Here is a 53,490-nt window from a genome sequence, read left to right as displayed (position 1 = left end):
CGGCAGCCGTCCCGTGGGTGCGGTGGGACGGGTTCGACCTTAGGAGCCGCCTGTTTCGGCGCATTATCGAGGGGCTTTCCGGGGGCCTTGAACGTCCCGGGCCGTGGTCGGCCCGACGCGGCGGTCCAGGTCACGCGCGAGCTGAGTCCCGTCGACAGGACAGCGAAAAATCACCGACCCGCGCGGGCGGTTTCCGAGAGGACGGCCGTGTCCGTCAGCAGGCCACGGCCACGTCGTGGCGCGTGGTGGCCTGGATGTCGCGGACCAGCGAGTCGGTGTCGCTCCAGAGGTGGAAGTGGCCGCCGGGGCGGATGTGGGCGCTGTACGGCCCGGTGGTGAGCGCTGCNNCCGGCCAGCGGGTCGCCCGGTGTGTAGTAGCAGCGCACCGGGCAGGACAGCGGCTCCGCGCCCGGCACCGGTCGCCAACTGCGGAGGGTGCGTACGTCGGCGCGGAGCGGGGGCAGCATCAGCCGGCGCAGCCCGGGGTTTCCGGCGATCGCCGGGTCGACCTGGCCGAGTTCGCACAGGGCCGACCAGAGCTGGGCGTCGTCCACGGGCAGGTCCCGGGCGAGGCTGTTCGGCGTGGAGACGACCGGGGCGCCGGACACGAACAGGGCGGCGGGCGGACGGCCGTTCCGTTCGAGTGCCCGCGTGGTCTCGTAGGCGAGCAGCGCTCCGAGGCCGTGCCCGAACAGGGCGAGGTCGGCCGCGAACGGGGCCGGGTGATCCTGCGTCAGCTCTTCGGCGATGCGGGCGCCGTCAGCGGCGAGGCGCAGGGCCAGTTCCGCCGGCTCCATGCGGCCGGGCCGCAGGTACTGCACGGTCAGCAGTTCGGTGTCGGTCGGCAGGGCGGCGCCCAGGGCGTTGAAGCTGTCCACCGATCCGCCGGAGTGCGGGAGGCAGACCAGTCGGGTCGTGGGGCGGGGTACCGGCCGCACACTCTGTATCCACTGGGTGTCGCGGCTGTGTGTCATCTCGCCCCCTCGCGTGTGGGCCCACAACGCTGCGGGACATCGCGTAGGTTCTCACGGGGCCGTCGGGGTGGGCCGACGTCCTGTCAGTTTTCCTTCACGGGCAGCTCAGGCCGCCTCGCGGACGGCTCGCAGCCTGGGCCGCCGGTCGGGGGCCGGCCACAGGACCTCGGGGTTCTGTTCGGACTGCTGTTCCTTGAGGTAGTGCAGGACGGCGAGCACCCGACGGTTGTCCTCCGGGCCGCTGGGGACGGCGAGCTTGTCGAAGACGGACGCGAGCCGCTTCTCGACAGTGCCCGAGGAGATGAACAGGCGGGCGGCGATGGCGCTGTTCGAGCGTCCCTGTGCCACGAGCGCCAGGACCTCCCGCTCGCGTTCGGTCAGCGCGGCCAGCGCTCCCCCGCCGGCCTGCTGACCCGACGGGACCGCTCGGACGGCCAGGGCGCCGACCATGCGCGGGTCGACGACCGTGCCGCCCTTGGCCACCTGGGCCAGCGAGTCCACGAGCTGGTCGGCGTCGGCCATCCGGTCCTGCAGAAGGTAGCCCAGCCCGGACGTGCCAGTGGCGAAGAGCCGGGCGACGTGCGCCGGATCAGGGGTCGCCGCGAAGAGCAGGACCCCCAGTCCGGCCCGGTCGCGGCGGGCGTCGAGGGCGGCCCCCACGCCCTCGTCACGCCAATCGGGTGCGAGCCTGACGTTGGCGATGAGGGCGTCGGGCCGCTCCTCACGGACCAGGGCGGGGAGGGCCCGCGCGTCGTGGACCGCGGCGACGAGCTCGTGGCCGCGGTCGGCGAGAACGTGGGCCAGGCCCGCCCTGAGTATCGAGGAACCTTCGGCGATGACGAGACGCATCGTCGGTCACTTCCTTCGGTGGGAGACGGGAGCACCGCAGCCGTTCGGCGCGTCGGTGCCCGGGTGGAGCAGGTGATGGTGGTGTGCCGTGGTCACCCGGCGATGGCCAGCAGTTCGCTCTTGGCGCGCCGGTGCACGACGGAGTCCGCTATCTCGCCGCTGCGCACCGCGATGTTCGACAGCAGGGCCGAGGTGAGCCCGTGCGTGTGCTCGGTGCCGCCCTGCAGGTAGATGCCGAAGGGCAGGTCGTCGGTGGTGACCAGGCGGTAGTCGCGGGTGACCTGGTGACGTCCGGAGGCGTCGCGCAGGCAGTGGCGGTCCAGGTCGCCGAGGAGGGTGGAGGGGTCGAGCTGGGCGTAGCCGGTGGCGAAGACGATCGCGTCGACGTCGAGCTCGTAGGGTGCCGGCCGGTTCAGGGACTTCAGCAGCGCCCGGCCCCGGCCGTCGCGCTCCTCGACGCCCTGGACGCGGGTCAGCGGGTGGTAGTGCAGCCGCTTGACGCCGGATACGGCCTCGTCGTACTGGATCTGGTAGAGGCCTCGGATGTCGGCGACGTCCACCACTCCGTAGTTGGTGTTGCGGTGGTAGCGCCAGAACGCGTCGCGGGTGGACTGGCCGCCGTAGTAGTAGTCCTCGATCGCCTCGGTGTCGAAGATCTGGTTGGCGAAGGGGGTGTCGTCGGCGACGCTGTAGCCGTAGGAGGGCAGGATCGCGTGGACCTGTGCGTCCGGCAGGTTGTCGTGGAAGAACCGGGTGATCTCCGCCGCGCTCTGGCCGGCCCCGACGACCGCCACGCTCTTGAGCTCGCGCAGGTCGGCCTGGCCGTAGCGGTAGAGGAACTCCGAACTGTGCCAGACGTGTTCGTTGCGGCTCGCGCCGTCGGGCAGGGTGGCCACCAGGCCGGTGGAGATCACGATGTTGCGGGCGCCGACGCGGCGCACCTGCTCGGTCGCCGCGTCGCGGACCTCGACCTCCAGGTGGTCGGCCTCCTGGCCGGACCGGCCCTCGGGCAGCCGTACGGCTGTCACCGACGACCCGTAGGACACCGTGCCGACCATCTGCTCGGCGGCCCACTCCAGGTACTGGTGGAACTCCTGGCGGGTCGGATAGAAGTCCTTGCGGTTGACGAACTGGGCGAGGCGGCCCTGCGCGTGAAGGAACGCGACGAAGCTGAACCGCGAGGTCGGGTTGCGGAAGGTGACGAGGTCCTTCAGGAACGAGATCTGCATGGTCGCGGCGGGCAGCAGCATGCCCCGGTGCCAACCGAACCTCGGCTGCCGCTCGAAGAACACGGACGTGATCGGGTCCGTCACGATGTTGGCGTGGTGTTCCTCCAGGGAGATGGAGAGCGCCAGATTGGACGGACCGAATCCGATGCCCACCACGTCGTACGTTGTTGGCTGACGTGCACTCATGACTGTCTCCACTTGGTAGCTGTGCTGGTGGCAGGGCCCTTTGCGCCCGTCATCCGACGGCGAGGGCGGTCCGGCTGAGAGCGGGGTGCCGGATCTCGAGCGTGCAGCACTTGACGCTGCCGCCGGCTTTGAGCAGTTCGGAGAGGTCGACCCCGACGGGTTCGAAGCCGTGCTCCCACAACTGCCGGGCGAAGCCTTCCGCCGTGTCGGGCAGGAAGACGTGGTGGCCGTCGGAGACGGCGTTCAGGCCGAAGGAGAGCGCGTCCTGCTCGTCGACGAGGATCGCGTCGGGGTAGAGGATCCGCAGGGCCTCGAGGCTGCCCTCGGAGAAGGCCCCCGGGTAGTAGGCGACCTCGGTGTCGGACAGCGCGGCGAGCGCGGTGTCCAGGTGGTAGAAGCGGGGGTCGACGAGGGTGAGGGTGACCACCGGACGGCGAAGGGCCCGCCGGAGCTCCCCGTGGGCCTCGGGGTCGGTTCGGAAGCCGGTGCCTGCCAGGACCGTGTCGCCCACGACGATGTAGTCGCCCTCGGCCTCGTTGATGTACCGGGCGGTGTGGACCTCCGGGTAGCCCTGGGCGGTGAACCACTCCTGGTAGTGGGCGGCCTCCGGGGCGCGCTCCTCGTGGCGGAACCGGGCGATGAGGACGCGGTCCTCCACGACGGTGGCGCCGTTGGCCGAGAACACCATGTCCGGCAGGCCGGGGACGGGGTCGAGCAGGTCGACGGTGTGTCCGTACTGCTGGTACAGCTCACGCAGCTGTTCCCACTGCTTGACGGCCAATTCGGGGTCGACCGGCGCGGTCGGGTCCATCCACGGGTTGATCGCGTAGTTGACGTCGAAGTGGGTCGGACGGCACATCAGGTAGTGGCGCGGTGTGGCGTGGCGCGGGGTGTTGGGCATGGCGGTGTCCTCTCGTGTGGTGGTTGTGCGGGGCAGCGGGTTTCAGGCGGCGTCGCGTTCGATGGGGCAGCTCATGCAGCGGGGTCCGCCGCGTCCTCGGCCCAGCTGGTCGCCCTGGAGGCGCAGCACCTCGATGCCGTTCTCCTCGAGCATCCGGTTGCTGTGGTCGTTGATCTCGTAGGCGATGACGGTTCCGGGGGCGAGGGCCAGCAGGTTGCAGCCGTCGTTCCACTGCTCGCGGTGGGCGCTGTAGGAGTCCTTGCCCGACTGCAGGACGCGGACCGAGCTCAGGCCCAGTGCGGTACCGATCTCCGCGAAGAGGTCCTTGTTCTCGGTGATGGTCGGCTCCCAGCGGCTTCCGGGGGTCAGCGTCCAGGACCGCAGCGTGGCGCGGTCGAGCTCCGAGAAGAGGACGAAGGCGTCGGTGTCCACCATGGTCAGCACCGTGTCCAGGTGCATGACCGCACGGGACTTCGGCAGTTCCGCGACGATGACGCGGTTCGCGGCGCCGGCTGCGAACAGACGCATGGCCAGGTGTTCGATGCCGGCGGGGGTGGTGCGTTCGCCGAGCCCGACCAGGACGGTGCCGTTGCCGAGGACGGCCACGTCGCCTCCCTCGATCGCGGCCGGCGCCATCGCCTCCCCGTCGGTCCAGCGATCGGCGGCGCGGTCGGCGAACTGCGGGTGGAAGTCGTAGATGGCCTCGTAGGCGACGGTCTCCCGGGAGCGTCCGGTCATCATCATCGGGTTCACCGAGACGCCGTCGTAGATCCAGCAGCTGGTGTCGCGGGTGAAGAGAGCGTTGGGCAGCGGCGTCAGCACGAACTCGTCGTCGGCCAGCACATCGAGACCCAGGGAGCGGGCGCCGGACGGTCGCTCCCCCAGGATCTCCCTGAGCTCGCGCTTGTTGAGTCCGCCGATCAGGTGAGCGGCCAGGTCTCCGGGGCCCAGTGCGGTCAGCGCCCGACGGGTCTCGGCGGCGAGCACGGCACCCATGTGGGCCTGTCGGCCGTCGAGCACGCGGCCGAGCATGAAGGAGACGGCCTCGTCGCTCTTGAGCGTCTCGGTGAGCAGGTCCTGCAGCAGGTGCACGGTGACACCGCGGTTGCGGAAGATCTGCTGGAACGCCTGGTGCTCCTGCTGCGCGCGCTCCACCCAGACGACGTCGTCGAAGAGCAGTGCGTCCTTGTTGTCGGGTGTCAGCCGCTCGAATTCCAGACCCGGCTCGTGCAGGATTACCTGCCGTAGCACACCCACCTCAGAATTGACCTGGTACATTCTCTCTCCCCTGGCGTCGGCACTGGGTGACTACCAATCACCCTCCGAAGCTATCGCGGGGGCCTTCCTTTTCGTTATCGAAACACTTTCCGGATCGCGGACACCGCCCCGCCGATCCGTTATCCCGCCGTCGGAAACGGCTCGATAGCGACTCGAAAATGCCGGTGGCTAGCCTCGCCTTGACGACGGAACCACCGACTTCGAAAGGCGGTCGAGATGTACGTTCCCCAGCCCTATCGGGAGCCGGAAGGCTCCTGGATGTCCGAACTGGTCCGGGGCAACCCGCTGGCGCTCATGGTGTCCAACGGGGCCGAGGGCTCCGCCCCCTTCGCGACCCATCTGCCCGTCATCCCGTCCCCGCAGACCGGCGGGAACTGGCCGCACGGCCTGGCCGGGGTGACGCTGATCGGGCACATGAACCGGAGCAACCCGCACTGGTCCGCGCTGACGGACACGCAGACCGTGCTGCTCACCTTCACCGGGCCGCACGGGTACGTGTCGCCGACGGTCTACGGCTTCACCCCGGCCGCCCCCACGTGGGACTTCACCTCGGTCCACGTACGCGGGACGGTCGAGAAGATCGAATCCGAGGACGAGACGCTCGAGGTGGTCTCCGCCACGGTCCGGGCCTTCGAGCGGGACTTCGGCGCCGACTGGGACATGACTGAATCCGTCTGCTATTTCCAGAAGATTCTTCCCGGCGTCGGCGCTTTTCGGTTCCACGTGACCGGGGCGGACGGGATGTTCAAACTCAGCCAGGAGCAGTCGCCGGAAACCAGGGACCGCGTCAGAGAATCGTTCGGTGCCAGCCCGTGTACTCGCCACCAGGCCACCGCCGATCTCATGGAAAGGCTTCGGTGAGCATGTACCGACTGTGCTCGGAAAGAGTCCCCTTCTTCCCCGACCTCGGAATGGGAGAAATATCACTCGCTGCTGTCAGGATACTTTCAGTCGCGGCGCGCCGGTTGGCGCGCCGTCGCTCTAATAACAGAACGCCTGCCCGACTTGGAGGCGCGGCGGACCCGCTTTGCAGATGACCCCGGCCCGAGCCCGAGTCGCACGGTCCGCCCAGGGAGGAGTTGCCATGTCGGCCCACCGAGCCTGGAGTTCGCGAGGACACGGCACAGCAGCGGCGATCGTGGTGGAGGTCTGGGCATGAGTTCGGCCGCCTACGCGGTCGCCGACACGGTGGCCCTGCTACGCCGTGCCATCAAGAATCTGGTGCGTTATCCCACCACTTTGGTGGTGGTCATCGGCATCCCGGTGCTGTTCCTGCTGCTCTTCGTCTACGTCTTCGGCCACGCCATGGACGTCGGCGTGGCCGGCGTCCTCCCTGCGGCGGGTCAACCCGACCTGGCCGCAGGGAAGTACGTCGACTACGTGGTGCCCGGGCTGCTCATCATGACCGCCGCCACCGGTTCGCTGAGCACGGCGGCCTCCACCAACATCGACATGACCGAGGGGATCATCGCTCGCTTCAGGACCATGGCGATCTTCCGCCCGGCGCTTGTGATCTCCCGTGTCGTCGCCGCGGTGCTGCAGACCATGGTCTCCATGGCTGCCGTGCTGGGCGTGGCCCTGCTCCTGGGCTTCACCTCCACGGCCGGCCCCGTGCGGTGGCTGGCCGTCGTGGGGTTGCTCACCACCGTGGCGCTGACCCTGACCTGGCTCGGTGTCGCCTTCGGCCTGGCCGCAAAGACCCTGGACGCAGCCTCCAACGCGCCGCTCCCCCTGATCATGCTGCCTTTCGTCGGCTCGGGCATCGTGCCCGCGGCCTCGATGCCCGGCGGGTTGCGTCAGTTCGCGGAGTACCAGCCCTTCACACCCATGATCGAGACCCTGCGCGGCCTGCTCACCGGCGCCGCGATCGGCGACAACGCGATCATCGCCGTCGCCTGGTGCGCCGGGCTGAGCGCCCTCGGTCTCAGCTGGGCCATGCGCAATTTCAGCAAGGACCGCACCTGCTGATCCCTTCAACAGTGACGAGGCAATGGTGATCACACGTCTACCGGCCACGGACGAGCGCGCTGCTCGCCTCAGCGGCCCCTCCGCTCCATCGAAGATCGTCGCCCTGGAAGGTCACCGGGCGCAGCACCACTCGGGGACCTGGCAGATCGCCCTGGTCGACAACCTGGCCAACGCGGCCATCGCTGTCGCCTGCTGCGCCGGGCTGAGCGTCCTGGGCTCCGTCTGGGCCATGAGCAACCCCAACGAAGACAACACCCGCTGATCCCTTCAACAGTGATGAGGTACCGGTGATGACACGTCAGCCAGCCACGGGCGAGCGAGCTGCGCACCGCAGCAGCTCCGAGGGCCAGCAGGCGGCCCTGCTGCGGATCGGCATCGGCGCGCTCCAGGAAGCCGACCCCGAGCTCGCGCAGATCCTCGACGCCGAGGTGCAACTGCAGAACTCCACCCTCGCGATGATCGCGTCGGCGAGCATCGCGGCCCCCTCGGTGCTCGCCGCCGGTGGCGCCGCGCTGTCGAACGTCACCGCCGAGGGCTATCCGGGCGCCCGATACCACCCCGGCGCCCAGCAGTTCGACCAGGTCGAGAGACTCGCCGTGGAACGGGCCAAGCTTCTGTTCGGCGCGAAGTACGCCAATGTGCAGCCGCACTCGTGCTCCTCCGCCAACCTCGCGGTCTTCGCGGCGTTGATGAAGCCGGGCGACGTGCTCATGGGGCTGGACCTGGACGCCGGCGGCCATCTCACGCACGGCTCCCGGGCATCGGTGAGCGGTCGTCACTACCGGCCCGTGCCCTACGGCCTGGACTCCTCCGGACGCATCGACTTCGCCCAGTTGACGGACCTGGTCGCCGAGCACCGCCCTCGGGTGCTCGTCGCCGGGGCCAGCGCCTACCCGCGCACGGTCGACTTCGCCCGGTTCCGCGAGATCGCCGACTCGGTGGGGGCCTACCTGCTCGCGGACATCTCCCACATCGCGGGTCTGGTGGCCGCGGGCCGGCACCCGAACCCGATCGACCTCGCCCACGTGACCACCACCAGCACCTACAAGCAGCTCGGCGGCCCCCGCGGCGGACTGATCCTGAGCGGCCGAGAGTTCGAGACGCCCGGTCCCGACGGGCGCACCCCGCTGCACCAGCTGATGCAGCGGGCCGTGTTCCCGCAGTCGCAGGGCACCCCGAGCCCGGCCACCATCGCCGCCAAGGCCCGTGCGTTCGCCAACGCCTCGGAGCCGGCGTTCCGTGAGACGGCCCGTCTGATCGTCCGCAACGCCCGCGCGCTGGCGAACGAGCTGTCCGCCCTGGGCTACCGGATCCTCACGGGCGGCACGGACAACCACATGGTGCTGATCGACGTCACCAGTGTCGGTCTGACCGGGGTGACGGCGGAGCGCGCCCTGGAGGAGTGCGGCATCCTCGCCAACCGCAACCGCATCCCCGGCGACACCAAGCCGCCCCTGATCACCAGCGGCCTGCGGCTGGGCACCAACATCCTCGCCCAGCGCGGTATGGGGCCCGACGAGATGAGCACGTGCGCACGACTGCTGCACACCGTCCTGTCGGCCACGTCGACCGTGTCGGACACCGACTACCGCATCGACCCGTCGCTCGTGGCCGAGGTGCGCGACGAGGTGCGGTGGGTGTGCGCGCGCCACCCGCTGCCGATCGTCGTGCCGGGTCCGCCCGTTCCGGCGCCGCTCACCGGAGTCGGCGCATGACGACGGGGATCTGGCCGCCTACGCTCGTCCCGTCCGACCGGCCGCGCCGGCCCGGGGGCGCCGCCGGCCCGACGGCCGTGGAGACCACGGGCCTGCCCGGGGTGGACACCGCGGACGAGCTGGTTCTCGCCGCCGCCTTCGCGGCTCTGCTGTACCGGTACACCGGTCAGGAGCGCATCGCGCTCGCCGTGCCGGACGGGGAGCTGCGCTTCACCGTTAGTGGCGACTCCTCCGTGCGGCTGGCGGCGACGACCAGCACCGCTGCGGACGCCCGTGCCGAGTCCGTTGCGGTGGGCTTCGCTCTGGCCGACGAGTCGGACGGGGACGATCCCGGCCCGGTCGAGCTCCGCCTGGTCGTGCGCGGCGGGACCGCGGAACTGCTCTACGACACAGAGCTGTTCGATCGCGACACGGCCCGGCGCATGCTGGAGCACTACCGCATCCTGGTCGCCGACGCGTCCGAGCGGCCGGACTGCCCCGTGCGCGAGCTGCGGCTCCTGAGCGCGCAGGAGCTGGAAACCTCCCTCGTCGAGTGGAACCGGACCGGGACCGACCTGCCGAACAGCGGCTGCCTGCACGAGGCCTTCGAAGCCAGGGTGGAGCAGTCCCCCGAGGCGATCGCCGTCGTGCACGGCGGCAGGCGGCTGACGTACCGGCAGATCAACACCGAGGCCAATCGACTGGCGCACCACCTGCGCTCCTTCGGCGTGGGCCCGGACGTGCGGGTCGGACTGTGTCTGGACCGCTCCGCGGAGCTGCTCGTAGCGGAGCTGGCCGTGCTCAAGGCGGGCGGTGCCTACGTGCCGCTGGACCCGGACTATCCGGCCGAGCGGATCGCCGTCATGGCCGCCGGCACCTCCTGCGCGGTGATGGTCAGCCGCGAGGACCTGACCGGGAACCTGCCTGTCTCCGACGGTGCGAGCCCGCCGCTGGTCCTGCTCGACCGCGACGCGGCGCTGCTCGCCAAGGCACCGGGGCACAACCCGGCGCACGTCGCCTCGCCCGAGCACCTCTGCTACATCATCCACACCTCCGGCTCGACGGGTGCGCCCAAGCCCATCGCGCTGCGCCACCGCGGGGTGCTGAACAACATCGCCGACCTCAACACCCGCTACGAGGTGGGTGCGGGCGACTCGGTGCTCGCGTTGTCCTCGCCCAGTTTCGACATGTCCGTCTATGAGTTCCTCGGGCTGACCCTCGCGGGCGGCACGGTGGTCGTCCCGGACGCCGGGCGCACCAAGGACCCCGCGCACTGGGCCGAGCTCTTGGTCCGGGAGAACGTCACCGTCTGGAACTCGGCCCCCGCGTTGCTCGGTCTGCTCACCGAGCACCTCGAACTGAGCGGCGCGGAGCCGCTTCCGCTGCTGCGGCTCGCGCTGCTCGGCGGCGACTGGGTTCCGGTCACTCTGCCGGACCGGGTGCGCGCGCTGGCCCCGGCCCTCAGGTTCGTCGTCATGGGCGGCGCGACCGAGTCGTCGATCCACTCGACCCTCTTTGAGGTGGACAAGGTCGACCCCGAGTGGACGAGCATCCCCTACGGCCGCCCGATGGCCAATCAGCGCACCTACATCCTCGACGACCACCTGCAGCCGGTGCCGGTGGGCGTGCCGGGTGAGCTGTACCTGGCCGGGACCGGCCTGGCCCGCGGCTATCTGGACCAGCCGGAGCGCACCGCGGAGCGGTTCACGCACTGGAGCTACGGCGACCTCGTGCGCGACGAGCGGCTCTACCGCACCGGCGACGTCGCACGGTACCGCCTGGACGGCATGATCGAGCTCGTCGGCCGCAAGGACTTCCAGGTCAAGATCCACGGCCTGCGGGTGGAGCTCGGCGAGGTCGAGACGGTGCTGCGGGTTCACCCGCAGGTACGCCAGAGCGTGGTGGTCGCCCGGGACAACCGGCTGATCGCCTACGTGGTGCCCGAGCAGGACGCGGGGGTCCTCGATCCGGAGGAGCTGCTGGCGCACGCCGCTCTGCGGCTGCCGGAGTACATGGTGCCCGCGGCGGTCGTGGTCCTGGAGCGGCTGCCGTTGACGCCCAACGGCAAGCTGGACCGGATGGGGCTGCCCGATCCGTCGCCGGCCCCCGGGACGCTCACGCCGTACCGCGAGCCGGACTCGGAGCAGGAGCGGGTCCTGGCCGAGGTGTGGGCCGAGGTCCTGGGGGTCGAACGGGTCGGCGCCGATGACGATTTCCTGGGGCTCGGCGGCGGTTCGATCCGTGCCATCATGATCGCCACCCGGGCCAGGGCGCGGGGCCTGGAGATCACTCCGGCTCAGGTGTTCAAGTGCCGCACCGTCGCCGCGCTGGCCACGGCGGCCGTGGCGGCATCGCCCTCGACGGCGTCCGTCCACCGGGGGCCGCTGACCGATCCGTCCTCCGCCCGGTTCCTGGCGTTCAAGGAGCAGTGGCCGGGCCTGGAGGACGTGTGGCCGCTGACCGCGCTGCAGTCGGGGATCCTCTTCGAGTCGGCCCGTGCCGACGGCGACCACGACGCCTACCAGATGCAGAACGTGTTCCGCGTTTCCGGGACGGTCGACCCGGCCAGGATGCGGGTGGCCGGTCAGGCCCTGCTGGCACGGCACGCGAGCCTGCGGACGGCCTTCGTGCCGGACGATCAGGACGGCCTGGCGCAGCTCGTCCTGGCGGACGTCGCGCTGCCGTGGCGGGAGCTCGACCTCTCGGCCTCGGCTCCGGCCGAGCGCGACGACGCGCTGCAGCGCTTCCTCGCCGAGGACTACGCGGCGCGTTTCGACCGCGCCGCTCCCCCGATGTTGCGCCTGACCCTGGTGCGGCTGGGCGAGCGCGAGCACGTCCTGGTCCTCACCACCCACCACGTGCTGATCGACGGCTGGTCGGAGCCGATCCTGCTACTGGAGCTGCTGCAGCTCTACGCCGCTGACGGGGACGCCGGCGCGCTCCCCGCGGCCGGGTCCTTCGGCGGGTTCCTGGCCTGGCTGCGGGACCAGGACCGGGAGGCGGCCGCCCGCGCCTGGGCGGAGGAGCTCGACGGTGTCCTCGATCCGACTCTGCTCGCGCCCGAGCAGGCGGTGCCGGTCGAGGGCCAGGGCGCCGGGACCGTGGCCGTGGACCTGTCCGATGAGGAGTCGCAGCTGCTTTCCCGCTGTGCCCGCGAACTCGGTGTCACCCCCAGCACGGTGGTGCAGGGTTGCTGGGGTGTGCTGCTCGGCGCGCTCACCGGGCGCGAGGACGTGACGTTCGGCGCGGCAGTCTCCGGCCGGCCGGCCGCGCTGACTGGGGTGGAGTCGACCGTCGGCCTGTTCATCAACACCGTGCCCGTGCGGGTGCGCTGCGGCCCGGAGGAGACCTTCGCGTCCGTGCTGACCCGGCTGCAGGAGCGGCAGTCCGTGCTGATGGACCATCACCACCACAGCCTGCCGGAGATTCAGGAGTCCCTCGGACTCGACGCCCTGTTCGACACTCTGGTGGCCTTCCAGTCCTACCCGGTCGACCGCGCCGGCATCGCCCGGGCGAGCGCCGCCGCGGGTCTCGAGGTGGCGCAGGTGCGCGCCGAGGGGGCCGCCAACTATCCGCTGGCGCTCCTCGTGGAGACCGATCCGGAGCGTGTGGGAGCACCCGGTTCCGGGACCGGATCCGGGCTGCGCCTGACCCTCCAGTACCACCGGGACGTCTACCGGCACGAGGCCGTGGTCACTCTCGCTGAACGGCTGCAGCAGGTGCTGCTCCGCCTGCTGGCGAGCCCCGGCGGGCGTCTGGCCGCGCTCGACCTGCTGCTGGAACGAGAGCACGGGCCGTCCGGCGCCACCGGCGCCGGTACCGCTGCCGACGTCGACCGGACCACGGACGAGCTGGTGGAGTGGCATGCGGCCAGGACGCCGGGCGCTCCGGCCGTGAACAGCGGGGGGAGGGCGCTGACCTACGCCGAACTGACGGCCTGGGCGGCTCGGTTGGCCGAGCGTCTGATGTCGGCTGGCGTCGGTCCCGGCTCGGTGGTCGCCCTGACCATGGCGCGGTCCCCTCAGCTGGCCGTGGCACTGCTGGCGGTGCTCAGGACCGGCGCTGCCTTCGTCCGCCCGGCCGCGGACGGCAGCATCGCCGATACCGCCGTGCAGCGGATCTCGGCCGAGGACGTGGACCGGTATGCCGAGCACCTCGGCACGGCGGCGGGCCGCGACGGCACCGCCGCGTTCGACCCGGGGCATGCCGCCTGGGTGCGCCCCGGTCAGGACGGTGACACCGGGGCGGGCACGCTCGCGGTCAGCCACCATGCCCTCGCCACCACCGTGCAGGCCTTCGCCGCCGCTGCCGGGCTCACCCCGGGCTACCGGTTGCTCGCGGCCTCTCCGGACGACGACGGCATGCTGGTCGATCTGCTGGCCGGGCTGAGCTCGGGGGCGACGGTCGACCTCCCGGCGAACCCCGCGGACGCCGTCCGGGACTGGACCGGTGACGTGGTCAGTACGACCACGGCGTGCGCCGCGGTCCTACCGGGCCACCGTGGCAGCGCTCTGCGCGCTCATACGGTGGTCCTGTCGGGGGCCTCGGTGCCCCAGTCGCTGGTCCACCTCGTGCGGGACGCGGCGGGGGGCGCCCGGGTGGTGGTGGTCCACCGGCAGTTGGAGGCGGCCTTCGTGTCCTGGGTCACCGCCGGCGCGTTGTCCGGGCCCTTGGTCGGTCTGCTTCCGCTCGGCACTCCGGCTGCGGGCATGCGGGCCCAGGTGCTGGACGGGGCGCTGCGCCCGGTGCCGCCCGGCACTCTCGGCGAGCTGTATCTCGCCGGGACGCCGTCGCACGGCTTCCTCGGGCAGCCGGGTCGGACGGCCGGGTGCTTCGTCGCCGATCCGTCCGGACCGCCGGGGTCGCGGATGTACCGGACCGGAAGCATGGCCCGCCGCTCCGAGGACGGTGGCCTGGAGTTCGCCGGACCGGCGGGTCCGCGGCCGCGGGTGCGCGGTCGGGAGCTCCCCGCCGGTCATCTGGAGCGGGTCGGGGCGGTTCTGGCCGGGCACCCGGGTGTGGCCCGGGCCGCAGCGGTGGTCCTGTCCGACAGCGGCCCGCACGAGGCGCGGATCGTCGGATACGCGGCGCCGCTGGGCGACGCCCTGCCATCCGTGGCGGAGCTGACGGCCTTCGCGGCCCGGCACCTGCCGGAGCATCTGGCGCCGGCATGCGTGGTGGTCCTGCCTGAGCTCCCGTGCGGTGCCGACGGACGGGTGGACCACGCCGCCCTCCCCGCGCCGGAGGCGGTCTCCGGCGGCGGCTCCCGCAGGCCGCGTACACCCCAGGAGGAGGCCGTCTGCGCCCTGGTCGCCGATGTCCTCGGGGTTGAGGAGATCGGCATCGACGACAACTTCTTCGGCCGCGGGTGCAACTCGATGAAGGCCACCCGGATCACCGGCCGGATGCGGCGCTCTCTCGGGATCGACGTCTCGATACGCGTCCTGTTCGAGCACCCGACCGTCGCGGAGATGTCCGAGCACTTCGCACCGGCGACGGCCAGGAGCCGCCCCGGCCTCGGCGCCATGCTCAAGGCCAGGGCAGGACTCGATCCCGACCGTCCGACAACCGAGCGTCAACGAATCCGTACCGAAATGAAGGAGCAGGTGACTCGCATGCGCAGGGAAGCCAAGGCACAGGCCAAGGAGCTCAAGGAGCAGCTCACCGCGGAGGCCCGCGAGGAGTGGTCCCCCGAGAACGTCGCGGCGCAGACCCAGGAGAGGATCCGCAGGAGCATGGAGAAGCACTCCACGACGCCGCCGAAGGCAGGCAAGAAGGACGGCAAGGAGTAGACGTCCTGCCGCGGTCAGGTAGCAGTGACCGCGGACGCAGACGAGGAGCGGCCCCGGAATCCGGGGCCGCTCCTCGTGCGTCGGTGCGCTTGTGCGAAGGCTGCGGTCAGTCGACGCGCACCCACATGCCGCCGGACCGCACACCGGTGAAGTCGGGCGAGTTGAAGAAGAGCGGGGTGATGTCCGGGTCGACCCGCAGCTTGGGGAACCGCTCCAGGAGGACCTCGAAGACGACCCGGGTCTCGACCCGGACCATCTGGCTGCCGACGCAGTAGTGCGCGCCGCGCCCGAATCCGAGGTGGGCGTTCGGCTTGCGGGTGACGTCGTACACGTCGGGGTTCGGGAACTGGTTGGGGTCGCGGTTGGCGGCGCCGAGGTAGACCCGCAGCAGGCTGTCCGCGGGAATCCGGTGGCCGCCGAGGTCGACCTCGGTGAGGGTGGCGCGGTAGGAGACCGCACCCGGCGTCAGGAAGCGCATGCTCTCCTCGAGCATGCCCGGGATGAGCGAGTGGTCGGCCTTGATCTTGTCGAACTCCGCCGGGAACGACTCGAGGCACAGGAGGGTGTTGGCGGTCAGCAGCGGGGTGGCCAGGTGGCCGGCGCCCAGGATGCCGATGATGAAGTTGATGATCTGGTCCCGCGTCATCTGGTTGCCGTCGAGCTTCTCGACCTGGCAGAGCAGACTGATGAGGTCTTCCTTCGGGTCCGCGAGCTTGGCGTCCACGTGCTTGCCGAGCATCTCGCGCAGGGGCTGCAGCGGCTTGGTGAGCGCCTCGAAGTAGTCGTTCTCGGTGCCCTCGTTGACCGTCGTCATCGCGGCCTGCTGGTCCATGTTCTGGTCGACCACGCGGAACATCCGGCGGTCGTCGGCCGGGATGCCCAGCAGCTCACTGAAGACGATGCCCGCGACGTGGTCGACGAAGTCGCTCAGCAGGTTGAACTTGCGCATGTCCTTCAGCTCGGTGGCGTACTGCTCCGCCAGTTCCCGGGCCCGCAGCTGCAGGTGGTCGATGAACGTCGGGCTGAAGGCGTGGCTGACCTGCTTGCGGATGTTCGTGTGCTCGGGACCGCTCATCTGAGCGAGGTCACCGTCGAAGTACTTGGCGGTCTCCTCGTCGATGTTGAAGAGCTTCGCGGAGTCAGCCGTGTACGAGTCGTTGTTGCTGAGCGCCTCGTTGACCTCGTCGTAGCCGTAGACCTCCCAGCGCTTGAGCTCCTCGCTCCACTCGACGGGCTCCTTCGGACGCTCGCCACGCAGCCAGAACTTGTCCTCCGGGAATCCCCACCGGTCAGCGAAATCGGTTGCCATGACTTTCCCTCCATCGCGAATGCGCACCAGCGTTCCAGGCGCATGCTATGGAAGAAATCGGCGTGGAATTGGATTTCTTTCGGCAACCTTTCCGGCGGGTGGCAGACCGACTTCGGATCTTGACACAGCGGCATTCGGCGCCCATCCTGCGGGCGCCGGACGGCCCTGCGGATCTAGGGATCGCGCGAGGTGAGACGGACCACGATGTCGCCGAGAATGGAGCGGGCCTGCACGCGGACGACGTCGTCGGGGGGACCTGTCGGCACGTCGGCAGAGGCCGGCTCGTCGAGCAGTTCGATCGACTGGTAGACGGTCCCGACGTGGGAGTCGAGGTCCAGGCTGACCGCGGTGCCGGGGACGACGCCGATCTCCAGCCGTCCGGACGCGTTCTCCAGCACCAGGGGCCCCTTGACGGTCTCGTCGACCAGCATGTCGCCCTGCGAGGCCCTTGCCTCCAGGGCGCCGTGCGCCCGGCCGATGCTGAGGTCGCCGCTGTCGGCGTACACGTAGACGTCGCCCTTGGCCTCCCCGATGCAGACGCTGCCCCGGGTCCTGCTCAGGTGCACCGACCCGTCGGCGCACTGGATCTGGACGTCGCCGCACTCCGCGTGCGCCTCCAGGTCGCCGCCCACGTGGTCGACGGAGGTGTTGCCGAGGACCTGGGCGAGGCGCAGCGGCCCGGTCTCCTCCAGCATGACGTGGCCGCAGTCGGTGGAGATACGGCACTCGCCGAGGCGGCCTTGGGCGTTGATGTCCGCGGCGCGTGCCTGTGCGCGCACCCGGGATCCGGAGGGCAGCCGGATGTTCAGGGACACGGCGCCGGCGCCGTGGGGGTAACCACGCGCCCTGGGCGCGGACACCACGAGCTCCCCGGCTTCGTATTCGACGCGGGCCAGCCGGACCGTCGCGGCGTCGCACGGGTCGAGGCGATCACTGGGACGAAGTTCGACGAACGTCTTCTTGTGGTCGCCCGCCACGATATTGACCCTGCCGATATCAAGAGAGATGTCGGCGCTGATGGGTTCAAGGGTATCGAACGAAAATACCGGCATGGCGATCCCTCAGGCGATGTCAGCGCGCACGACCCCAGGTCGCGTGCCGCAACGGACGGTGGCCGCCAGGGATCTGGCTACCAGCCGCGGTCTGTGTGTGCGAGCGGGCCGTCCGGTTTCCGGCCGGACGACCCGCCCCGGGCCCGGTCTCCTGCGTATCCGGCGTGCGGAATGCGGGGGTTCCGGACTTCCACCATCGAGGCCTCCCTTCAGATCGGCTCGGGCTGCCTTGGGGCTATGGCACGACGATACGAAGGGCGCATATCGGACGGACATCGCGGTGTTATCGGCCGGCGCCGGGCATGCCGAAATCCCCACCGGGCCGGCCCGGCAGGGAGTTCGGTTGCGGCGGACGCCGACGGCAGGCCGGCGTGGGCCGATATGGGGATCCCCGCCCGGTCAGGACCGGACGGGGATCACTGGCAGCAGGAGGGCGAGGCGCGCACCTCAGTCCAGCAGGGCGTGCATCGAGCGCACGCCGACCATGTCCACGGACGGGAAGAACTCGACCGGCTTCTCGGGGTCGCGCCGCAGGTTCGGGAAGCGGTCGAGCAGGGCGTTGACCGCGATCCGTCCCTCCAGCCGCGCCAGCCGGGTGCCCAGGCAGTAGTGGACGCCGTGGCCGAAGGAGATGTGGTCGTTGGGCTCACGGTCCGGGAGGAACTCGTCGGGCCGGTCGAACTTCAGCGGGTCGCGGTTGGCCGCGGCCACCCAGGGCAGGACCATCTGGTCCTTGGGGATGGTGACCCCGCCGAGCACGGTCTCCTTGCGGGTGGCCCGGGAGAGCACGGCGGCCGGCGGCAGCAGTCGCACGGCCTCCTCGACCGCGCCGGGGACCAGGGAACGGTCGGCCCGCACCCGGGCCAGCTTGTCCGGCTCGGTCTCCAGGCAGACCACGGTGTTGCCGACCATCATGGTGCTGGTGATGTGACCGGTCATCAGCAAGATGTTGGCGACGTTGACGACCTCGCGGTCGGTGAGGCGCTGGCCGTCCTCCTCCACCTGGGCGAGGTAGGTCAGCAGGTCCTCGCGCGGGTGCTTCCGGCGCTCCAGGACCTGCTCGAACATGTAGTCGAGCAGGGGCTGGAGGCGCTGCTCCGCACCGTGGACCCGCTCCTCGGCGTCCTCGCCGCCGGCGATGAAGTCGATGCCCGCCATGTTCTCGATGATGTCGAAGGCGGCGCCCTTGAACAGGTGGAAGTCCTTGCTGTCGACGCCGAGCAGGTCGGCGATGACGCGGACCGGCAGCGGGTAGGCGAAGTCGGCCACCACCTCCATGCGGCCCTGGTCCGCCACGGCGTCGAGGAGCTCCTCGGTGATCTTGGCGATGGTCGGCTCGAGCTGGTTGATCACCCGCGGGCTGAACGCGCGGCCGATCAGCTTGCGGTACTTGGTCTGCTCCGGCGGGTCCATCTGGGAGATGTCGCCCTGCTGGAACTGCTCGTCGACCTGCACCGGCGCCAGTGCGGCGGTCGCGGCGGAGAAGGTCTCGTGGTCGCTCAGCACCTGCTGGACCTCGTCGTACCCGTAGACGCACCAGGAGCCGAGCTCCTCGACGAACGCGACCGGCTGCGCCGGCCGCACGCCGCGCATCCAGGTGCTGGTGGGGTGGACGTTCCAAGCCTCGATGACTTTGGACATGGGGAGGCGTTCCTCTCTGGTGGTCTGCGGTCCGTCGGCGACGGGCTAGTTGTCGGCGCCGGCCATGGCACGCTGCAGGCTGAGCGGCCGCAGATCGGTCCAGTTCTGCTCGACGTATTCCAGGCACTGGGCCCGGGTGGCCTCTCCGAACACGGTGCGCCAGCCGGCGGGCACGTCGGCGAAGGTCGGCCACAGGGAGTGCTGTCCCTCGTCGTTCACCACGACGTGGAACCGGCCGTTGTCGTCGTCGAAGGGGTTGGTGCTCATCTCTGGTCTCCGTCTTCTCGCGTCCCGCGCACGGCCGCGACCTCCCGACCGATGAGTCGGCAGATCTCGTCGAGGTGTTCGGCGTTGATGAGGTCGTGGTGCGTGCTGTCGATGTCGTACTGCTGAACCGAGCCGGTGATGTACGGCTGCCACAGGTCGCCGTGCACCAGGTCCGGGTTGGGCACGGCGTTGAAGAAGACCGCGTCGCCGTGGAACAGCGGCGAGGTGAAGCCGGCGGTCATGGAGGTGTGGTTGACGATGACCCGGACCGCGTTGTCGAGGAAGGTCTCGTAGTCGTTCGAGCCCGCCACGCTGGTGAGGTGCTCGCGGAAGTACTCCCGCAGCGCTCCCGCGGTGGGCGCCGGCTGCTTGGCCAGGTGGTCGCCGGGCACGCAGTCCAGCATCGCGAGGAAGGCGACCGTGTGGCCGCGCTCCTGCAGTCGCGCGGCGACCGCCTGGGCCAGTGTGCCGCCGATGGAGTATCCGGCCAGCTGGAACGGGCCCTCGGGCTGGACGGCCAGGATCTCGTCGACGTAGTCGAGGACCATCGCGTCCAGGGAGGTGGGCAGCGGGCTGTCGCCGTCGAATCCCTTGGCCTGGATGCCGTGGACCGCGTCGAACTGCGGCAGCCGGCCGGCGAGTCCGAGGTACGGCCAGCAGATGCCGCCACCGGGGTGGACCAGCCACAGGGTCCGGTCCGGCGCGGCGCCGTTCCCGCCCTTGACCGAGAGCACCGGGGCGAACGGGTTCCCCGCGGGGCCCGCGTCTCCCTCGGCTTCCAGGTAGGCGGCGAGTTCCGCCACGGTCGGGGCGTCGAAGACCGCGCGCAGCGGCAGGGTGACGCCGAGGACGACCGCGATCCGGCTGATCAGCCGGGAGGCGAGCAGCGAGTGGCCGCCGCGCGCGAAGAAGGAGTCGTCGATCCCGACCCGCTCCAGGTCGAGCACCTCGGCGAACAGGCCGCAGAGGATCTCCTCACGGGTCGTCCTGGGAGCCCGGCCGCCGCCCTCGCCCTCGTAGCTCGGGGCGGGCAGTGCCCGCTTGTCGAGCTTGCCGCTGAGCGTCAGCGGCAGCTCGTCCAGGGCGATCAGTGCCGCGGGCACCATGTGGTCCGGCAACCGCAGCCGCAGGCTCGCGCTCACCTCGGCCACCAGCTCCTTGGCCTGCTCCTCCCCCGGCGTCGCGGGGTCGGCCGGCACCAGGTAGCCGACGAGCCGTCGGTCGCCGTGGCGCGTGTCCACCAGGACGGTGGCGCGGTCCACGCCGGGGTGCTCCTCCAGCGCGGCCTGCACCTCGCCGAGTTCGACCCGGAAGCCGCGGATCTTGACCTGGTCGTCGCTGCGCCCGTGGAAGTGCAGCGCGCCGTCCGCGTCCCGTGCCACCACGTCGCCGGTGCGGTACATCCGCTCGCCCGGCTCGCCGAACGGGCACGGCACGAAGCGGGAGGCGGTCACCGCCGTGAGCCCGGCGTAACCACGGGCCAGGCCCGGGCCGGCGATGTAGAGCTCGCCGGGAACGCCGTCCGGGACCGGCCGCAGGGCCGCGTCCAGCACGTACAGCGCGGCACCCGGGATCGCGGTGCCGATCGGGAAGAGCTTGTCGTCCACGGCGAGCGGCGCGCTCATGGTGGCGCACACCGTCGTCTCGGTGGGGCCGTAGACGTTGAGCATCCGGCGGCCCTGCGCCCAGCGGCTGATCAGCTCGGCGGACGGCGCCTCGCCACCGACCAGCAGGCACTGCACACTGCGCAGGGAATCCGACGGCAGGGCGGCGAGCATGGAGGGCGGCAGCATCATGTGCGTGACCTGGTGGCGGTCCACCGTCTCGGCCAGCGGCAGGCCGGGGGCCAGCTGCTCCTTGTCAGCGAGCACGAGCGAGGCCCCGGACAGCAGTGCGGTCAACATCTCGCACAGGGACGGGTCGAAGCTGGGCGAGACCAGCTGCAGCATCCTGCTGTCGGCGGTCACCCCCATCCGCCGGACGTGCGCCGCCACGAGGCCGGCGATGCCGCGGTGGGTGACCACCGCCCCCTTGGGCTTTCCGGTCGAGCCGGAGGTGTAGATGAGGTACGCGGCGCTGTCGGTCGTGGTCGACCGCCGCGGCGCGGCCGCGGCCACGTCCGGGCCGATCCGGTCCACCCGCAGGACGGGCAGGTCGTGCTCGGCCAGCGCGTCGGCCGTGACCGCGTCCGCGACCACGAGCCGGGCGCCCGAGTCCTGCAGCATGTAGGCGATGCGCTCGGCCGGATAGGTGTGGTCGGTCGGCAGGTAGACCCCGCCCGACTTCGCCACACCCAGCAGGGAGGCGACCAGGTCCGGCGAGCGGCGCGTCGCCACCGCCACGACCGTCTCGGAGCCGACGCCCCGCTCGGCGAGGGCGTGGGCGACCCGGTTCGCGTGCTGGTCGAGCTCGCGGTAGCTGATCCGCCGGTCCTCGAAGATCAGGGCGACGGCGTCGGGGGTCGCGGCCACCTGACGTTCGAACAGGTCCGCCAGGGTGCCCGGCGTCGCGGTCGCGACGGGCTGCTCCGACCGGTCCGCCGCTCGTGCGAGGAGTACGCCCGAGGGAACGTCCGGGTCCTCTGCCACCTGGGTGAGGACCTGCGCGAGCGAGGCGGCGATGTCCCGGGCCTCGTCGTCACCGAAGCAGTCCTGCTGGTACTCCATCACCACGTGCAGCCGGTCGTCGGCGCCCGCGGCGATGCCCAGCGGGTAGTGGGTGCCGTTGTCGGTTCCCACCCCGGTGATGGCCAGGCCGCCGTTGGCGTCGAGATCGCCCAGGCCGTCGCGTTCCATCGGGAAGGACTCGAAGACCACGACCGTGTCGAAGAGCGAACTCAGCCCGGCGGCACGGCAGATCTCGGTGAGCCCGACGTGGTGGTGGTCGAGCAGCGCGCTCTGCCGGTCCTGCAGGTCGGTGAGGACCCGGCGCAGCGTGTGCCACGGGGACAGCTCGGCCCGCACCGGAAGCGTGTTGATGAACAGGCCGACCATCGACTCCACGCCGGTGACCTCGGCCGGCCGGCCCGAGACGGTGGTGCCGAACACCACGTCCTGGCGGCCCGTCAACCCTGCCAGCACCACGGCCCAGGCGCCCTGCACCAGCGTGTTGAGGGTGATGCCGAGCCCGGCCGCCGAGCGCACCAGCCGGCGAGCGACGTCGTCGGTCAGCGGGATGTCCAGCTTGCCGACCCGTTGCGGGTCCGCCTCGGCGGCCCGGCTTCCGGCCAGGAGCGTCGGCTCCTGGACACCGGCGAGCTCGTCGTCCCAGGCGCGCACCGACGCGGCGTCGTCCTGCCGCGCCTGCCAGGCCAGGAAGTCCCGGAAGGGGCGGACCCGCGGCAGGACCGACGGATCGCCGTGCGATCCGTACAGTCGCAGCAGTTCGGTCATCAGGGTGCTGAGCGACCATCCGTCGAGCAGCGCGTGGTGCGAGGTGAGGATCAGCGTGGATTGCCCGGGGCCGGTCATCGCCAGCGACAGGCGCAGCAGCGGGGCGGTGGCCAGGTCGAAGTGGTCGGCCTCGTCCTCCGCCAGGAACTGTGCCAGCTTCTCGGTGCGCGCCTCCTCGGAAAGGCCCCTGAGGTCGGTCACCCGCCAGGGCAGTTCCACTCCGCCAAGGACCAGTTGGAGCAGTTCGCCGGTGGCGTCGGGAACGAAGGCGGTGCGCAGGTTGGCGTGGCGTTCCAGCAGGGCCTGGCCGGCCGACCGCAGCCGCTCCGGGTCGACCGGGCCGGTCAGGCGGTAGACGACCTGCACGTGGTAGGCGTCGTGGCCGGTGTCGGCAAGCATCGACTCGAAGAGCAGCCCGCTCTGCAGCGGGGTCGGCGGCCAGATGTCGACGAGGTTCGGGTACTGAGCCTCCCAGCGCTCCAGCTCGTGCTGGCGCACGTTCACCAGGGAGACGTCGGAGGGGGTCAGTCCGCCGACGCCGGGCCGGGACACGTGGGCGGCCAGACCCTCCAGGGCCGTGCTCCACATCCCGGCCAGCCCCAGCACCTGCTCACGCGTCAGCAGGCCGGTGGGGAAGCCGATTCGCACGCCGAGACGGGGGCCGCGCTCGGAGTCGGTCACGGCCGCGTTGATCTCGAGGGTGGACAGGGCGGGCATGTCGGCGTCCGGGGTGGCGATCAGCTCCCGGGTGCCGGTCGCCTGGGTGAAGCCCAGCCCCTCCAGCTCCTGCGGCATGTCGGCGGAGGAGAACTGTCCGAGGTAGTTGAAGGCGATCTGCCCGGTGGGATGCGCCGCCAGCAGATCGGCCGTCTCGGGGTTGAGATGGCGCAGCAGCCCGTAGCCCAGACCCTTGTCGGGGATGCGCAGCAGCTGCTCCTTGACGGCCTTGACGGCTGATCCCGCGGCGGGCCCGCCGGCCAGGGCATCGTCGAGGTTCACCTCGGCGAGGTCGAGCCGGGCCGGGAACATGGTGGTGAACCAGCCCAGGGTGCGCGACAGGTCCGCTCCGGGGACGACCGACTCCTCGCGGCCGTGCCCCTCCAGCTTCACCAGCAGCGACGGCTCCGCGATCCCGTGCGCCCGCCGCCATCCGGCCACGGCCACGGCGAGCGCGCTGAGCAGGCCGTCCTGGACTCCGCAGCGGAACGCGGCCGGGACGCCGTCCAGCAGGGTCCGGGTGACGGACGCCGGAACGTCGAGCCAGACGTGGTCGATCGTGGAGACGGTGTCGAGCGCCGGGTCGAGTGCGCGCGATCCGAACAGCGGGTCGGGGCCGTCGACGATGGACTGCCACAGGTCGAGCTCCCCCCTCCGGCTCGGCGTGACGGCCTCGTCCGCCAGGGCGTGGGCCCAGCGGCGCAGCGACGTGCCGACCTCGTCCAGCTGTGGCTCCTGGTCCTCGCGGACCTGACTCCACGCCGCCGCCAGGTCGGGCAAGAGGATCCGCCAGGAGACGCCGTCGACGACGAGGTGGTGCAGGACGACGACGAGTCGGCCGGCGGCCCGGTCGCCCGCGTCGAACCAGACGAACTGCGCCATCACGCCCGCGGCCGGGTCGAGCCGGCCGGTCGCCTGGTCCAGTTCGTGCCGTGCGGTCTCCAGCCACGGCTCGTCCCAGGCGCCGTCGCAGGGCACCCGCTGGATCAGCGCGGCTGTGTCGACGGTGCCGGGAGCGGCGATCTGCAGGCCCTCGTCGGTGAGTGTGGAGCGGAGCACGTCGTGCCGGTCGAACACCGCCGTGAGGACGGTGGCCAGTTGGCGTGCGTCGATGCCGGTCGGCAGGTCGAGCACGGTCGACATGGTGAACCGGTCGAAGCCGCCGCCCAGTTCCAGGAAGTACCGGGAGACCGGCAGGTGCGGCGCGAGGCCCACGCCGCCGCCGTCCAGTTCCTCCAGGACCGGGGCGCCGGTGCGGCCGCCGGCGAGCTGGGCCAGTTCGGCGACGTTGCGGAGCTGGAAGATCTCCCGGGGGGTGATCTCCACGCCGCGGGACCGCGCCCGGGTGACCACCTGGATGGAGCGGATGGAGTCGCCGCCCACGGCGAAGAAGTCGTCGTCCACACCGACCCGGTCGATGCCCAGGACCTCGGCGAAGACGGTGGCCAGCACGCGCTCGGCCTCGGTGGCCGGGGCCCGGTAGTCGCCTCCCTGGTCGGGCGGGGCGGGCAGGGCGGCGACGTCCAGCTTTCCGTTCGGGGTCAGTGGCAGCCGGTCCAGCACCAGGAAGACGGAGGGCACCATGTACTCGGGCAGCCGCTCCGCCGCGAAGCGGCGCAGCTCTCCCGCCGGGATCCCGGCGGTGAGGTCGAGCTGCATCTCGCCGAGACTGGGGTCCATGACCTGGTCGTCGGTCCGGGACGGCACCACGTAGCCGACGAGCTGCTTGCGGCCCGCCCGCTCCATGACGTTCACCGCCGCCTGGGCCACGCCGGGGTGGGCGGTCAGCACGGCCTCCACCTCGGCGGGCTCGATCCGCAGCCCGCGGATCTTCATCTGCGCGTCGCCGCGGCCGACGTACAGGAGCTGCCCGTCGGGGCCGAAGCGCACCAGGTCGCCGGTGCGGTAGAGGCGTGAGCCGGCGGGACCGAAGGGGTCCGGCACGAAGCGCTCGGCCGTCAGGACGCTCTGCCCGTGGTAGCCGCGGGCCAGGGAGCCGCCGCCGACGTAGAGTTCGCCGACCGCGCCGGGTGGCACGGGCTGCAGCCCGTCGCCGAGCACGTAGGCGCGGTCGCAGTCCATCGGTCGGCCGATCGGCGCCGTGGTTCCCTGGTCGACTGCCTCACCGTCAAGGAGCACGGAGCGGGAGACGTAGTACGTCTCGGTCTGGCCGTACGAGTTGACGGTGCGGACCCCGGGGAAGGCCTCGCGGATCCGGGTGATCAGGGACGCCGACAGGGCCTCGCCGCCGAAGACGACGGTCTCCGGCCGGACTTTGCCTGATATCTGGGCGAGGACCTCGGAGAGCACCGAGGGGACCGCGCTGACCACCTGGACGTCCCAGCTGTCCCGCTCGGCCAGCTCCAGTACGTCGCGCACCACTTCGAGGGTGCCGCCGACGGTGAGCGCGGTCACGGTCTCGAAGACGGAGACGTCGAAGTTGATCGAGGTCGCGGCGAGCATCACCGCGCCCGGTCGCATCCCAGTGGCCTCCACGTGGGCCGGCAGGCAGGCGGTGATGTTGCCGTGGGCGACGGCAACGCCCTTGGGCAGACCGGTGGATCCCGAGGTGTACATCACGTAGGCGGTCTGGTCCGGGTGCGGCCCGGCCGCCAACGGCGACGCGTCCCCGTTCACGAGGTCGAGGTCGCCCAGGAGCACGGTCGGGACGTCGTGCTCGGGGAGGTCGCCGACGGTGGCGGTATCGGTCAGCAGCAGGGCGGGCGTCGCCTGGCCGAGGATCCGGCGCAGCCGGGTGCTCGGGAAGCGCGGGTCGAGCGGGACGTAGGCCGCGCCGGCCTTCCAGATGCCCAGCATGGCCGTCACCAGGTCGGCCGAGCGCGGCAGGGCGAGGGCGACCAGCGCCTCGGGGCCGGCTCCGCGTCCGGCCAGGGCGTGCGCCATCCGGTTCGCCCGCTCGTCCAGCTCCCGGTAGGTCAGCCGGGTCGCACCGACGACCACGGCGACCGCGTCGGGGGTGGCCTGCGCCTGTCGCTCGAAGAGCTCGGGAACCGTGCGCGGCAGCATCCAGGTGCCGGATCCGGCGTACTCGTCGAGCTGTTGGAGCTCTCCCGGCAGCAGCGCGTCCAGGGTGGCGACCGGCTCGTCCGGGTGGGCGACGAGTTCCTCGACGAGCCTGGCGAAGCGGGCGGCGAGGCGTTCGACCGTGGCGCGGTCGTACAGCTCGGTGGCGTACTCGAGGTAGCCGATGACGCCCTGACCGGGGATGTCACCCATGTTGAAGAAGAGGTCGAACTTGGCCGTGTCGGTGAACGAGGGCTCCCAGCGGACGGCGAGATCGCCGATCGCGAAGTCCTCGCGGGTGATGTTCTGCCAGGCGAACATCACCTGGAACAGGGGGTGGTAGGCGGTGGAGCGCTCCGGGTTGAGCGCCTCCACCAGCCGCTCGAACGGCGCGTCCTGGTTGTCGTACGCGGCCAGCGCCTTGTCCCGCACCTGGGCGAGGACCTGCCCGAAGGTCGGGCGGCCGGACAGATCGGCCCGCAGTACCCAGGTGTTGACGAAGAAGCCCACCATGTCGGCGAGCGCCGCGTCGGTACGGTTGGCGATGGGGGATCCGAGCGTGATGTCGTCACCCGCCCCGATGCGGTGGAGCAGCACCGTGAGCGCGGACTGCAGCACCATGGCCTCGGTGGCGCCGCGCTCGCGGGCCAGGCGCTCGACGGCGGACATCACCGTCGGCGCCAGGGCGAACTCGACCACGTCGCCGTGGTGGCTGGGCTCGGGCCGGCGGGGCCGGTCCGTGGGCAGCGGCAGCGGCTGCACCGCCCCGGACAGTTGCTCACGCCAGTAGCCCACCTGGGCCGCCAGGAGGCTCGCCGGGTCCTTCTCGTCGCCGAGGAGCTCCTGCTGCCACAGCGTGTAGTCGACGTACTGGACGGCCTCGCCGCCCCAGTCGGGCGTGCGGCCCTCCAGGCGCGCGGCGTAGGCGGTGCCGAGGTCGCGGCCCAGCGGGGCGATCGACTCGCCGTCGACGGCGATGTGATGGATCACCAGGGGCAGCAGGTGCTCCTCGCGGCCGAGGCGCAGCAACGCGGCGCGCGTCGGGATCTCGGCCGACAGGACGAACGGGCGGCGGATGAGCCGGTCGAGCTCCTCGTCGACGGTGTCCGCGGTGACCTCGACCAGCGGCACCTGGAAGCCGGTGTCGCTCATGGGCACGACCTGCTGGGACGGGTTGCCCCCGGCGTCCTCGACCATGAGGGTGCGCAGGCTCTCGTGGCGCTCCAGCAGGTCGGACAGGGCCAGGCGCAGCGCCTCGGCGTCGAGGCGGCCGGTCAGCCGGAGCACGAAGGACTGGTTGTAGGTCGCCGAGGGCCCCTCGAAGCGGTCGACGAACCACAGCCGCCGCTGCGCGAAGGACAGCGGCACCCGCTCGGGGCGGACCTCGGCGCGCTGGAGCAGGGGCCGGGCCGGGCCGGCGGTGGACAGCTCTGCGGTCAGCCGGGAGACCGTCGGTGCGTCGAAGACCTGCCGGACGCGGACTTCCGCGCCGAGCTCGGCACGGATCCGGTTGACCAGCCTGGTGGCCAGCAGGGAGTGGCCGGTGCGGGCGAAGAAGTCGTCGTCGATGCCGATCCGCTGCTCGCCGAGCACCTCGGCGAAGAGCCGGCACAGCACGTCCTCGGTCCGGTTCCGGGGCGCGCGGTACGGCGTGGCGGTGAACTCCGGTTCGGGCAGCGCCTTGCGGTCCACCTTGCCGTTGGGGAGCAGCGGCAGCGCGTCCAGGGTGACGAAGGCGGCGGGCACCATGTGGTCGGGCAGTCGTGCGGAGGTCCAGCCGCGCAGGTTCTGCGGCGCCTCGTCCCCCGTGGGCACCAGGTAGGCGGCCAGGTACCGGGAGGCGCTCCCGGCGTGCCCGTCCCTGGCCATGACGAGAGCCTGGGCGACCTGCGGGTGGTCGGTCAGCACGGCCTCGATCTCGGCGGGCTCGACGCGCACGCCGCGGATCTTCAACTGGCCGTCACCACGGCCGACGTACTCGAGGCTTCCGTCCTCGCGCACCCGTGCGCAGTCACCGGTGCGGTACATGCGCGCGCCGGGCGGACCGTAGGGGTCCGGCAGGAACCGCTCGGCGGTCAGCGCGGCCTGGCCGCGGTAGCCGCGGGCGAGGGAGGCGCCCGCCACGTAGAGCTCCCCGGTGACGCCGGGCGGCACCGGACGCAGTCCGGAACCGAGGACGTAGGCCCGCACGTGCTCGAGCGGTTCGCCGATGGGGGCGAGGACGCCGCCGACCGGCGCGTCGGCGGGGAGGCTGAACGCCGCGGCGTAGAACGACTCGGTCTGTCCGTAGCCGTTGGCCACCCGCACGCCGGGGAACGCCTCGCGGACCCGGGCCACCAGCGTGGCGGGCAGCCCTTCACCCGCGAAGACGACGGTCTTGGGGGCGGCCCGGCCGGGCAGGCCGTCGAGGAGCTCGGCGAACGCCGAGGGGACGGTGCTGATCACGTCGACGTCCCAGTGGTCCCGCTCGCCCAGGGCCAGCACGTCGCGGACGAGCTCGACGGTACCGCCGCAGCTGAGCGCCGAGAAGATCTCGAACACGGACACGTCGAAGTTGACCGAGGCGGCCGCCAGGACGCGCGCCCGCGACTCGATCCCGAGGGTGGCGCGCAACGAGGGCAGGACGGCGGCGATGTTGCGGTGCGTCAGCGAGACGCCCTTGGGGACCCCGGTCGAGCCGGAGGTGTACATCACGTAGGCCAGGTTGTCCGGACCCGGGCGGTGGACGGCGGCCGTGGGACCGGAGCAGACCTCGTTCAGCGACAGGGTGGGGATGCCGGTGCTCGGCAGGATGTCCCTGGACGCCTCGTCGGTGAGGATCAGCTCGGGGGCGCCGTCGGCCAGGATGTAACCGAGCCGGCTGCTGGGGTACTCGGGGTCGATCGGCAGGTACGCGGCACCGGAGCGCAGCACCCCGAGCAGCGCGACGACCAGGTCGCAGGTGCGGGGCAGGGCGATGGCCACCACCGACTCCGGGCCGACGCCGCGGCCCGCGAGCGCCTGTGCCAGTCGGTTGGCCCGCTGGTCCAGTTCGCGGTAGGTGAGCCGGCTGTCCTCGTGGACCACGGCGACGGCGTCCATGCCCAGGAAGGTCCACAGCTCGACGAGGTCGAGGATCGTGCCGTCCGGCACCGGCTCCGCCGTCGCGCCGACCCCGCGCAGGGACAGTGCGCGCTCGTCCTGGGAGAGGACGTCGACGGCGCCGATCGGCTGGCCAGGTTCGGCCGCCGTCTGTTCCAGCGCCCGCGCGAAGCGGGTGGCGAGCATCTGGGCCGCCTCCCGGTCGAAGGCGGCGGGCCGGTACTGCAGCGACAGCCGCAGCTGCGGGTCGGCATCCGCCATCACGGTCACCGGGTAGTGGGTGCCGCTGAACGGCGTGATGCCGGTGATGGCGACACCCGCGGTGTCGTTGGCCTCGCTCAGGCCGACGTGGTCGACCGGGTAGGACTCGAAGACGACGAGGGTGTCGAAGAGCCGGTTGGTCCCGACGGACTGGTGAATATCCGTCAGCCCGTAGTGGTGGTGGTCGAGCAGTTCGCCCTGCCGCTCCTGCAGCGTCGCGAGGAGCTGGGCGAACGTCTGCCCCGGAGGCAGTGGCACGCGCACCGGAAGAGTGTTGATGAAGAGACCGACCATGGACTCGACGCCGTCGACCTGCGGCGGGCGACCGGAGACGGTGGCGCCGAAGACGACGTCCTGCCGTCCCGTGAGTTGGCCGAGCAGGACTGCCCAGGCGCCCTGCACCAGGGTGTTGAGGGTGACGCCCAGGCGGGCCGCGCACTGCGCCAGGGACTGGGTCGCTTCGACGGTCAGCGGCACGTCGACATGGCCCACGTCCTCGCCGGGCTCCGCGTCGGTCAGGGTCCGGGCCAGCAACGTCGGCTCGTCGAACCCGTCGAGCTCCGCGGCCCAGGCCGCGGCGGCGGCCTCTCGGTCCTGCCGGGCCTGCCACTGGAGGAACTCACGGAAGGGCCGGAGCCGGGGCAGGGCTCCGGCGTCGCCGTGCGACGCGTACAGGTGCAGCAGGTCCTGCATCAGGACGGGCACCGACCAGCCGTCGAAGAGCGCGTGATGCGCTGTCAGCACCAGGACCGAACGCTCGGGGCCGCGCGTGAGCAGGGTGAAGCGCAGCAGCGGCGGGGCCTGCAGGTCGAACCGGGTCTCCCGGTCCTGGGTCAGGAACCGCTGGAGGGCCTGGTCGTCCTGCTGCCGGCCGTCGCGGAGCTCGAGCTGGCGCCAGGGGACCTCGATGTCGTCCAGGACGAGCTGGACCAGGTCGCCGGAGGCGTCCGGGACGAAGGCGGTGCGCAGGTTGGCGTGCCGGTCCAGCAGCGCCTGCGCGGCGACGCGCATCCGCTGCGGGTCCACGGGTCCGGCCAGGTGGTAGGCGAACTGCATCAGGTAGGCGTCGTAGCCGCTGTCGGAGACCAGCGACTCGAAGAGCAGGCCGTTCTGCAGCGGGGTGAGCGGCCAGACGTCGGTGAGGGACGGGTGCTGCTGCTCCCAGCGCTCCAGCTCGTCCTGGCCGACGCGGACGAGCTCGACGTCGGAGGGCGTCAGACCGCCGGCTCCGGGCGAGGGAACCCCCTGGGCCAGCGACTCCAGGGCGCTGGTCCACAGACCGGCCAGTTCCTCGACGTCCTCGCGGGACAGCAGGGCGGTGGCGAACCCGATCCTGGCGGCCAGCCGGCCGGACTCGTCGATCAGCGCGTTGATCTCCAGCGTGGACATGAGCGGCATGTCCGGGTCCGGGGTGGCGATGAGCTCCCGGGTGCCTGGTACCGCGGAGAAGCCGAGTCCGCGCAGTTCCTCGGGCATGTCGGCGGCGGAGAAGCGGCCGAGGTAGTTGAAGGCGATCTGCCCGGTGGGGTGGGCGGCCAGCTCCCGGGCGGTCTCGTCGTTCAGATACCGCAGCAGGCCGTAGCCCAGCCCCTTGTCGGGGATGGACATCAGCTGTTCCTTGACGGCCTTGACCGCCGACGCGGCCGTGGTGCCGCCGGCGGCCTCCGGGTCACCGACGTCGAGGCGAACGGGGAACATGCTGGTGAACCAGCCGACGGTACGGGACAGGTCCGCGCCCGGCACCGCTGTCTCCTCGCGGCCGTGTCCTTCCAGCCGCACCAGCAGGGACGTCTCCGCCACTCCGCGGGCGCGGCGCCAGCGGGCCATGGCCAGTGCGAGGGCTGCCAGGAGGCCGTCGTTGACGCCGCCTCGGAACGCGGCGGGCAGGTCGGTGACCAGGGCGTCGGCCACCGCGGGCGGGAGGTGGACCCAGACGTGGCCGGCGGTCTGGACGGTGTCGACGGCCGGGTCGAGCGGACGAGAGCCGAGCAGCGGGTCGGGGCCGTCGACCACCGACTTCCACAGCGGGAGCTCACTCACGCGTGCCGGGCTCGCCGCCTCCTGGACCAGCGCGTGCGCCCAGCGCCGCACGGAGGTCCCGACCGCGGGCAGGTGCGGCGCCTGGCCGGCCCGGACCTGCTTCCAGGACTCCGCCAGGTCCGGCAGGAGAATGCGCCAGGACACCCCGTCGACCACGAGGTGGTGCAGCACCAGGAGCAGTCGCCCGCCGCGGTCCGGTCCTGCGTCGAACCAGACGAACTGCGCCATGACACCGGCCGACGGATCCAGCCGCCCGGTCGCCGCCTCCAGCTCCTGCCGGGCTGCTTCGAACCACTCCTGGTCGAAGGAGCCGTCCCAGCTCACCCGGAGGACCAGCGGCGCGACGTCGACCGTGCCGGGCGCGGTGATCTGCAGGCCGTCCGGCGAGAGCCGCGAGCGCAGGATGTCGTGCCGGTCCACGACGGCGGTCAGTACGGCGGCCAGTTGGTCCTGCTCGATCCCGAGCGGCAGGTCCACGACCGAGGACATGGTGAACCGGCCGAGTCCGCCGCCGAGTTCCAGCAGGTACCGGTTGATGGGCAGATGGGGTGCGGTGCCGACGCCGCCTCCGTCCAGTTCGGGGAGCACGACGGACGCGCCCCGGCCTTCGGCCAGCAGTGCCAGCTCCGCCACGGTGCGGAGCTGGAACACCTCGCGTGGGGTGACGTGCACCTCGCGTGCCCGCGCCCGGGACACCACCTGGATCGAGCGGATGGAGTCCCCGCCCACGGCGAAGAAGTCGTCGTCCACGCCGACCCGGTCCACGCCGAGGACCTCGGCGAAGACAGCGGCCAGTACCTGCTCGGTGGGCGAGACCGGAGCCCGGTAGGCGCGTTCCTGCAGTACCGGCGCCGGCAGGGCGGCGCGGTCGAGCTTCCCGGTCGGGGTGCGCGGGATCCGGTCCACTGTGACGAACAGTGACGGCACCATGAACTCCGGCAGCCGCGCCGCTGCGAAGCGCCGCAACTCCGCCACCGACACTCCGGCCGTCAGGTCGACGTGCAGGTCACCGATGCTCTGCGGCTCCCCGGAGGGGCCGGTGACGACGCCCACCGGCACCACGTAGCCCACGAGCTGCTTGCGGCCGAGATGCTCGTGGACGGTGACGACCGCCTGGGCCACGCCCGGATGGGCCGTCAGCGCGGCCTCCACCTCGGCGGGTTCGATCCGCAGTCCGCGGATCTTCACCTGCCCGTCGCCGCGGCCGACGTACTCGAGCCGGCCCTGGTTCCAGCGGGCCAGGTCACCGGTGCGGTACATGCGCGCGCCGGGCTGCCCGAACGGGTCCGGCACGAAGCGCTCGGCTGTCATGGCGGGCTGCCCGAAGTAGCCCCGCGCCAGGGAGTCGCCCGCGACGAACAGCTCGCCGACCACGCCCGGGGGCACCGGCAGCAGCCCCTCACCCAGCACGTAGGCACGCATGTTGCCGAGCGGGGTGCCGATGGGGACGCTGAAGGAGCCGTCCCAGTCCTGGTCCGCTTCCACGGTGTACGTGCCGGCGTAGAAGCTCTCGGTCTGCCCGTAGGCGTTGACGACGCGGACCCCGGGGAAGGCCTCCCGGGCGCGGGCGACGAGCGTGGCGGGCAGCGCCTCGCCGGCGAACACGAGGGTGTCGACCTGCGTGTTCGGGGCGATCTGGTCGAGGATCTCGGCGAACACCGACGGCACGGAGCTGATCACCGCGCCCTGCCAGCTGTCGCGTTCCACCAGCTCCAGCACGTCGCGGACGACGTCGACGCAGCCGCCGGTGGTCAGTGCGGTCACGATCTCGAAGACGGACACGTCGAAGTTGACCGAGGTTCCGGCGAGCATCCGCTTGCCGGGGCCCATGCCGACCACGGTGGCAAGGCGCAGCACGCCGTTGACGATGCCGTGTTGGGTGATGGCCACACCCTTGGGGGTGCCGGTGGAGCCGGAGGTGTACATCACGTAGGCCGCGTTGTGCAGCTCCAGGTGGGGCAGCGCGGTGGACGCCTCCTGCGGGTCCGGTCCGGGGCCGTCCAGCTCGAAGTCGTCCAGCAGCACCGTGGGAACCGGGTGCGGGGGCAGGTCGGCGGTCGTCGAGGCCGTGGTCAGCAGCAGCGTCGGCTGCGCCTGCTCCAGGATGAGCTGCAGCCTGGTGCTGGGGAACCGCGGGTCCACCGGCACGTAGGCCGCCCCCGCCTTCCAGATGCCCAGCATCGCCACCACCAGCTCCGCCGATCGCGGAAGCGCCAGCGCCACCAGCGACTCCGGCGCGACACCACGCGACGTCAGGGCGTGTGCCAGCCGGTCGGACCGCTGCTCCAGCTCCTGATAGGTGAGCGTCACCTCTCCGCACTCCACGGCCACCGCGTCCGGGGAGACCTCGACCTGTCGCCGGAACAGCTCGGGCACGGTCAGCGGAGGGGTGGGTACCGCCAGCCCGGCGAAGGCGGCCAGCTGTTCGCGCTCGCCGGGCAGCAGGACGTCGATCCTGCCGATGTGCCCGTCCGGATCGGCGGCCACGGCCTCGATGACCTTCAGCAGGCGGGCGCCGATCATCTCGGCGGTGGACCGGTCGAAGAGGTCCGTGGCGTACTCGAGGACACAGCGCATGCTCTGGTCCGCGGGGTCGACCGCGAAGTTGAACTCCAGGTCGAACTTGGCGGTGCCGGTCGGGACGGCTTCGAGCGTACCGGTGACCCCCGGCAGGTCCAGGACGATGCGGTCGTTGGTCTGCCAGGTGAACATGACCTGGAAGAGCGGGTGGTAGGCGGTGGAGCGCTCCGGGTTGAGCACCTCCACCAGCCGCTCGAAGGGCAGGTCCTGGTAGTCGTAGGCGGCCAGCGCCTTGTCCCGGACACGTTGCAGCGCCTGGGAGAAGGTGGGATCCCCGGTGAGGTCGGCGCGCAGCACCCAGGTGTTGACGAAGAAGCCGACCATGTCCAGCAGCGCCTCGTCGGTGCGGCCGGCGATGGTGGCGCCGAGGGGGATGTCCGTGCCCGCGCCCAGGTGCTGAAGCAGCACGGCCAGCGCCGTCTGCATGACCATGGGCGTGGTGGCACCGTGCGCCGCGGCGAGCTGCTCGACGGCCGTGAGCAGCTCCTGGGGGACGGCGATCTCGGTCATCGCCCCGCGGTGGCTGACGGTGGCCGGCCGCGGCCGGTCGTAGGGCAGCTGCAGTTGCTCGGGCGAGCCGTGAAGTTCGCAGCGCCAGTACTCGAGCTGACAGGCCGCCATGCTGAAGGGGTCGTCCTCGTCGCCGAGCAGGTCGCGCTGCCACTGCGTGTAGTCGGCGTACTGGGCCTCGAGCTCGGGGAAGCCGGGGGTGTGACCGGCCACCCGGGCGGTGTAGGCGTCGCTCAGGTCGCCGGCGAGCGGGTCCAGCGATTCGCCGTCGGTGGCGATGTGATGGATGTTGAGCACAAGGATGTGGTCGCGCGGGCCGCGCCGTACCAGGGTGGCCCGCACCGGGATCTCGTTGGCCAGGTCGAAGCAGTGGACGGTGGCCTCCGCGATCACCGCGTCCGCCGCCTCGCCCTGCGCCTCGACCAGCGGGAGGTCGAGGCGCAGTTCGTCGACCGGCACGACGCGCTGCTCCGGCACCCCCTGGGGGGCCGGGAACACCGTGCGCAGGCTCTCGTGCCGGATCACGACGTCGAGCAGGGCCTGCGCCAGCGCGTCCGTGTCGAGCTCACCGTCCAGACGCACCAGCAGGGGCACGTTGTACGTGGCCGAGGGCCCTTCGAAGCGGTCGATGAACCACAGCCGGCGCTGGGCGAAGGACAAGGGAATCATTGAGCGTTGCTCCTCTGTCTGCCGGCCTGCGCAGAGGTGGTCTCGGGCCGGAGGGACACCATGGATGGCGGCGCTGCGAACGGTCAGCCGTCGTGGTGCTTCTCGATCTGGCGCTTCTCGATCAGTGCGGCCAGGCCGGCGACGGTCGGGTGCTCGTACAGCTCCTGGGTTGTCACCCGGACGCCGAAGGTCTGTTGCGTGAGGGCCAGCACGCGTGCGGCCCGCAGGGAGTTGCCGCCGAGTTCGAAGAAGGACTCGTCCCTTCCGACCCGGTGCCGGCGGAGGGCCTCGGCCCACAGCGGGGCGAGCCGGCTCTCCGCCTCGCCCTGGGGTGGGTTGTAGTGGCGGCTCGCCGCCCCCGGGGCGGTGTCCTTGAGCAGTTGGGGGGCGTCGATGCCGCCGTCCGGGTTGCGGGGTATGTGCGCGACCTCGGTGATCCGCACGGGGACCGGGAAGCCGGCCACCTGGCGGGCGACGGCCGCGCGGACCGCCTGGGGGTCGACGGGGATGTCGGAGGCGGTGTAGGCGAGGACCGCCTCGGTGACGCGGAGCTGTTCGGGGACCAGTTCCGCGACGATGGCGGGGTTGGCCGCGTCGAGTCCGGCGATGACGTAGGGCTGTTCCAGCGCCAGGGCATCGAGGAACAGCCGCAGTCCGGTGTCCGGGTCGATGGTGCGGAAGCCGCGGTGTTCGGCGGCGGCCGAGGAACGGCCCTGGTTCATCCCGACGCCGCTCCACTGGCTCCAGGCGATGCACTGTCCTCGACGTCCGGTGCGGTGCCAGTGCTCGGCGAAGCCCGCCAGGAAGCTGTTCGCGGCGGCGTAGGCGCCGAAGGAGTGCCCGCCGAACTCGCCGTTGACGGAGCCGAACAGGACGAGCGAGGCCGCCGGCCGGGTCTGCAGCAGCCCGGCGAGGGCGAGGGTGCCGCCGACCTTGGCGCGGTACTGCGCGGCATAGCCGTCAGCGGTCTCGTGCACCACCGTGTGGCGGTCGAGGTCGGCCCACTGGCCAGTGGGGTCGGCCGCGGCCAGGTGCAGGACACCGTCGAGCGGGCGGCCCCAACGCTGCTCGGCCGCCTCGGTGGCAGCCTGAAGGGCGTCGGCGTCGGTGATGTCGAGCTGCGCGTAGCAGACCTCGCCCAGCCGGGTGAGTCCGGCCAGTCGCGCGGCCTTCTCCCCCTCGGCGGGCGAGCGGCCCACCAGCAGCAGCTTCACACCGAAGGTGGCCAGGAGGTAGCCGGCGATGTCGTGGGCGATGCCGCCCAGGCCGCCGCTGAGCAGGTAGAGCCCGCCCTGCAGCAGCGGCGCCGTCGTGCCCGTGGCACCGGCCGCTTCAGGGGCGGTGACCGGCGCGAGCCTCGGCTGCCAGAGCCTGCCGTCCCGGACGGCGATGATCGGGCCGCGGGTGCCCGCGGCGAGCGCGGAGCGCACTGCCGGTCCCCACTGGTCCGGGCGGCCCGGCAGGTCGACCTGGCAGAGGGGGCGCGGAGCGAACTCGTCGGCGGCGGTGCGCACCAGGCCGGGCATGGCGCAGCTGCCGAGGTCGACGTCGTCGTCCGGCCGGACGGGCAGCGCCCCGGCGGTGAGGACGACCAGCTGCGCTTCACCGGCCTTCGAGGCGGCGAGCGCGGCGAGCAGCGCGGCGAGTTCGGCGGTGGCCGTGGTCAGTCGCGCGAAGGGATCGGCGTCACCGCGGGAGAGCTGGAGGGCGCTCAGGACTCGGGTGATCGGGCCGTGGCGTTCGGCGACGGCCGCGAGCAGTCGGCCGAGGGCCTCCCGGTCCGCGGCCGGGACCTGGTAGCGGCCTGGCGCCGTCTGCGCGAACGTGTCGCCCCTGCGGGCTGCGACGACGTTGCCGTCGAGCCCGAGCCGGGCGAGATCCTCGTCCTCGGCCAGCACGAGCGTGAGGCCTTCCGGTGACTGCCGGTCCTTCGGGCCCGGGTCCGCCTCGAGCCAGCGCCGGGTGAACAACCAGGAGTCGTCCTCGGTCTGCGTCGGTCCGGTGCCGAGCGTGCGGTCGGCGAACGCGCCCTGCCGGAAGGCCTGGGCGAGGGCGGGGCGCTGGATCTTGCCGCTCGAGGTCTTCGGGAACTCCTCCTGGGAGACCGGGATGATTTCGGCCGGCACGATCCCCGCCTCACGGCCCAGGACGGCACGGATGTCCTCGGCGGTCTGCGCCTGCGCGGCGGCGTCCCAGCTCCTCGGCACGTAGAAGACGACCAGCTGGTCCTCCTCCGCGCCGGGTTCGCGAATGCCCGCGACGGCCGCGAAGGTCACCTGCACCCCGTCGACCCGCTCGACCACGCTCTCGAGCTCGTGGGCGAGGTAGTTGATGCCGCGGACGATGATCTGGTCCTTCTTGCGGCCCGCGATGACGATCTCGCCCTCGTGGGCGAAGGCGAGGTCTCCGGTGCGGAACCAGCCCTGATCGTCGTACGACTCGCGGTTGGCCTGCTCGTTGCCGAAGTAGCCGGCCATCATGGTGCTGCCCGTGATGCGCAGTTCACCGAGGCGGTCCTCGGGCAGGACGGCGCCGGTCTCGTCAACGATCCGCAGGCGCACTCCGGGAATGGGCCGGCCGACGCGGGACAGGGTGACGGCACCGTCGTCGGCCGGGTCGAGGAAGCGGATCGCGTGGGAGAGCGAGGACGGGTCCACGGTGACCGTGCCGGCGAGCCGGTCGGTTCGGCTCTGCCGGGAGTAGGTGACCCCGGAGCAGGTCTCGGACATGCCCCAGACCGGGACCATCGCGTCGGCCGGCAGTCGGTGCGGGGCGAGGAGTTCGAGGAAGCGGTGCGAGGTCGCCGCGATGACCGGCTCGCCGGCGTTGACGATCTCTCGCAGGCAGGAGAGGTCCCAGTCGCGGTCGGCGATCTCCTCGGCCCGCTCGTTGACCAGACCGATGGCGAAGTTCGGTACCCAGATGTTCGTGGCCCGGTGGCGGTCGGCCCAGTCCAGCCAGAGGAGCGGGTCGGAAAGGGCGTGGGAGGTCCTGGCGTTGACGTGCAGGCAGCCCAGGAACACGTCGCGGACGTTGCAGAAGGCGATCGTGACGTGGTCGAAGGGCATCCACATGAGGGTGACGTCGTCGGCGGTCAGCCCGCAGTGGCGGATGACGGCGTGCTCACGCGAGGTGACGCTGGCGTGGGTGTGCTGCACGCACTTGGGCACCCCGGTGCTGCCGGAGGTGAGCAGGTTCAGCACGGGCGACTGCGGCGACGCCGGGTACCAGTTCCGGTCCGCGGGGTGTCCGGCGAGCTCCTCGACCGTCAGGATCCGTACCTCGGGCTCGTTCCACAGCTCCCGCACCCCCGTCAGCGCCGGCGCGGTCCCGGCGTCGGTGACGATGCGCGGGCGCCCGAGGAGCTTCCAGGCGCCGAGCAGCTTGCGGTTGGGCTCGTTCTCCACGGTGTAGCTGGTGGCCACGGCGACCGGCGTGGGGATGAATCCGCCCAGGACGCAGGCCCAGAAGGCGGTGAGGTAGCCGCGGTTGTCGTCGAAGACGAACAGGACGGCGTCGCCGGGGCGGCATCCGTCCGCGCGCAGTCCGCCCAGCACCTGCTCGGCTTCGGCGAGCAGCTGCGGGTAGGTCTGCAGGTCGTCGTCGTGGTCCTCGGTGATGAAGATCGTGCCCTTGTCGGGGGCGAGTTCGGCGGCCAGACGCAGTGCTTCCTGGAGGGTGGCGGGCGCGCCGGGCGCAGGGGTGACGTCGCCGCCGTACAGCTCGGCGGGCGGGCGGTCCCCGTGGTCCGCCGGTGTCGGGGCGGTCGGTGTCGGGGCGATGTCAGCGCGCCCCGCCGCCGCGGCCGGCTGCGCGCGGACGCTCAGGCGGGTGACGGCGGCGACCTCGTGGACGCCGGGCACGGCCCTGACGGCGTCGGCCAGCGCGGCCAACTCGTCGTCAGCGAAGGTGCCGGAGGTGTTCGTCGAGGCACTCATGCCACGCCTCCGAGGGTCGCGGGCGTCAGCATGGCGGCGGCGAGGCGGGAGACGACCTCGGTCGGCGAGTCGAGGAAGTAGAAGTGGCCGCCGTGATAGATCTCGGCCGCGAAGGGTCCGCGGGTGTGCTCCTGCCATTGGCGGACCTCGTCCAGCGGCGCGCGGGGGTCGCTGTCGCCGGCGAGTACCGTGATGGGGCAGTCCAGCGGGGCGCCCGGCTCGATCCGATGCCGCTCGAAGAGCGTGAAGTCCGCGCGGAGTGTGTAGAGCATGGCGTCCAGCACGTCCTCGTCCTCGAGCAGTTCGGGGTCGAGACCGCCGAGCGCGAAGATCTCCGTGCTGAAGTCCAGGTCGTCGAGTTCGTGCAGCATGCGCACCTGCGAGTCCCCGGGCGCGGGCTGGGCGGAGAGGAACAGCTGCTCAGGTGCTTTGCGGCCGCGTGCGCGCAGCGCCCTGGCCAGCTCGAAGGCGAGAATCGCGCCCGCAGAGTGCCCGAAGAAAGCGCAGGGAAGGTCCAGGACCGGGCGCAGGGCGTGCACGAGCACGTCGACGAGGACGTCGACCTCGGTGAAGGGCTCTTCGGCGATCCGGTTCTGCCGTCCGGGCAGCTGGACGGCGACCAGCTCGATCTGCGGTGGCAGCAGGGCGGCCCAGTCGGCATACGCGGCAGCGCCGGCACCCGCGTGGGGGAAGCACACCAGCCGCCGGGTGGCCGCCGGTTGCTTTGCACGCCATATATAGGGCGTTTCGGGTACCAGTTCCCGGATCTGCGGCGTTGTCATCTGCAGCCTGCTCCTTCCCCGCGAAGCCCGGTGCGCGGCATGGTGTGACGTCATACGAGATTGCGAAGAACCAGGCAAAAAGGCCCGTGGAAATCGTGGGATTACGAGATCTGCGCGCAGCGCCGAATGGTGCACGCATGACGTCCATACCCTCGCCTTGCGGGCAGCAGGAGTCAAGCAGCTTCCCGGCTGGCAGACTGTCGCGTCGACCAGACAGATGAAAGAGGTCCAGCGAGAATTCGTCCCCGGGGCAAGGATGTGCCCATGCCTCCAAACGTCGCTAGGGACGCCCCGGACGTCGCGTCCGTGGGCATAGCACCGTTCATGCACGGACTGTTCGGACTGGACGGCCTGTCCGAGTCCGATCTGCAGGGCAGGGCCCACCGCTGGTGGCAGTTGCTGGGGCAGTCACCGGGCTGCGGCGCCTATCTCATCGCCGCCTCATGTGCGCTCGTCGACCTGCGACGCAGCGGTGCCGCTCACTACAGCGTGCGCGACCACGCACGGCGCCAGCGAGTCGAGATCAGCTACCTGAATCGTCAACTCGCCCAAGAGGCAGGGAAGTTCGCCCTGAAGGCCGACGACAGGGTCCGCGTCCTCGGCGAGGATCGCGTGGGCTCGGTGGTGTACCGGATGATCGGACAGGACCCGGGCGATCCCTTCCCTGCGGCCTGGTACGTCATCGCCATGCCCGGTCTGCTCCGGTGTCGGGCCCACGGGAGCGACGAACTGGAACGCGTTCACGCCCACGCACCCGCGAGCGATGTCGCGCCTGTCGCGCGGCGCTGATCCACGCTCGGTGTCCTGGCGACAGGACGGGGCCGATCCGCCGTCGCCGCCTGGGCCGTCCTGGCCGCCCGCCGCGCCGAACCGCTATTTTCCGGGATCGCGGAATTGAGTGCGCCTGCCCTGCCTCATGCTCTGCGTCGCCTTACGAAGGAAGGGAAGCCCGATGCACGAGGAACATCTCGAAATGCGGAGTTATTCGACGGCTGAGCAGCTGATGCGGCGACGCGGAGAGCTCGTCCGCGCCGAGAAGGTCAGGCCGCGCTGGCTGGGCGACGGCAACAGGTTCTGGTACGCCGTCAATACCGCGACAGGAAAGCGCTTCGTTCTTGTCGATCCGCAGAAAGGAATCCGGCAGGAGGCATTCGACCACGAGCGCCTGGCCGAAGCGCTGGCTGAAGCCTCGGGGCAGGACGTCCAGGCCGGCGCCCTGCCCTTCCCGATGATCCAGCCCCTGGCCGACACGGTCGAGTTCGACGCGTTCGGCAGGCACTGGCGGTGGCACCGGGCCGACCACCAGCTGGAGGAGGCGGGCGACCCGGCGACCGGCAACCCGTTGGAGGTCGTGGCTCCCGACGGCAAGCACGCCGTGTACCGGTCCGGCCGCGATCTGCGGGTCCGCGCCCTGGACGGCTCCGACGACCGGGCGCTGACCTGTGACGGCACCGAGGACGACGACTGGGGCGCCAACCCCGACTACCTGATGTACTCGACCCTGGTCACCAAGCTGGGCCTGCCGCATCTGCCGCCGGCGGTGGCCTGGTCGGCGGACTCCACCCGGGTCCTGACCCACCGCACGGCCCAGCACGGCGTGCGCCGCACGCACCTGCTGCGCGCCGCACCGGCCGGCGGCGGCGAGCCCGAGCTCCTGTCCCCTCGCTTCCCCGTCCCCGGGGACGAGCATCTGCCGCTCGCCGAGTTCGCGGTTCTGGACGTCGCCTCGGGGACGGTCACCTTCGCGCAGGGCGAGCCCGTGGCGATGTCGGCCATGTCGCCCGTCATGCAGCAGTGGGCGTGGTGGGCCGAGGACGGCTCCGCCGCGTACTACCTGAACCGGTCCCGGGACGCCCGCACCCTCAGCCTGCACCGCCTGGACCCGGCCACGGGCGAGGTGCGGGTCCTGGTGACCGAGCGGGGCGACACGCGGGTCGAGCCGGCGCAGCAGCAGCTGCAGAAGCCCAACGTGCGCGTGCTGTCCGGGGGCGCGGAGGTGCTCTGGTACTCCCAGGCCGACGGGCACGGCCACCTCTACCTGTACTCCGGGCACAACGGCGAGCAGCTGGCCCAGATCACCTCCGGCCCCTATGGCGTGCAGGAGATCCTGCGCGTCGACGAGGCGCGGCGGACCGTGTGGTTCACCGCCTCCGGACTGGTCGGCGAGGATCCGTACCGTCGCTCGGTGTGCCGGGCGAACCTCGACGGCACGGGCTTCACCCGGCTGACCGACGACGACCTCGACCACGTCGTCACCGTCGCCCCCGGCGGGGAGGTCTTCGTCGACTCGGCGTCCACGACCTCCGCGGCGCCGGTGATCTGCGTGCGCGACTTCGACGGCCGTGTCCTGGTGGAGCTGGAGCGCACCGACATCACCGGCCTCGAGTCAGCCGGCTGGAGCGCGCCCGAGCGGTTCACCACCCGTTCCGCCGACGGGTCGACGCTCGTCTACGGCGTCCTGTACCGCCCGCACGGCTTCGACCCGGCCAAGCGCTACCCCGTCATCGACACCCCCTACGGGCTGCCAACCGCGAACCGGGTGAGCCCGTCGTTCGACCCGGGCTACTACGGCTACGAGGCGGAGGCCCTGGCGGCGCTCGGCTTCGTCGTCGTGGGACTGGACGGACGTGGCTCGCCCGGACGCGACAAGGCGTTCCACGACGCCTCGTACGGCCGGCTGGAGGATGCCTGCGGCCTGGACGACCACGTCGCGGCACTGCGCGAACTGGCCACGGACCGGCCGTGGATGGACCTGGACCGGGTCGGTGTCACCGGTATGTCCTCAGGCGGGTTCGCCGCGGTGCGAGCTCTGCTCGCCTACCCGGAGACGTATCGGGTCGGTGTGGCGGAGTCCGGAATGCACGACTTCCGGCTGCTGGAGCCTGGCCTCGCCGAGGCGTACCAGGCGCCCGACGACGAGGCGGCCTGGGCCCGCCTCGCCAACACCGAGCTCGCCGACCAGCTCGAGGGCGAGTTGCTGCTCATCCACGGCGGCATCGACGACCGGGTTCCGATCCAGGTGACCTTGCGCCTCGCGGAGCGGCTGATCGCTCACGGCAAGGACTTCGAGCTGCTGGTCGTCCCGGACGCGGACCACATCTACTTCGGCTACGAGCACTACGTGACCCAGCGCAAGTGGGACTTCCTGGTGCGCCGGCTGCTGGGTGTGGAGCCGCCGGCCGGCTATCGGCTGGCGCCCGTCCCGATCGACATGGAGGCGCTCGCCGAGCTCTTCGGCTGACGCCGACGCGCCGTCACAGCACAGTGCCCGCCCCGGTCTCGGACCGGGGCGGGCACTGTGCTGTTCGGATCAGACGACGAGTGCGCCCAGCGCCTCCTCGGCCCGCCGCTGCCAGACGGCCGCTCCGATCTCGACGAAGCGCTCCCGGGCGGCGACCACCCTGGCGCGCGCGGCCTCAGGCCGCCCGAGTGCCTCGTTCACCGAGCCCAGCAGCAGTTCGACCCGCCCGGCCGCCGACCAGGCCCCGATCTGCTCCGCCATCTCCAGCGCGTCCATCAAGGTGGTCTCGGCCCCGACCGGGTCGCCCTGGGCCAGCCGGACCTCGCCGAGTCCCATGAGGACGAACGTGAGGCCGGCCATGTCGCCCTTCTCCTTGACGATCCGTACCGCGCGCAGGAACGCCTCCTCGGCGGCGGCGAACTCGTTCAGGCCGGAGCGGACTCGGCCGAGCCGGTACAGCGCCTGGGCGAGGTTGCGGGTGTCCGTGCCTCGGCTCTCCTCCATCCGCAGGGCCTCCACAGCCGGGGCCAGTGCCGCCTCCGGCCGGCCCGCGTCGAGCTCGGTCTCGGCGATGTTGCTCAGGGTGTGCGACTCGCAGTTGCGGTCGCCGGCCGCCCGGAAGAGCGGCAGGGCCTCACCGAGCCGCCGCAGCGCGAGGTCCAGGTCTCCTCGGACGCGGTCCACCAGCGCGTGGGAGCGCAGCGTCAACGCACGTCCCTCGTCCTCGCCGGCCTCGGTGAAGATGCGCAGCGCCGTCTCGAAGTGCGTCTCCGCCTCCCCGAGCCGGATGCGGGCCAGCTCCAGGGTGCCCAGGCTGTAGTGCATCGCTCCCTGGCCGCGCAGGTCGCCCGCGGCCTGGGCGGCGGCCAATGCCTCCTCGCTGCACTGGCCCCAGTCCTCGGTGTAGCTACGGATGCCGAAGAAGGCCGTCGAACAGACCGTCAGCCCCCAGGCGATGTCGGCGATGCCCATGCGGGCGGCCTGTCGGACCGAGGAGGTCAGGGCGAGCCGCTCGGCCTCGAACCACACGAGGGGAACCTCCAGCAGCTCGTCGAGGGTCTCGGCGTCGATCGGTCGCCCCGGAGCCGAGCTGTGGACCCCGCGCTCGGCGCCCGCGGCCTCGCGGCTGTCCGCCTCGCGCGCGATGGTCAAGAAGGTGCTCAGGAACCGGCTGCAGGCCGCGAGCCGCTCCGTCTCCGCCTCCTCCTGCTGTGCGCGTTCGCGTGCATAGAGGCGGACCAGGTTGTGCATGCGGTAGCGCAGGCGGCCGGTGGCGTCGGTCCCGGTCACCTCCAGGAACTGGGCGTCGACGAGAACCTCGAAGACCTCCTCCGCGTCCAGCACGTCGATGTCGAGCAGCGCGGCCCCGACCCAGGCGGTGAAGTCGGGGGCGTCCACCAGACCGAGGAGCCGGAGCAGCCGGGCGGCTTCCTTGGACAGGTACCGGTAGCTGAGGGCGAAGCCGACCCGGACCTGGGACTCACCCTGGCTGAGTTCGTCCAGCCGGCGCTGCTCGTCGCTCAACCGCCGTACCAGGTTGCGGACTGTCCAGTGCTGCTTGGAGGCGAGTCTGGCGGCGGCGATGCGCAGTGCCAGCGGCAACCGGTCGCACAGCTCGGCCAGTTGGAGGGCGTCTTTGCCGGCAGGGGTGATCCTGGCCTCGCCCACGATGGCCGTCAGCAGTGCCACGGCTTCCCGTTCGGAGAGCTGGCGGAGGTGGACCCGGGCCCGTGCGGGCCAGGTCACCAAGTCCTCCAGTTGGTCGCGGCTGGTGACCAGGACGCAGCAGCCCTGGCTTCCGGGCATGAGCGGGCGGATCTGCGCGTGACTGCGCACGTTGTCCAGGACGATCAGCACGCGACGGTCGGCCAGCAGGCTGCGGAAGAGCGCGATGCGCTCGTCGAGGTCTTCGGGGATCTGTTCGCCGGCCACGCCCAGGGAGCGCAGGAAGCGGCTGAGGACGTCGTGGGCGGTGACGGGCTCGTGGTGCTCGTCGTAGCCGCGCAGGTCGGCGAAGAGCTGTCCGTCGGGGAAGTGCTCGGCGGCCCTGAAGGCCCAGTGCATGGCCAGGCCGCTCTTGCCGATGCCCGCGGCGCCGGTGATCAGGCCGACGGTGCTGGTGCCGTTGGCGCCCTCACCTGCCGTGTCCTGGACCAGGGTGTCGAGGGCGGCGAGCTCGTCGACGCGTCCGGTGAACGCGGCGACGTCGGGCGGCAGTTCACGGGGGACGGCGACCTCCTGGACGACGCGGCGTTCCACCGTGGGCGTCGGAGGTGCCGCGAGGGAGGGGTCGTCGCGCAGGATCGCGTCGTGCAGTTCCTGCAGATCGGGTCCGGGGTCGATGCCCAGTTCGTCGACGAATCGGGTGCGGGCGTCCCGGTAGGTCTCCATGGCGTCGGCGCGGCGCCCCGAGCGGTACTGGGCGAGCATCAGGTGGTACCGGGTGCGTTCGCGCAGCGGGTGCTCACGGACCATGGCGGCGAGGGAGGGCACGAGTTCCTGGTGCCGGCCGAGCTCCAGCTGGATGCCGGTGGAGTCGTCAACGGCGTTGAGCCGCAGTTCCTCGAGCCTGGCGGATTCGTCCTCGATCAGCGGGCCGGTCACTCCGGCGAACGCGGGTCCGCGCCAGATGTCGAGTGCCTCGGTGTAGGCCTGTGCGGCTTCCTCGAACCGTCCTTCGTTGGCGTACTGCTCGCCGGTGTGGACGAGTTGGGCGAAGTCGGTGGAGTCGAAGCGGTGTCCGGCGGTTTCCAACCGGTATCCGGGATGCGCGGTGACGAGGACGTCTTCCTCGATGCCGGCGTTCTTGAAGATCTTGCGGAGCGCCCCGACGCAGATCGCTACCTGTGTGCGCGCTGTCGAGGGCGGGGTGCTGTTCCATACGGCGTCCACGAGGGTGTCCAGTGGGACGACGCGGCCGGGGACGACGAGCAGTAGGGCGAGGATCGTTCGTTGCCGTGGGCCACCGAGCGGGATGCTGGCGCCTCCGACGGTGACGGTGAGCGGCCCCAGGACATTGAACTCAAGGTGTTCAGCCACTCCGGCCCCCTTTGGATGGAATCCCCCTGAACGGATACCCGCCAATATAGGCCACCGGGCGACGGTTCCCGCCTCGGTCGACGGCCGAACGCCTTCGCTGAATTCCGTTGGGCGCGGCCGGGTGTAACGCGGGATTAAGTGCCGCGGCTCATCCGCCCCACGGGAGGCCGTCGTCGGGGGTCACGGTGGTCTGGGCGACGACGGTGGTCGGGGTGGCCGCCGCGAGTCCGGGGGTCTGCGCCGACGTGCCGTTGGCCACGGTGAGGGCGGCCATCGCGGTGCCCGCCAGGGCGACGGTCTTCACGAGGACGATCAGCTTGGTCTTCATCTTCGTTTCTCCCTTTCGAGCTGCGGTTTCTGCGTCTGGGAGAAACGCTAGGTTTGGCCATTTTCGGCTCGTTATCGATCCGGTTTTGCCTGCCGGGAGCACCGATAACGCCTGTCAGCGGGAGGGTTTTCCACCCCCGAATGCGGAGGATTTCCGGCTGCCGCCGAGGGGGCGTTCGGACGAAGACTCGAAGGGCGGCAGACGGGCTGCTGCGATACGGAGGTGAAACCGCGATGACGCCCAACCGCTCCACCCACACGACAGCGCTCCCCGCTTCTGCCGCCGGAACCTCTCGGCTCCCCGGGTCCACTGCGAGCTGCCATGTATGGGCCCTGGCGCCGCTGAGCCGGCCGTCCTCCTGGTTCGGGCTGCTCGACAGCACGGAGGTCGCGCGCTGCTCCTCCTTCCGCCAGGAGGCCGACCTCGCGCGGTTCGTGACGGGCCGGGTGCTGGCCAAGACGGCGCTGGCCTTCCTGGTGGGCAGCGGCCCGGAGGCCGTGCGGCTGCTGGCCCGGTGCCCGGACTGCGGCGGGCCGCACGGCAAACCGCGGGTCCTCGGCGCGGCCGAGGGATGGGAGCTGTCGATCTCGCACTCGGACGAGCGGGTCGTGGTGGCCGTCAGCGAGGGTGTTCCGTTGGGCGTCGACATCGAGCGGTTCGAGCCGTGGCAGGGGTCGGGGCTGCCTCCGGAGTACGACCTGGTGCTCACCGCCGCGGAGCGGGCGGCATTGGATCGCATTCCTCAGGAGCGGCGCGCGCGTGCCGCGTTGAGTTACTGGACGCGTAAGGAGGCGGTGCTGAAGGCGACTGGGGAGGGTCTCAATACCCCGATGACCGACTTTTCCTTGTCCGGGCCCGATCAGCCGCCGGTGCTGCTCGGCTGGCATCCGGCGGACGGTGGCCGTCCTGTCCCGGCTATCGCCGACATTGCGCTGGACGCGGACTACCACGCCGCGGTCGCCGCGCTGGGTGTGAGCACGGTGCTGCCGACTGTGCACGAGAGCGTGGAGCTCCTGCCGCTGTTGCCGGCGGGCGTCTCCGCGGGCGGTCCCGCACCGGACCGGCTGCGGTCCCGTGTGGTGCGTGTTCTGTCGACGGAGGTGCCCCGGACACCGGATTCGTCCGGGGCCAGGTCCCAGGTGACCGCGCTGGTGTGACGGGCGGTCAACACCCGTAGTGCAGACGGCTCAGCTGCCCGCCCGGTACGCTGCACAGCTGCCGTTGCTTTAACGCGGCATTCCCCGCGGCGGTGCCGGGCCGGGCGCTACCGCGTCAATTTCGCCGATCCTGCTGCCTTGCTCCGCGCGATCGGCACCCGAACGCCGATTCACCCGGTTTCCGGCGTGTCCGGCCGACGTTCGAGGAGTACTCGATGCCACAGATCACCTATGTGTCCACGGACAACACCACGCAGACGTTCGACGTCCCGGTGGGTACGAGCGTCATGCGTGGCGCGCTCATGAACGACGTCGACGGCATCGCAGCCGAGTGCGGCGGGTACGCGCAGTGCGCCACCTGCCACGTGTACGTCGCACCCGAGTCCGCGAGCGAGCTGAAGGCCATGGAGGCCGACGAGGACGGCATGCTGGAGTTCACCGCCAGCGAGCGGCTGACCACCAGCCGGCTGAGCTGCCAGCTGGAGGTAACTGACGGAGTGGACGGCCTGGTGGTCGTCCTGCCGGCCCGGCAGATCCTCTGATGGGCGTGGAGCGACGACAGAACCGGGTCGTGGTGGTCGGCGGCGGGCAGGCCGGCCACCAGGTCGCCGCTTCGCTGCGCGAGCGCGGTTACGAGGGCGACGTCACGCTGGTCTGCGGAGAGGACGAGCTGCCCTACGAGCGCCCGCCGCTCTCCAAGAGCTACCTGCAAGGAGCCGGCGACGAGAGCCGACTGTGGCTGCGGCCCGAGACGTACTACGCACGCCATTCGATCGAGCGGGTCACCGCGTTTGCGGTGGACATCGACCGCGCTGGGCGGACGGCGCTCCTCGACGACGGAGGCATCCGGGGCTACGACCACCTCGTCCTTGCCACTGGTGCCCGGGCCAGGACCCTGCAGGCGCCGGGCTCGGGCCTGAAGGGCATCCGGACCCTGCGCACGCTCGCCGACGCCCGACTGGTCCGCGCTGAACTCGCCGAGGCCGCACACGTCGTGGTGATCGGCGCCGGGTTCATCGGGCTGGAGTTTGCCGCTTCGGCCCGTGAGTCGGGGTGCGAGGTGACCATCGTGGAGGCCAGGGAGCGTCCCCTGATGGGGATCACCTCGACGACGACCGCCGCCCATCTGTTGTCCCTGCAGCACCAGCGCGGCGTCGAGTCGCTCTTCCAGCAGTCCGTGACGGCCTTCCACGGGCGTGACGGACGGGTCGCCGCGGTGGAGCTGTCCGACGGACGGCGGCTGCCCGCCGATCTCGTCCTGGTCGGGGTGGGAGTGACGCCGGACACCCGTCTCGCGGAGGCGGCCGGGCTGACCGTGGACGGCGGGATCGTCACCGACAGCCATCTGCTGACCAGCGACCCGGGCATCTCGGCCGTCGGCGACTGCGCGGTGTTCCCGAGCCCGCGCACGGGGACGCCGGTGCGCATCGAGTCCGTGCAGAACGCCGCCGACCAGGCGCGCCTGGTCGCGGCACGGCTGACCGGTTCCTCCCACCCCTACGAGGCGCTGCCCTGGTTCTGGAGCAAGCAGTTCGGCACGTCGCTGCAGATCGCCGGGCTGGGCCAGGGCTTCGACGCCGAGGTCTACGTGGTCGACTCGCCGGACGCGTTCTCGGTGTTGCTCTTCCGTGGGGACGAGCTGCTCGCCGTCGAGTCGGTCAACCGACCCGCGGACCATCTCGCGGCGCGTCGGCTGCTGGACAACCGCATCCCGCTGAGCCGGCGGGACGCGACGGCTGCCGACTTCAGCCTCAGCGGTCACCTCAAGGCGCACACCGGAGGCTCCGCGCTGGCTGCCGTCTGACCAGGGGCGCAGAACGCGCCCCGCACGAGCAGGTGGTGGTGCTGGTCCGATCGACCGGCAGCGCCCTTCGCGGACCGGCCCACCCCTCGGTCCCCCTCCCGGCGGATGTGCCGCCGCGCCTGACCGGCGCGGGCACATCCGCCGGCCGCATGAGCGCCCTTGCCCTTCAAGCCCCTTTCCGAGCTCTTTCCCGAGACCGGCAGGAGGCGGGCTTGACTGCGACAGTTCCCTGCGAGGCACCGCAACGGGCTGCTTTGTGCCCGTACACGCGAGCGCCACTTCGACACGTGCGCAGGACTCACCGGGACGGGGGCCGGCAGATGATCTCGAACAGGAGCGCCGACGGCAGAGTGGCGACACCCCTGGAACCCGCCTCGGCGGTGGGGAGAGTGGCTCCGCAGCGGGTTGTCCGCTCGGGTCCGCCGCGATCGGACCAGGTCCTGACCACGCGGGTAGGCCTGTTGATCCCCGACCTGTTCACCTTCGAGTCGTGGGAACGGGCCGGACGTCAGCTCGCCGGGGTCCTCGACTCCTCGTCGTGGTGGCTGGGCGACTGGCTGGCCTACGGCAAGGACCACTACTCCGACCGTTACCAGAAGGGCATCCAGGCCGTCGGTCTGCAGTACCAGACGCTTCGCAACTACGCCTGGGTGGCCCGCCGGTTCGACATGGATCGTCGGCACGCACTCCTGACATTCCAGCACCACGCGGAGGTTGCCTCCCTGCCTCCGGAGGAGGCGGACCTCTGGCTCACCCGGGCCGAGGAGCAGACGTGGACCACCAAGCAGCTTCGCTGTGCCCTCCGCGACGCCAGGAACCGCGACCAGGTGGGGTCGGCTCAGCCGGTCCCGGTGCACCGGCTGCCGGTGCCCGGTGACCGCCTGGAGCGCTGGCACCAGGCCGCCGCGAGCACCGGCGTCGACATGGAGGAGTGGGTGCTTGCCACGCTCGACTCGGCGGCCGAGTCCGTCCTGGCCGCCGCCGAGGAGGTCGCGTCACTGACCGGTTCCGACCAGGTCGGTGCCGACCCGGAGAGCTCCGCCGCAGAGGAGGAGTACCCAGGTGCCGAGGTGTGAGCGCAGTCCGTTGTCCCATCGTCCTGTGAGCGTTGACTACTGCCCCAAGGAGGAAGCGGCGTGACCACCTGGATCGAAGACCGTCTGCTGGCCCGCACGCCCGGACAGTCGTGGACGTTGGAGCGCCTGCACGAGGCGCTCGACCGGTGCTCTCCGGCGTCTGCGATTCGACCGGTGACGCGCATCGTTCGACGGCCGCAGGAGACGGGTTGCCAGTTCGGTGAGCCCGCTTCCTCGTCCGCTGCCTGACGGGTCGTCCGGGGCCACGCACGGTTGGCCCCAGGCGCGGCGCACGTCCCCGACCACCCCCGCTTCCGAAAGGTGTCCGCTCCTGTGAGCGTGCTCGACGACATCATCGACGGAGTCCGCGAGGACCTCGCCGAGCGGCAGTCCCGCGTCAGTCTGGCGGAGCTGCAGGACCGGGCCGCACGTGCCTCCCGGCCGCGGGACGGTCTGGCGGCGCTGCGCGGCGCGGGTGTCGCCGCGATCTGCGAGGTCAAGCGGTCCAGCCCGTCCAAGGGCGCGCTCGCCGCGATCCCGGACCCGGCCGCACTCGCGGCCCAGTACGAGGCGGGCGGCGCCGCGGTCATCTCGGTCCTCACCGAGGGGCGGCGCTTCGGCGGTTCCCTGGCCGACCTCGAGGCGGTGCGTGCCAAGGTCGATGTCCCCGTGCTGCGCAAGGACTTCATCGTGACGCCCTACCAGTTGTGGGAGGCGCGAGCGTACGGCGCCGACCTCGCCCTGCTGATCGTGGCGGCGCTGGAGCAGCAGGCGCTGGTGTCGCTCCTGGAGGAGGCGCGGACCATCGGGTTGAGCGCGCTGGTGGAGGTGCACGACCAGGAGGAGGCCGCCCGGGCGGTCGCGGCCGGCGCGAGCATCATCGGGGTGAACGCCCGCAATCTCAGGACGCTGGAAGTCGACCGCGGCACGTTCGCGCGGGTCGCCCCGGTCATCCCGCGGCACATCGTGAAGGTCGCCGAGTCGGGTGTGCGCGGGCCGCAGGACGTCATCGCCTACGCCGAACACGGCGCCGACGCCGTTCTCGTCGGCGAGTCCCTGGTCACCGGTGATGACGCGCGCGCCGCGGTGACCGAACTGGTCTCCGTCGGCTCCCGTGCCGCACGCCGGCAACCAAGCAGCTGAGCTACTCAAGGAGCACACGTCGGATGGCACCGGCCTTCTTCGTCCCCGACCGGACCGGTCGAGTCCCGAGCGCCGAGGGCTACTTCGGCGCGTTCGGTGGCAGGTTCATCCCCGAGGCGCTGGTCGCCGCGGTGGAGGAAGTTGCCGTCGAGTTCGACAAGGCGAAGGACGACCCGTCCTTCGCCGCCGAGCTGGGTGAGCTGCTGCGGCACTACACCGGTCGGCCGTCCGCGATGACCGAGGTACCGAGGTTCGCCCGGCAGGCGGGCGGGGCACGGGTGTTCCTCAAGCGCGAGGACTTGAACCACACCGGCTCACACAAGATCAACAACGTCCTGGGCCAGGCGCTGCTCACCAAGCGCATGGGCAAGACGCGCGTGATCGCAGAGACCGGCGCCGGCCAGCACGGCGTCGCGACCGCCACCGCGTGTGCGCTGTTCGGTCTCGACTGCACCATCTATATGGGTGAGATCGACACCCGGCGGCAGGCACTCAACGTCGCCCGCATGCGCATCCTGGGCGCCGAGGTGATCGCGGTGGCTTCCGGCAGCCGCACCCTGAAGGACGCCATCAACGAGGCCTTCCGCGACTGGGTCGCCAACGTCGACTCGACGCACTACCTCTTCGGCACGGTCGCCGGGCCGCACCCGTTCCCTGCGATGGTCCGCGACCTGCACCGCGTCATCGGTGTCGAGGCCCGCGGCCAGCTGCTGGAGCGGGTGGGGCGCCTGCCGGACGCCGCAGTCGCCTGCGTCGGCGGCGGATCGAACGCCATCGGGCTGTTCCACGCCTTTCTCGACGACCCGTCGGTCCGGCTGGTCGGCTGCGAGCCCGGAGGCCTCGGGCCGGAGGAGGGCCGGCACGCAGCGACGTTGAGCGTCGGCGAGCCGGGGATCCTGCACGGCTCCCGGTCCTACGTGCTGCAGGACGAGGACGGCCAGATCACCGACACCTACTCGATCTCCGCGGGCCTCGACTATCCGGGCATCGGCCCGGAGCACGCCTATCTCAAGGACGCCGGACGCGCCGAGTACCGCGCGGTGACGGACGACCAGGCGATGCAGGCGTTGCGGCTGCTGGCCCGCACCGAAGGCATCATCGCGGCGATCGAGAGCGCGCACGCGCTGGCCGGCGCCCTGGATGTCGGACGGGAGTTGGGACCGGATGGGGTGGTGCTGGTGAACCTGTCCGGCCGCGGGGACAAGGACATGGACACGGCGGCACGCTACTTCGGGCTCTACGACCAGGACCAGGCGGAGGGCGAGGCACGCGGGCGGACCCCGGACCGTGTCACCCCCGGAGAGGGGAACGTACGGTGACCGACGGCATAGCGAGCCTGGCAGGCGCACTGGCCCAGGCACGGGCGCAGGACCGCGCCGCTCTGATCGGCTACCTCCCCGCGGGCTTTCCCGACCTCGAAAGCGGAATCGACGCGATAGCCGCGCTCGTTGAAGGCGGCTGCGACATCGTCGAAGTGGGCCTGCCCCACTCCGACCCGGTACTCGACGGTCCCGTCATCCAGGCCGCCGACGACATCGCGCTGCGCGGCGGCCTGCGCATCGTGGACG

29 protein-coding genes (1 of these 29 running past the window's edge) are annotated in these 53,490 nt (G+C 71.4%); 15 read left to right on the top strand and 14 right to left on the bottom strand.

Annotated features, from left to right (window positions below; genetic code table 11):
* Window positions 1–170: 170 nt before the first annotated feature.
* The 5 genes from DN069_RS14050 to DN069_RS14030 all read right to left on the bottom strand — a co-directional run bounded on the left by DN069_RS14050 (window position 171) and on the right by DN069_RS14030 (window position 5,417).
* The gene (locus DN069_RS14050; RefSeq protein ID WP_111501295.1) at window positions 171–974 is read right to left on the bottom strand and encodes a thioesterase II family protein; all 804 of its coding nucleotides are present in this window, start codon (window positions 972–974) and stop codon (window positions 171–173) included.
* Between the two features lie 105 nt (window positions 975–1,079).
* Window positions 1,080–1,823 (bottom strand): response regulator transcription factor, encoded by a 744-nt coding sequence (locus DN069_RS14045; protein WP_111501294.1) that lies wholly within the window; start codon window positions 1,821–1,823, stop codon window positions 1,080–1,082.
* Between the two features lie 92 nt (window positions 1,824–1,915).
* Window positions 1,916–3,238, bottom strand: coding sequence for a lysine N(6)-hydroxylase/L-ornithine N(5)-oxygenase family protein (locus DN069_RS14040; protein WP_111501293.1), 1,323 nt, complete (start codon window positions 3,236–3,238; stop codon window positions 1,916–1,918).
* A gap of 49 nt (window positions 3,239–3,287) precedes the next feature.
* Window positions 3,288–4,175 carry a dimethylargininase gene (ddaH, locus tag DN069_RS14035; protein ID WP_341538471.1) on the bottom strand — a complete coding sequence of 296 codons (888 nt, stop codon included), beginning with the start codon at window positions 4,173–4,175 and terminating at the stop codon, window positions 3,288–3,290.
* Window positions 4,176–4,181: 6 nt separating this feature from the next.
* A complete protein-coding gene (locus tag DN069_RS14030) occupies window positions 4,182–5,417 on the bottom strand; it encodes an arginine deiminase (protein WP_111501291.1) in 1,236 nt (411 codons plus the stop codon).
* 216 nt (window positions 5,418–5,633) lie between these two features.
* On the opposite strand from DN069_RS14030, the gene DN069_RS14025 reads away from it, so the two are divergent.
* The 5 genes from DN069_RS14025 to DN069_RS14005 all read left to right on the top strand — a co-directional run bounded on the left by DN069_RS14025 (window position 5,634) and on the right by DN069_RS14005 (window position 14,871).
* Window positions 5,634–6,278, top strand: a complete 645-nt coding sequence (locus tag DN069_RS14025) for an FMN-binding negative transcriptional regulator (RefSeq protein WP_111501290.1) — start codon at window positions 5,634–5,636, stop codon at window positions 6,276–6,278.
* Between the two features lie 294 nt (window positions 6,279–6,572).
* Window positions 6,573–7,385: an ABC transporter permease gene (locus DN069_RS14020; RefSeq protein WP_111501289.1), complete on the top strand. Its 813-nt coding sequence runs from the start codon at window positions 6,573–6,575 to the stop codon at window positions 7,383–7,385.
* Window positions 7,386–7,407: 22 nt separating this feature from the next.
* Window positions 7,408–7,647: a hypothetical protein gene (locus DN069_RS14015; RefSeq protein WP_111501288.1), complete on the top strand. Its 240-nt coding sequence runs from the start codon at window positions 7,408–7,410 to the stop codon at window positions 7,645–7,647.
* A gap of 28 nt (window positions 7,648–7,675) precedes the next feature.
* On the top strand, window positions 7,676–9,100 hold the full coding sequence (locus DN069_RS14010; RefSeq protein ID WP_111501287.1) for a serine hydroxymethyltransferase: 1,425 nt from the start codon (window positions 7,676–7,678) through the stop codon (window positions 9,098–9,100).
* Complete coding sequence (locus DN069_RS14005) at window positions 9,097–14,871, top strand: non-ribosomal peptide synthetase (protein ID WP_111501286.1); 5,775 nt, start codon at window positions 9,097–9,099, stop codon at window positions 14,869–14,871. Before DN069_RS14010 ends, DN069_RS14005 begins: the two co-directional genes overlap by 4 nt.
* A gap of 106 nt (window positions 14,872–14,977) precedes the next feature.
* Here the strand turns inward: DN069_RS14005 and DN069_RS14000 are convergent, their stop codons facing one another.
* From DN069_RS14000 to DN069_RS13970, 7 genes are all read right to left on the bottom strand, one after another.
* On the bottom strand, window positions 14,978–16,180 hold the full coding sequence (locus tag DN069_RS14000) for a cytochrome P450 (RefSeq protein WP_111501285.1): 1,203 nt from the start codon (window positions 16,178–16,180) through the stop codon (window positions 14,978–14,980).
* Window positions 16,181–16,353: 173 nt separating this feature from the next.
* Window positions 16,354–17,157, bottom strand: a complete 804-nt coding sequence (locus DN069_RS13995; RefSeq protein WP_111501284.1) for a DUF4097 family beta strand repeat-containing protein — start codon at window positions 17,155–17,157, stop codon at window positions 16,354–16,356.
* 522 nt (window positions 17,158–17,679) lie between these two features.
* A complete protein-coding gene (locus tag DN069_RS13990) occupies window positions 17,680–18,873 on the bottom strand; it encodes a cytochrome P450 (RefSeq protein WP_111501283.1) in 1,194 nt (397 codons plus the stop codon).
* A gap of 45 nt (window positions 18,874–18,918) precedes the next feature.
* The gene (locus tag DN069_RS13985) at window positions 18,919–19,140 is read right to left on the bottom strand and encodes an MbtH family protein (protein ID WP_111501282.1); all 222 of its coding nucleotides are present in this window, start codon (window positions 19,138–19,140) and stop codon (window positions 18,919–18,921) included.
* The gene (locus DN069_RS13980) at window positions 19,137–35,414 is read right to left on the bottom strand and encodes an amino acid adenylation domain-containing protein (protein ID WP_111501281.1); all 16,278 of its coding nucleotides are present in this window, start codon (window positions 35,412–35,414) and stop codon (window positions 19,137–19,139) included. Before DN069_RS13980 ends, DN069_RS13985 begins: the two co-directional genes overlap by 4 nt.
* Before the next feature lie 83 nt (window positions 35,415–35,497).
* Window positions 35,498–39,352: an SDR family NAD(P)-dependent oxidoreductase gene (locus DN069_RS13975; protein WP_111501280.1), complete on the bottom strand. Its 3,855-nt coding sequence runs from the start codon at window positions 39,350–39,352 to the stop codon at window positions 35,498–35,500.
* Window positions 39,349–40,134, bottom strand: a complete 786-nt coding sequence (locus DN069_RS13970) for a thioesterase II family protein (RefSeq protein ID WP_111501279.1) — start codon at window positions 40,132–40,134, stop codon at window positions 39,349–39,351. The genes DN069_RS13975 and DN069_RS13970 overlap by 4 nt, the downstream gene beginning before the upstream one ends.
* A gap of 324 nt (window positions 40,135–40,458) precedes the next feature.
* Here DN069_RS13970 and DN069_RS13965 point away from each other — a divergent pair, with 324 nt between their 5' ends.
* Window positions 40,459–40,923 (top strand): hypothetical protein, encoded by a 465-nt coding sequence (locus DN069_RS13965; protein WP_133259922.1) that lies wholly within the window; start codon window positions 40,459–40,461, stop codon window positions 40,921–40,923.
* A gap of 184 nt (window positions 40,924–41,107) precedes the next feature.
* The gene (locus tag DN069_RS13960; RefSeq protein ID WP_111501301.1) at window positions 41,108–43,375 is read left to right on the top strand and encodes a S9 family peptidase; all 2,268 of its coding nucleotides are present in this window, start codon (window positions 41,108–41,110) and stop codon (window positions 43,373–43,375) included.
* A gap of 69 nt (window positions 43,376–43,444) precedes the next feature.
* On the opposite strand, the gene DN069_RS13955 is transcribed toward DN069_RS13960, so the two are convergent.
* Together DN069_RS13955 and DN069_RS13950 are read right to left on the bottom strand one after the other, a co-directional pair.
* Window positions 43,445–46,414, bottom strand: coding sequence for an AfsR/SARP family transcriptional regulator (locus DN069_RS13955; protein ID WP_111501277.1), 2,970 nt, complete (start codon window positions 46,412–46,414; stop codon window positions 43,445–43,447).
* Between the two features lie 148 nt (window positions 46,415–46,562).
* On the bottom strand, window positions 46,563–46,742 hold the full coding sequence (locus DN069_RS13950) for a hypothetical protein (RefSeq protein ID WP_111501276.1): 180 nt from the start codon (window positions 46,740–46,742) through the stop codon (window positions 46,563–46,565).
* 233 nt (window positions 46,743–46,975) lie between these two features.
* Between DN069_RS13950 and DN069_RS13945 the strand changes: the two genes are divergently transcribed.
* The 8 genes from DN069_RS13945 to trpA all read left to right on the top strand — a co-directional run.
* Window positions 46,976–47,899: a 4'-phosphopantetheinyl transferase family protein gene (locus tag DN069_RS13945; RefSeq protein WP_111501275.1), complete on the top strand. Its 924-nt coding sequence runs from the start codon at window positions 46,976–46,978 to the stop codon at window positions 47,897–47,899.
* Between the two features lie 215 nt (window positions 47,900–48,114).
* Window positions 48,115–48,441, top strand: a complete 327-nt coding sequence (locus DN069_RS13940; RefSeq protein WP_111501274.1) for a 2Fe-2S iron-sulfur cluster-binding protein — start codon at window positions 48,115–48,117, stop codon at window positions 48,439–48,441.
* Window positions 48,441–49,703: an NAD(P)/FAD-dependent oxidoreductase gene (locus DN069_RS13935; RefSeq protein WP_111501273.1), complete on the top strand. Its 1,263-nt coding sequence runs from the start codon at window positions 48,441–48,443 to the stop codon at window positions 49,701–49,703. The genes DN069_RS13940 and DN069_RS13935 overlap by 1 nt, the downstream gene beginning before the upstream one ends.
* Before the next feature lie 461 nt (window positions 49,704–50,164).
* The gene (locus DN069_RS13930) at window positions 50,165–50,779 is read left to right on the top strand and encodes an LmbU family transcriptional regulator (RefSeq protein ID WP_243639198.1); all 615 of its coding nucleotides are present in this window, start codon (window positions 50,165–50,167) and stop codon (window positions 50,777–50,779) included.
* A gap of 60 nt (window positions 50,780–50,839) precedes the next feature.
* Window positions 50,840–51,028, top strand: coding sequence for a hypothetical protein (locus DN069_RS39400; RefSeq protein ID WP_133259921.1), 189 nt, complete (start codon window positions 50,840–50,842; stop codon window positions 51,026–51,028).
* 84 nt (window positions 51,029–51,112) lie between these two features.
* Window positions 51,113–51,922, top strand: coding sequence for an indole-3-glycerol phosphate synthase TrpC (gene trpC / locus DN069_RS13925; RefSeq protein WP_111501272.1), 810 nt, complete (start codon window positions 51,113–51,115; stop codon window positions 51,920–51,922).
* A 23-nt stretch (window positions 51,923–51,945) separates the two neighbouring features.
* Window positions 51,946–53,241, top strand: coding sequence for a tryptophan synthase subunit beta (gene trpB / locus DN069_RS13920; protein ID WP_111501271.1), 1,296 nt, complete (start codon window positions 51,946–51,948; stop codon window positions 53,239–53,241).
* A protein-coding gene (gene trpA, locus DN069_RS13915; protein WP_111501270.1) for a tryptophan synthase subunit alpha crosses the window boundary here: on the top strand, window positions 53,238–53,490 show its start. It continues 563 nt past the right edge of the window; 253 of the gene's 816 nt are visible here — the first part of the coding sequence; it begins with the start codon at window positions 53,238–53,240; its stop codon lies off the right edge, out of view. The genes trpB and trpA overlap by 4 nt, the downstream gene beginning before the upstream one ends.

The organism is Streptacidiphilus pinicola, from assembly GCF_003258295.1.
Taxonomy (GTDB): Bacteria; Actinomycetota; Actinomycetes; order Streptomycetales; family Streptomycetaceae; genus Streptacidiphilus; species Streptacidiphilus pinicola.
Note: the sequence above shows the minus strand (reverse complement) of the source record. Positions and strands in the feature narration are given on the sequence as shown.

Coding starts and splice junctions, on each gene's coding strand:
- DN069_RS13985 (WP_111501282.1), bottom strand. CDS start 19,140: ATGAGCACCAACCCCTTCGACGACGACAACGGCCGGTTCCACGTCGTG.
- DN069_RS14015 (WP_111501288.1), top strand. CDS start 7,408: ATGGTGATCACACGTCTACCGGCCACGGACGAGCGCGCTGCTCGCCTC.
- DN069_RS13945 (WP_111501275.1), top strand. CDS start 46,976: ATGACGCCCAACCGCTCCACCCACACGACAGCGCTCCCCGCTTCTGCC.
- DN069_RS13960 (WP_111501301.1), top strand. CDS start 41,108: ATGCGGAGTTATTCGACGGCTGAGCAGCTGATGCGGCGACGCGGAGAG.
- DN069_RS14025 (WP_111501290.1), top strand. CDS start 5,634: ATGTACGTTCCCCAGCCCTATCGGGAGCCGGAAGGCTCCTGGATGTCC.
- DN069_RS13965 (WP_133259922.1), top strand. CDS start 40,459: ATGCACGGACTGTTCGGACTGGACGGCCTGTCCGAGTCCGATCTGCAG.
- DN069_RS14010 (WP_111501287.1), top strand. CDS start 7,676: ATGACACGTCAGCCAGCCACGGGCGAGCGAGCTGCGCACCGCAGCAGC.
- DN069_RS14000 (WP_111501285.1), bottom strand. CDS start 16,180: ATGGCAACCGATTTCGCTGACCGGTGGGGATTCCCGGAGGACAAGTTC.
- DN069_RS14040 (WP_111501293.1), bottom strand. CDS start 3,238: ATGAGTGCACGTCAGCCAACAACGTACGACGTGGTGGGCATCGGATTC.
- DN069_RS14005 (WP_111501286.1), top strand. CDS start 9,097: ATGACGACGGGGATCTGGCCGCCTACGCTCGTCCCGTCCGACCGGCCG.
- DN069_RS13980 (WP_111501281.1), bottom strand. CDS start 35,414: ATGATTCCCTTGTCCTTCGCCCAGCGCCGGCTGTGGTTCATCGACCGC.
- DN069_RS13975 (WP_111501280.1), bottom strand. CDS start 39,352: ATGAGTGCCTCGACGAACACCTCCGGCACCTTCGCTGACGACGAGTTG.
- DN069_RS13990 (WP_111501283.1), bottom strand. CDS start 18,873: ATGTCCAAAGTCATCGAGGCTTGGAACGTCCACCCCACCAGCACCTGG.
- DN069_RS14020 (WP_111501289.1), top strand. CDS start 6,573: ATGAGTTCGGCCGCCTACGCGGTCGCCGACACGGTGGCCCTGCTACGC.
- DN069_RS13950 (WP_111501276.1), bottom strand. CDS start 46,742: ATGAAGACCAAGCTGATCGTCCTCGTGAAGACCGTCGCCCTGGCGGGC.
- DN069_RS13940 (WP_111501274.1), top strand. CDS start 48,115: ATGCCACAGATCACCTATGTGTCCACGGACAACACCACGCAGACGTTC.
- trpB (WP_111501271.1), top strand. CDS start 51,946: ATGGCACCGGCCTTCTTCGTCCCCGACCGGACCGGTCGAGTCCCGAGC.
- DN069_RS14030 (WP_111501291.1), bottom strand. CDS start 5,417: ATGTACCAGGTCAATTCTGAGGTGGGTGTGCTACGGCAGGTAATCCTG.
- DN069_RS13970 (WP_111501279.1), bottom strand. CDS start 40,134: ATGACAACGCCGCAGATCCGGGAACTGGTACCCGAAACGCCCTATATA.
- DN069_RS13935 (WP_111501273.1), top strand. CDS start 48,441: ATGGGCGTGGAGCGACGACAGAACCGGGTCGTGGTGGTCGGCGGCGGG.
- DN069_RS14045 (WP_111501294.1), bottom strand. CDS start 1,823: ATGCGTCTCGTCATCGCCGAAGGTTCCTCGATACTCAGGGCGGGCCTG.